General features: G+C 69.2%; 53 protein-coding genes (2 of these 53 only partly in view). 27 read left to right on the top strand and 26 right to left on the bottom strand.

From position 1 onward, the window contains the following. The 3 genes from ACFZA0_RS10870 to ACFZA0_RS10860 all read right to left on the bottom strand — a co-directional run. Window positions 1-265, bottom strand: the beginning of a protein-coding gene (locus tag ACFZA0_RS10870; RefSeq protein ID WP_391014127.1) for a helix-turn-helix domain-containing protein. It extends 578 nt beyond the left edge of the window; 265 of the gene's 843 nt are visible here — the first part of the coding sequence; its start codon is at window positions 263-265; the stop codon falls past the left edge of the window. Between the two features lie 265 nt (window positions 266-530). After that, window positions 531-743 (bottom strand): DUF5326 family protein, encoded by a 213-nt coding sequence (locus tag ACFZA0_RS10865; RefSeq protein WP_391014125.1) that lies wholly within the window; start codon window positions 741-743, stop codon window positions 531-533. A 147-nt stretch (window positions 744-890) separates the two neighbouring features. Continuing rightward, on the bottom strand, window positions 891-1208 hold the full coding sequence (locus tag ACFZA0_RS10860; protein WP_391014123.1) for a cupin domain-containing protein: 318 nt from the start codon (window positions 1206-1208) through the stop codon (window positions 891-893). Between the two features lie 48 nt (window positions 1209-1256). On the opposite strand from ACFZA0_RS10860, the gene ACFZA0_RS10855 reads away from it, so the two are divergent. The 5 genes from ACFZA0_RS10855 to ACFZA0_RS10835 all read left to right on the top strand — a co-directional run bounded on the left by ACFZA0_RS10855 (window position 1257) and on the right by ACFZA0_RS10835 (window position 5104). Beyond that, entirely contained in the window at window positions 1257-1643 is a 387-nt protein-coding gene (locus ACFZA0_RS10855) for a phage holin family protein (RefSeq protein ID WP_391014122.1), read from the top strand. Between the two features lie 7 nt (window positions 1644-1650). Then, the gene (locus ACFZA0_RS10850; RefSeq protein ID WP_391014120.1) at window positions 1651-2142 is read left to right on the top strand and encodes a low molecular weight protein-tyrosine-phosphatase; all 492 of its coding nucleotides are present in this window, start codon (window positions 1651-1653) and stop codon (window positions 2140-2142) included. Next, window positions 2139-3347, top strand: coding sequence for a cystathionine gamma-lyase (locus ACFZA0_RS10845; protein WP_391014118.1), 1209 nt, complete (start codon window positions 2139-2141; stop codon window positions 3345-3347). Before ACFZA0_RS10850 ends, ACFZA0_RS10845 begins: the two co-directional genes overlap by 4 nt. Before the next feature lie 193 nt (window positions 3348-3540). Next, window positions 3541-4446 (top strand): LysR substrate-binding domain-containing protein, encoded by a 906-nt coding sequence (locus ACFZA0_RS10840; RefSeq protein WP_391014116.1) that lies wholly within the window; start codon window positions 3541-3543, stop codon window positions 4444-4446. Between the two features lie 175 nt (window positions 4447-4621). Beyond that, entirely contained in the window at window positions 4622-5104 is a 483-nt protein-coding gene (locus tag ACFZA0_RS10835) for an NUDIX domain-containing protein (protein ID WP_391014114.1), read from the top strand. 22 nt (window positions 5105-5126) lie between these two features. Here the strand turns inward: ACFZA0_RS10835 and ACFZA0_RS10830 are convergent, their stop codons facing one another. Further along, the gene (locus ACFZA0_RS10830) at window positions 5127-6722 is read right to left on the bottom strand and encodes a globin domain-containing protein (protein ID WP_391014112.1); all 1596 of its coding nucleotides are present in this window, start codon (window positions 6720-6722) and stop codon (window positions 5127-5129) included. Between the two features lie 645 nt (window positions 6723-7367). On the opposite strand from ACFZA0_RS10830, the gene ACFZA0_RS10825 reads away from it, so the two are divergent. Further along, window positions 7368-8234, top strand: a complete 867-nt coding sequence (locus tag ACFZA0_RS10825; protein WP_391014110.1) for a GNAT family N-acetyltransferase — start codon at window positions 7368-7370, stop codon at window positions 8232-8234. Window positions 8235-8343: 109 nt separating this feature from the next. Here the strand turns inward: ACFZA0_RS10825 and ACFZA0_RS10820 are convergent, their stop codons facing one another. Next, window positions 8344-8766, bottom strand: a complete 423-nt coding sequence (locus ACFZA0_RS10820; protein WP_391014109.1) for a heme-binding protein — start codon at window positions 8764-8766, stop codon at window positions 8344-8346. Between the two features lie 85 nt (window positions 8767-8851). Beyond that, entirely contained in the window at window positions 8852-10066 is a 1215-nt protein-coding gene (locus tag ACFZA0_RS10815) for an MFS transporter (RefSeq protein ID WP_391014107.1), read from the bottom strand. A 144-nt stretch (window positions 10067-10210) separates the two neighbouring features. Here ACFZA0_RS10815 and ACFZA0_RS10810 point away from each other — a divergent pair, with 144 nt between their 5' ends. Continuing rightward, window positions 10211-10690, top strand: coding sequence for a MarR family transcriptional regulator (locus ACFZA0_RS10810; protein ID WP_391014106.1), 480 nt, complete (start codon window positions 10211-10213; stop codon window positions 10688-10690). A 53-nt stretch (window positions 10691-10743) separates the two neighbouring features. Next, entirely contained in the window at window positions 10744-11196 is a 453-nt protein-coding gene (locus tag ACFZA0_RS10805; protein WP_391014104.1) for a GNAT family N-acetyltransferase, read from the top strand. A 118-nt stretch (window positions 11197-11314) separates the two neighbouring features. On the opposite strand, the gene ACFZA0_RS10800 is transcribed toward ACFZA0_RS10805, so the two are convergent. Together ACFZA0_RS10800 and ACFZA0_RS10795 are read right to left on the bottom strand one after the other, a co-directional pair. Further along, a complete protein-coding gene (locus ACFZA0_RS10800) occupies window positions 11315-12700 on the bottom strand; it encodes a serine hydrolase (RefSeq protein WP_391014102.1) in 1386 nt (461 codons plus the stop codon). Window positions 12701-12819: 119 nt separating this feature from the next. Beyond that, a complete protein-coding gene (locus ACFZA0_RS10795) occupies window positions 12820-13491 on the bottom strand; it encodes a M15 family metallopeptidase (RefSeq protein ID WP_391014100.1) in 672 nt (223 codons plus the stop codon). Window positions 13492-13704: 213 nt separating this feature from the next. On the opposite strand from ACFZA0_RS10795, the gene ACFZA0_RS10790 reads away from it, so the two are divergent. Beyond that, window positions 13705-14271, top strand: a complete 567-nt coding sequence (locus tag ACFZA0_RS10790; RefSeq protein ID WP_391014098.1) for a dihydrofolate reductase family protein — start codon at window positions 13705-13707, stop codon at window positions 14269-14271. Between the two features lie 371 nt (window positions 14272-14642). Here ACFZA0_RS10790 and ACFZA0_RS10785 read toward each other — a convergent pair whose 3' ends face one another. Further along, a complete protein-coding gene (locus ACFZA0_RS10785) occupies window positions 14643-15008 on the bottom strand; it encodes a VOC family protein (protein ID WP_391014096.1) in 366 nt (121 codons plus the stop codon). A gap of 92 nt (window positions 15009-15100) precedes the next feature. Between ACFZA0_RS10785 and ACFZA0_RS10780 the strand changes: the two genes are divergently transcribed. Continuing rightward, window positions 15101-16069 carry a WYL domain-containing protein gene (locus ACFZA0_RS10780; protein WP_391014094.1) on the top strand — a complete coding sequence of 323 codons (969 nt, stop codon included), beginning with the start codon at window positions 15101-15103 and terminating at the stop codon, window positions 16067-16069. A 111-nt stretch (window positions 16070-16180) separates the two neighbouring features. Here the strand turns inward: ACFZA0_RS10780 and dnaB are convergent, their stop codons facing one another. Beyond that, window positions 16181-17659, bottom strand: coding sequence for a replicative DNA helicase (gene dnaB, locus ACFZA0_RS10775; protein ID WP_391014093.1), 1479 nt, complete (start codon window positions 17657-17659; stop codon window positions 16181-16183). Window positions 17660-18118: 459 nt separating this feature from the next. On the opposite strand from dnaB, the gene ACFZA0_RS10770 reads away from it, so the two are divergent. Next, entirely contained in the window at window positions 18119-19456 is a 1338-nt protein-coding gene (locus tag ACFZA0_RS10770; RefSeq protein ID WP_391014091.1) for an MATE family efflux transporter, read from the top strand. 184 nt (window positions 19457-19640) lie between these two features. On the opposite strand, the gene rplI is transcribed toward ACFZA0_RS10770, so the two are convergent. From rplI to rpsF, 4 genes are all read right to left on the bottom strand, one after another. Next, window positions 19641-20087 carry a 50S ribosomal protein L9 gene (gene rplI / locus ACFZA0_RS10765; protein WP_391014089.1) on the bottom strand — a complete coding sequence of 149 codons (447 nt, stop codon included), beginning with the start codon at window positions 20085-20087 and terminating at the stop codon, window positions 19641-19643. Between the two features lie 18 nt (window positions 20088-20105). After that, the gene (gene rpsR, locus ACFZA0_RS10760) at window positions 20106-20342 is read right to left on the bottom strand and encodes a 30S ribosomal protein S18 (RefSeq protein WP_006381652.1); all 237 of its coding nucleotides are present in this window, start codon (window positions 20340-20342) and stop codon (window positions 20106-20108) included. 58 nt (window positions 20343-20400) lie between these two features. After that, a complete protein-coding gene (locus tag ACFZA0_RS10755; protein WP_391014087.1) occupies window positions 20401-21009 on the bottom strand; it encodes a single-stranded DNA-binding protein in 609 nt (202 codons plus the stop codon). Window positions 21010-21085: 76 nt separating this feature from the next. Further along, window positions 21086-21376, bottom strand: a complete 291-nt coding sequence (rpsF, locus tag ACFZA0_RS10750) for a 30S ribosomal protein S6 (protein ID WP_391014086.1) — start codon at window positions 21374-21376, stop codon at window positions 21086-21088. Between the two features lie 264 nt (window positions 21377-21640). Here rpsF and ACFZA0_RS10745 point away from each other — a divergent pair, with 264 nt between their 5' ends. From ACFZA0_RS10745 to ACFZA0_RS10735, 3 genes are all read left to right on the top strand, one after another. Next, entirely contained in the window at window positions 21641-21988 is a 348-nt protein-coding gene (locus ACFZA0_RS10745) for a hypothetical protein (protein ID WP_391014084.1), read from the top strand. Between the two features lie 190 nt (window positions 21989-22178). Continuing rightward, window positions 22179-23297 carry a peptidoglycan bridge formation glycyltransferase FemA/FemB family protein gene (locus ACFZA0_RS10740; RefSeq protein ID WP_391014083.1) on the top strand — a complete coding sequence of 373 codons (1119 nt, stop codon included), beginning with the start codon at window positions 22179-22181 and terminating at the stop codon, window positions 23295-23297. Between the two features lie 67 nt (window positions 23298-23364). Beyond that, entirely contained in the window at window positions 23365-24396 is a 1032-nt protein-coding gene (locus ACFZA0_RS10735) for an alanine racemase (RefSeq protein WP_391014082.1), read from the top strand. A 211-nt stretch (window positions 24397-24607) separates the two neighbouring features. On the opposite strand, the gene ACFZA0_RS10730 is transcribed toward ACFZA0_RS10735, so the two are convergent. Both ACFZA0_RS10730 and ACFZA0_RS10725 read right to left on the bottom strand, forming a co-directional pair. Next, complete coding sequence (locus ACFZA0_RS10730) at window positions 24608-26119, bottom strand: glycosyltransferase 87 family protein (RefSeq protein WP_391014081.1); 1512 nt, start codon at window positions 26117-26119, stop codon at window positions 24608-24610. Between the two features lie 99 nt (window positions 26120-26218). After that, window positions 26219-28918 (bottom strand): transglycosylase domain-containing protein, encoded by a 2700-nt coding sequence (locus ACFZA0_RS10725; protein WP_391014080.1) that lies wholly within the window; start codon window positions 28916-28918, stop codon window positions 26219-26221. Window positions 28919-29293: 375 nt separating this feature from the next. On the opposite strand from ACFZA0_RS10725, the gene ACFZA0_RS10720 reads away from it, so the two are divergent. The 4 genes from ACFZA0_RS10720 (at window position 29294) to ACFZA0_RS10705 (ending at window position 33121) form a co-directional block, all read left to right on the top strand. Then, window positions 29294-29977 (top strand): helix-turn-helix transcriptional regulator, encoded by a 684-nt coding sequence (locus tag ACFZA0_RS10720; protein ID WP_391014078.1) that lies wholly within the window; start codon window positions 29294-29296, stop codon window positions 29975-29977. A 44-nt stretch (window positions 29978-30021) separates the two neighbouring features. After that, window positions 30022-31104, top strand: a complete 1083-nt coding sequence (locus ACFZA0_RS10715; protein WP_391014076.1) for an inositol-3-phosphate synthase — start codon at window positions 30022-30024, stop codon at window positions 31102-31104. Window positions 31105-31202: 98 nt separating this feature from the next. Then, window positions 31203-32465 (top strand): MFS transporter, encoded by a 1263-nt coding sequence (locus ACFZA0_RS10710; RefSeq protein ID WP_391014074.1) that lies wholly within the window; start codon window positions 31203-31205, stop codon window positions 32463-32465. A gap of 125 nt (window positions 32466-32590) precedes the next feature. Beyond that, window positions 32591-33121, top strand: a complete 531-nt coding sequence (locus ACFZA0_RS10705; protein WP_391014072.1) for a hypothetical protein — start codon at window positions 32591-32593, stop codon at window positions 33119-33121. Window positions 33122-33247: 126 nt separating this feature from the next. Here ACFZA0_RS10705 and ACFZA0_RS10700 read toward each other — a convergent pair whose 3' ends face one another. Then, window positions 33248-34687, bottom strand: coding sequence for a CCA tRNA nucleotidyltransferase (locus ACFZA0_RS10700; RefSeq protein ID WP_391014070.1), 1440 nt, complete (start codon window positions 34685-34687; stop codon window positions 33248-33250). Window positions 34688-34967: 280 nt separating this feature from the next. Here ACFZA0_RS10700 and ACFZA0_RS10695 point away from each other — a divergent pair, with 280 nt between their 5' ends. The 7 genes from ACFZA0_RS10695 to trxA all read left to right on the top strand — a co-directional run bounded on the left by ACFZA0_RS10695 (window position 34968) and on the right by trxA (window position 45051). Next, window positions 34968-37346: a DUF6049 family protein gene (locus ACFZA0_RS10695; RefSeq protein WP_391014068.1), complete on the top strand. Its 2379-nt coding sequence runs from the start codon at window positions 34968-34970 to the stop codon at window positions 37344-37346. Between the two features lie 43 nt (window positions 37347-37389). Further along, window positions 37390-39813: a murein biosynthesis integral membrane protein MurJ gene (gene murJ / locus ACFZA0_RS10690; protein WP_391014067.1), complete on the top strand. Its 2424-nt coding sequence runs from the start codon at window positions 37390-37392 to the stop codon at window positions 39811-39813. A gap of 117 nt (window positions 39814-39930) precedes the next feature. Continuing rightward, entirely contained in the window at window positions 39931-41646 is a 1716-nt protein-coding gene (locus tag ACFZA0_RS10685) for a protein kinase family protein (RefSeq protein WP_391014065.1), read from the top strand. Window positions 41647-41671: 25 nt separating this feature from the next. Beyond that, window positions 41672-42397, top strand: coding sequence for an RNA polymerase sigma factor SigM (gene sigM, locus ACFZA0_RS10680; RefSeq protein ID WP_391014064.1), 726 nt, complete (start codon window positions 41672-41674; stop codon window positions 42395-42397). Further along, window positions 42394-43434: a zf-HC2 domain-containing protein gene (locus ACFZA0_RS10675; protein ID WP_391014062.1), complete on the top strand. Its 1041-nt coding sequence runs from the start codon at window positions 42394-42396 to the stop codon at window positions 43432-43434. Before sigM ends, ACFZA0_RS10675 begins: the two co-directional genes overlap by 4 nt. A gap of 266 nt (window positions 43435-43700) precedes the next feature. Continuing rightward, window positions 43701-44672, top strand: a complete 972-nt coding sequence (gene trxB, locus ACFZA0_RS10670) for a thioredoxin-disulfide reductase (RefSeq protein WP_391014060.1) — start codon at window positions 43701-43703, stop codon at window positions 44670-44672. 46 nt (window positions 44673-44718) lie between these two features. Then, window positions 44719-45051, top strand: coding sequence for a thioredoxin (gene trxA / locus ACFZA0_RS10665; protein WP_391014058.1), 333 nt, complete (start codon window positions 44719-44721; stop codon window positions 45049-45051). Window positions 45052-45223: 172 nt separating this feature from the next. Here trxA and ACFZA0_RS10660 read toward each other — a convergent pair whose 3' ends face one another. From ACFZA0_RS10660 to rpmH, 9 genes are all read right to left on the bottom strand, one after another. Beyond that, window positions 45224-45841, bottom strand: coding sequence for a GNAT family N-acetyltransferase (locus ACFZA0_RS10660; RefSeq protein WP_391014056.1), 618 nt, complete (start codon window positions 45839-45841; stop codon window positions 45224-45226). Between the two features lie 313 nt (window positions 45842-46154). Continuing rightward, on the bottom strand, window positions 46155-47228 hold the full coding sequence (locus ACFZA0_RS10655; RefSeq protein ID WP_391014053.1) for a ParB/RepB/Spo0J family partition protein: 1074 nt from the start codon (window positions 47226-47228) through the stop codon (window positions 46155-46157). Next, the gene (locus ACFZA0_RS10650) at window positions 47225-48298 is read right to left on the bottom strand and encodes an AAA family ATPase (RefSeq protein WP_391014425.1); all 1074 of its coding nucleotides are present in this window, start codon (window positions 48296-48298) and stop codon (window positions 47225-47227) included. The genes ACFZA0_RS10655 and ACFZA0_RS10650 overlap by 4 nt, the downstream gene beginning before the upstream one ends. 311 nt (window positions 48299-48609) lie before the next feature. Continuing rightward, window positions 48610-49326, bottom strand: a complete 717-nt coding sequence (rsmG, locus tag ACFZA0_RS10645; protein ID WP_391014051.1) for a 16S rRNA (guanine(527)-N(7))-methyltransferase RsmG — start codon at window positions 49324-49326, stop codon at window positions 48610-48612. Between the two features lie 117 nt (window positions 49327-49443). Further along, window positions 49444-49956 (bottom strand): R3H domain-containing nucleic acid-binding protein, encoded by a 513-nt coding sequence (locus ACFZA0_RS10640; RefSeq protein ID WP_391014050.1) that lies wholly within the window; start codon window positions 49954-49956, stop codon window positions 49444-49446. 15 nt (window positions 49957-49971) lie between these two features. After that, on the bottom strand, window positions 49972-51270 hold the full coding sequence (yidC, locus tag ACFZA0_RS10635) for a membrane protein insertase YidC (protein ID WP_391014048.1): 1299 nt from the start codon (window positions 51268-51270) through the stop codon (window positions 49972-49974). A gap of 3 nt (window positions 51271-51273) precedes the next feature. Continuing rightward, window positions 51274-51639 (bottom strand): membrane protein insertion efficiency factor YidD, encoded by a 366-nt coding sequence (yidD, locus tag ACFZA0_RS10630; RefSeq protein ID WP_391014046.1) that lies wholly within the window; start codon window positions 51637-51639, stop codon window positions 51274-51276. Beyond that, window positions 51636-52007 carry a ribonuclease P protein component gene (gene rnpA, locus ACFZA0_RS10625; protein WP_391014044.1) on the bottom strand — a complete coding sequence of 124 codons (372 nt, stop codon included), beginning with the start codon at window positions 52005-52007 and terminating at the stop codon, window positions 51636-51638. Before rnpA ends, yidD begins: the two co-directional genes overlap by 4 nt. Window positions 52008-52028: 21 nt before the next feature. Further along, window positions 52029-52166 (bottom strand): 50S ribosomal protein L34, encoded by a 138-nt coding sequence (rpmH, locus tag ACFZA0_RS10620; RefSeq protein WP_003949374.1) that lies wholly within the window; start codon window positions 52164-52166, stop codon window positions 52029-52031. Between the two features lie 388 nt (window positions 52167-52554). Here rpmH and dnaA point away from each other — a divergent pair, with 388 nt between their 5' ends. Together dnaA and dnaN are read left to right on the top strand one after the other, a co-directional pair. Continuing rightward, on the top strand, window positions 52555-54567 hold the full coding sequence (gene dnaA, locus ACFZA0_RS10615; RefSeq protein WP_391014042.1) for a chromosomal replication initiator protein DnaA: 2013 nt from the start codon (window positions 52555-52557) through the stop codon (window positions 54565-54567). A 1125-nt stretch (window positions 54568-55692) separates the two neighbouring features. Next, on the top strand, window positions 55693-56780 hold the 5' portion of the coding sequence (gene dnaN, locus ACFZA0_RS10610) for a DNA polymerase III subunit beta (protein ID WP_391014040.1). The gene runs 43 nt beyond the window's last position; the window shows 1088 of its 1131 coding nt (coding positions 1-1088); its start codon is at window positions 55693-55695; its stop codon lies beyond the right edge, outside the window.

The raw sequence follows: 56780 nt of genomic DNA, 5'->3' as shown, positions 1-56780 counted from the left end.
CGCGCAGCAGATACCCCTCGTGGACCAGGGTCCGCAGCAGGTGGTACGTCGTGGGGAGGGCGAGCCCGGTCTCGCGCGCGAGCTGTTTCGCGGGGGCGCCGTGTGCGTGCCGGGCGACCGCTTCCAGGAGGCGCATCGCCCGCTGCACGGATCCGATGAGGGTGCTCGACGCGGCCGGAACCTGCTGGGCGGGAAGCGCCGTCACGCGACGCTGCGGGGGCGCGTGCGGTGCTGCGGACGCGGACGCGGTGTCAACCGTGGCCAAGAGGTCACTCCGAAACGCGAGGGGCTGCCGTGCGGGGGGACACGGGAGGGGCGTACGCCGCCCGCGGGAGACACCCGCGGCGAATTCCGGACTCTAACCGTCGGCCACCGCCCCCGGGCGCCCCGCGGGGAAAACTTCCCTCCCGCGAGCGAACCCTCGGCAACAGTCGCCCCCCGACGGTTTCCCGCGGCGCCCCCGCTCGTTGCGCGAAGGGCCCCTCGGCCCTCGCGCACCCTGCCGCCTCAGCGACCCCGTGCCCCGGGGGTCACCAGTCGCTGCGTGACGACGAACCCGACATGAACCGCCGGACGATGTAGATGAGACCGCCGACCAGGGCGACGAACACCAGCAGTTTGAAGAGCAGGGCGACGACGAAGTGGACGACGGTCGCTATCAGGCCGCCGAACACGAACAGGGCGATGAGCGGCACCGCCACCCACTTCACCCACCACGGCAGACCGGCGAAGATCTCTCTCATCGCTTTCGTCCCTCACCTCAGTGCCCGTCGCTGTCGCGGGGCCTCGACTGTGCTTCATCCGATGCTAGGGCCGACGACGGCCCCCACGGGGCCCGCGCACCCCCCGTTCCCCCCTGACCGGACCCTGAGAGAACCCGGAGACGCCCGTCAGGCCTCGGGGGGAGAGAACACCACCAGAACCCGCAGGTCCTCACTGATGTGGTGGAACTTGTGTGCGACCCCCGCCGGAACGTACACCACGCTGCCGCGGGCGACCTGGGTCGTCTCCAGACCCACCGTGATCGCGGCCCGGCCGCTCACCACGAAGTACACCTCGTCCTGACGGTGCGGCTGCTGGGGGTCGTGCTCGCCCGCGTCGAGCGCGTACAGGCCCACGGACATGTTCTTCTCCCGCAGGAACTGCAGGTAGGCGCCGTCGTTGGCGGCACGTTCCGCCTCCAGTTCGTCCAGCCGGAATGCCTTCATCGTCCTCGTCCGCGTTCGTGTGCGATCTCTTCTGCCACGATCAGACACATGAAGAATTTCGTAGTCAAGACGCTCGCGAACGCGTGCGCCCTGGCAGTCGCCGTCTGGCTGCTGGACAAGATCACGCTGACCGGTCACAGCACCGGCGCGAGAGTCGGCACCCTGCTCCTGGTGGCCGTGGTCTTCGGCCTGGTCAACTTCCTCGTGAAGCCGGTCGTGAAGGTGCTCTCCTTCCCGCTCTTCATCCTGACGCTCGGCCTGATCACGCTGGTGGTCAATGCCCTGATGCTGCTGTTGACGTCCTGGGTGTGCGGCAAGCTGGACCTCGACTTCCACGTCGACGGCTTCTGGACCGCGGTACTCGGCGGCCTGATCATCTCCGTCGTGTCGTGGGCGCTCAACATGGCCCTGCCCGACTCCGACAGCGAGGACTGAGCACGCGATGGCCTACCGCGTCTGCTTCGTGTGCACCGGCAACATCTGCCGCTCCCCGATGGCCGAGGCCGTCTTCCGTGCCCGTGTCGAGGAGGCCGGCCTCGGCGGCCTGGTCGAGGCCGACAGTGCCGGCACCGACGGCTGGCACGAGGGTGACGGCGCCGACCCGCGCACCCTGGCCGTCCTGGAGGAGCACGGCTACGGCATCGAGCACACCGCCCGCCGGTTCCAGCCGTCCTGGTTCTCACGGCTCGACCTCGTGATCGCCCTCGACGAGGGCCACTACCGCACCCTGTGCCGGCTCGCGCCCAGCACGGCCGACTCCGAGAAGGTGCGGCTGCTGCGTTCGTACGACCCCGACGTCGGCGACGACCTCGACATCGCGGACCCCTACTACGGGGGCGCCGACGGCTTCGAGGAGTGCCTTGAGATGGTGGAGGCCGCGAGCGAGGGACTCCTCGTCGCGGTACGCGACCACGTGGAGGGAGAGGCGGCATGAATGCTTCCGCCGACAACGACGACACCGGTGCGGGAGCACGGAACGCGCCGGGCACGCACTCCGCGGACACCGGCGTCCCGGCCGGGGCCGGCGACGGCACGCGCGCGGTACGGGCAGGGCTCCCCGAGCCGCTGAAGAACGAACCGACCCTGCCCGGACCCGTGTTCGCGGCCCACTTCCACCTGCCGGGCGAGGTGGCCGGTCCGTACGCGTACGGACGCGACGAGAACCCGACGTGGACGCTGCTGGAGCGCGCCATCGGCGAGCTGGAGGCCCCGGGGCGCGACGACGTCACGACGCTCACGTTCGCGTCCGGCATGGCGGCCATCTCCGCGGTGGTCTTCTCCCAGCTGCGGGCCGGGGACGCGGTGGTACTCCCCGCCGACGGCTACCAGGTGCTGCCCCTGGTGCGCGCCCAGTTGGAGGCGTACGGCATCGAGGTGCGCACCGCGCCGACCGCCGGCGACGCCCAGCTGGAGCTGCTCGACGGGGCCAAGCTCCTGTGGATCGAGAGCCCGTCGAACCCGGGCCTCGACGTGTGCGACATCCGCCGGCTCGTCGAGGCGGCCCACGCGCGCGGCGCCCTGGTCGCCGTCGACAACACCCTCGCCACGCCTTTGGGCCAGCGCCCGCTGGAACTCGGCGCCGACTTCGCGGTGGCCAGCGGGACCAAGCAGCTCACCGGACACGGCGACGTCCTGCTCGGATACGTCGCCGGTACCGACCCCGGGGCCATGGCCGCCGTGCGGACGTGGCGCAAGGTGGTGGGCGCGATCCCCGGCCCCATGGAGGCATGGCTCGCCCACCGCTCCATCGCCACGTTCCAGCTCCGGGTGGACCGTCAGAACGCCACCGCCCTGCTGCTCGCCGAGGCGCTGCGCGACCGCTCCGACATCGCGGGACTGCGGTACCCGGGCCTGCCCGACGACCCCTCGCACAAGATCGCGGCGGGACAGATGCGGCGCTTCGGCTGCGTCGTCTCGTTCACGCTGCCCACGCGCGAGCGGGCCGAGCGGTTCCTCGACACGCTGCGCCTCGTCGACGAGGCGACGAGCTTCGGCGGCGTGCGCTCCACGGCCGAGCGGCGCGGACGCTGGGGCGGGGACGCCGTGGCGGAGGGCTTCGTGCGGCTGTCGGTGGGCGCCGAGGATCCCGAGGACCTGGTGGCGGACGTGCTGCGCGCCCTGGACGAATCGGCCAACTGACGCGCGGGTGAAGGACGGGTCCGAGCCTCCCCCCTCGTGGCTCGGCCCGTCCCGGTTCCGTGTGACCAGAACCGCGCGCACAAGGCTAGTTGACTGTGTGTCAGTGTCCAATCACAGTAGCGACAGCGGCCTATCGACATATTTATAGTTGTGCCGTGCCGGACCCGGGGGGCGACGGGAGAAGGAGGCGGCGGTGGACCTGGCGTTGCTGCGCACCTTCGTGACCGTCCACCGTGCCGGTTCGTTCACGCGCGCCGCGGCCCTGCTCGGCCTCTCGCAGCCGGCGGTCACCTCGCAGATCCGCACGCTGGAGCGCCAGTTGGGGCGCCCGCTGTTCCTCCGCCAGGCGCGCGGCGTGACCCCGACCAGCATCGGCGACGAACTCGCGCACAAGGCGGCTCCGCATCTCGACGCCCTGGTGGAGATCACCGAGACGGGTCTCGACGACGACTCCTCGGTACGCACCCTGCACCTGGCCGGGCCACCCGAGTTCACCGCGGAGCGGGCGCTGCCCGCGCTCACGGCCCTCCGGGGCGAGGACGGCCAGGGGTTCGCGCTGCGGGTCTCCTTCGGGAACGCCGAGGAGGTGCTGGAGGGTCTGTCCGCCGGGCACCACGATCTGGCCATCAGCACCGCCCGCCCGCGCGGTCCGCTCCTCACGGCGACCCCGCTGTGCGACGAGGAACTGATCCTGGTCGCCGCTCCCCGCTGGGCGGAGCCCACCGCGCCCGGCCCGAACCGGACGCGGGGAGCACTCGAACTGGACGGGATCCCGGTCGTCGAGGTGCACGAGTCGCTGCCGTTCGTCTCGCGTTACTGGGCGGCCGTCTTCGACTCACGGCCCGCCACCGCGGGCACGGTCGTGGTGCCCGACCTCCGGGCCGTGCTCGGCTGTGCCGCGGCCGGCGCGGGGCTCGCCGTGCTGCCGCGGTACCTGTGCGAGGCCGCCCTGGCGCGGGGCGACGTGGTCGCACTCCACGAGCCCGCCGTACCGCCGCTGCGGACGTACGTCCTGGTGGTGCGTTCCGGCACCCTGGCGATGCCGCACGTGGCACGGGCCTACGAGTGGCTTCAGCGGACCGCCGTCGACTGGTGCTGACGGGGCACGGGAGCCGGTGAGAACCGTGACCGGGGAGTGGGGTCGGGAAGCACCCGGCGGGCCCCTCGACGCCCTGCCCCGTGCGACCCGGTTTGCGACCTGGTGCGCGCCCCGGTGCGTCAGCGGGGCCCGGCCGAAATGTTTCACGTGGAACATGCCGGGCCACATTTCTCCCATGACCGTCCGACCCGTGGTCAAGCGCACCGCACGCGCCGTCCTGCTGGACGGCGACGACCTGATCCTGATCAAGCGCACCAAGCCCGGTGTCGATCCGTACTGGGTCACTCCCGGTGGCGGTGTCGAACCCGAGGACACGACCGTCGTCGACGCCCTGCACCGAGAGGTGCACGAGGAACTCGGCGCCAAGATCACGGACGTGGTGCCCTGCTTCGTCGACACCGTCGAGCACATCGGCGAGGACGCGGCGACGACCGGCGTGAAGGTGCAGCACTTCTTCGTCTGCTCCCTGGAGTCCATGGATCCGGCCCAGCGGCACGGCCCCGAGATCGAGGAACCGACCGGCGAGTACGAGATCGTCCGCGTTCCGTTCACCCGCGTCGGCATCGCCACGGTCCACCTCGTACCGCTGTCGCTGCGCCACTATCTGGACGGCAACATCGAAGGAGTACGGGCACTGCACGCGGCGGACCTGGGCTGAGCCCGGCGGCGCGGGCCTGGCCTCAATTCCCCGCGGCGACCAGTTCCTCGACCGAGTCGTGCCGGATCCGGGCCGGCGGGATACCCGCGTGCCGGAGGGCGTCGATTCCGCTGCGGATCATTCCGGGCGGCCCGGACAGGTAGGCGTCGAACTCGTTCCACGGTCCGTACTCGCGCACGGCGTCCGGGAGTTGAAGGTGCGCCTGCTGGTCGATGATCGCCCGTACGGACAGCCAGTGATGGTTCTGCTGGAGCCGCAGGAGCGTGTCGATGTCGTACAGGTCCTGGTCGGTACGCGCGCCGTAGAACACCTCGACGGGCCTGCGTTCACCGTGCTCGGCGACGTCCTCGACGAGTGCCTTGATGGGCGCGATGCCGGTCCCGCCGCCCAGGCAGAGCAGGCCGCTGCGGGACGTGTGGTCGACGGTCATGGAACCGGCCGGGGGCCCGAGCCGGACCACGTCTCCGGGCCGGGCCCGGTGCACGAGTGAGTTGGAGACCCAGCCGGCCGGCACGGCCTTGACGTGGAAGGTCAGCAGACCGTCGGGACGCGGCGCGGAGGCGAAGGAGTAGTGCCGCCACACGCGGGGCCACCAGGGGGTCTCCACACCGGCGTACTGGCCCGCGAGGAAGGGGTAGGGCTGGTCGGGACGCACGGTCAGGACGGCGACGTCCGGAGTCCGCAGTTCGTGGGCGACGACCTCCGCGTACCAGCAGGCCGGCGCCCGCAGTTCGTCCGCGGCGGCGGCATCGATCATGATCTGGGAGATCTGCGTGTACACCCGCACCCAGGCGGCCTCGGTCTCCGCGTCCCACACCGCGGTGGCGTACTTGCTGAGGGCCCCGATGAGGCACTCGCCGACCGCCGGGTAGTGCTCGGCCCGGGTGCCGTACTTGCGGTGACCGCGCCCGAGGTTCTTCAGGTACTCGGTGAGGACCTTGGTGTTGTCCATGTGCTCGGCCGCGGTGAGCAGCGCTTTGAGCAGGCGGTCGCGCTGGGCGTCCATCGCCGCCGGAAAGAGCCCGCGGAGGTCGGGGTGGCGCACGAAGAGCAGCGCGTAGAAGTAGGACGTGACCTTGTCCGCGACCGGGGCCACCTCCGCCATGGTGCGGCGGACGAGGACGGCGTCGGGAGATGCCTCGGGCTGCGCGGGTGCCGCAAACCGCTGCGGAGGTACACGCGGGTGCTGCGTCGGTTCCTGCGCATGCGCCTGCGCGTGCGCCTGCGGGAACGCGGGGCCGGTTCCGGGCGGTGAGGGGGCCGCACCGGCCGGCGGGTGGGCCGTGGACGCGGCCGCGGGTATTCGTTGCCGGTCCGGTGCCGGGCCGGGGAAGCGCTGCGCGTCGCGGTCGTCCGTGACGGGGTGGGGTGCGCCTCCGCCGTGGGTCGCGCTGGCGGCCTCGTTGTGGGCGTGCGTGACGCCGTCCGCCGACGCACCTGTGCGGCCTACCGGCCGTACCACCGCCGGCCTGCGTGCCTCTGTCGTCCCGTCTGTCGTCCCGTCGGTGCCGGCGGGAGTCCCGCCCTGGCGCGGGGCGAACCAGCCCCTCCCGTCGGAAGTGCCGTCGTCCGCCGACGTGGTGGTCGGAGCGTCCATGGTGTGCCTCGCCTCGAACATCTTTCGGTCGGTCTGCGCACTTCCCGGTCGGAAGCTGCCTGCCTTTCCCCCGTGCGAACGTCGAACTGCATCTGTCGGTCGAGCAGTCGCCTACATTCTGGTTCCGCCTGCCCACGGGCGGCCGGGGTGCGAGTGTGAGATGAACCGCAACGCTCCCGCCGCAGCATGCCATCCCCCGCGAATATCTCGCCGCCCCACCGGAAACACCGTCCTGGCGTCCGGGAGAGCCCCTGCCCCCGGCACCGGCGCGCACACAATCTGCACACCGATCCCGAAAGCGAACCGGACTCGACCCTACCGGCCGAGCCTTCCGGCACAAGCGCCGTCCGTCTCAGGCGCGGGATCTTCGCGGATTGATCCGTGATTGCCGTAAATACCGTGCAGCCTGCGGCAATTCATGGGAATGCCCGATATCGCGAACAGGGGCGCCCGCTCACAGCACCCGATTCGGGAGTGGCCCCGGGCGAACTCGGCTTCCTCCAGGGTCAGTCGAGCCGCCGCCGCTCAGGCATTCTCGACTTGTTTCACGTGAAACGCCCGGCGCCCGTCCTCGTGTTGTACGTCCGGCTACGGGATGACCAAAAGCTTGCGCGTCTGTGGGGAAACGGGTGGACGCGGGGCCGCCCGTCAGTCAGCCTGACCAGCGTGCCGACTCCTTGCCTCGATCATCAGCCAGTCCGCCGCCTGACGCACCGCGATCTCTCAGCGTGCGCAGACCTGTCCGAGGATCGGGGGTGGCCACGCGAGGAACACAAGTGGGGTCTGCTTCTCGCGGCCGGCAAGGGATACGGGGTGGAGGACCCGGAGGGCCGCCTCGTCGCGGCGTGCGTGGTGACGGAGTACGGCGCCTGGGACCGTCCCGACCTGGCAGCCATCGGAATGGTTCTCGTGGCGCAGCGCCACGCCCGTCAGGGGCTGGGGCGCCGCCTGATGCGGCACGTCGTCGCGGCCGCGGGAGCCACCCCGCTGACCCTGCACGCGACGCCGAGCGGCCGTCCGCTCTACGAGGAGCTGGGCTTCAAGGCCACCGGCCGGGCCGAGATGGTGACGGGGCACTTCCAGCAGGGCGGGCCGGCGCCGCAGGTGTTCACCCGCACGGCGAACGCCGAGGACCTCAGTACGGTCGTCCGGTTCGACACCGAGGTGTTCGGCGCCGACCGCACGCACATCGTGGCCCGACTCCCGGCATTCGCCGACCAGTTGAGAGTGGCGGAGGAGGGCGGCCGGATCACCGGCTTCACGGCCGCCTGGCCCAACGAGGGCACCCAGGTCGTGGGCCCGCTGATCGCCCGGGACACCGAGACGGCCAAGGCACTCGTCGCATCGCTGGCCGCGCACACGGACCGGCCGCTGCGCACCGACATCGACGTACGGCACGAGGAACTGCTGACCTGGGTGAAGGACCGCGGACTCGCGTCCACCGCCTCCAACACCGTGATGACGTACGGGATCACGGAGCTGCCCGGCGACTGGACGCGCCGCTTCGCTCCGCTCACCGTGGCGGCGGGCTGAAGGACCTCACCCGGGCAGACCCGCCGGACGGCGGACGGACCGGCCGGGCGCCCGGGGCCGGTGGCCCTCGGCGCCCGGCCGGTCCGTCGTCGCGTTCGTACGGCCTCGCTCAGACGAGGGCGCTCACGGCCGCCGCGGCGAATCCGTGGTCCTGCTCCGGAGCGCCGCCGCCCACACCCACCGCGCCGATCAGCCGCCCGTCGCGGTGGACGGGGATGCCGCCCGCGATGAACAGGAGCGGCCGGTCGAGCGCGGTGGGCAGGGTGTGGAAGAGGGCGCCCGGCTGCACGGCGTCCACCAGGTCCGCCGTCGGGGCACCGAGTTGGAGCGCGGTGTACGCCTTGCGGGTGCTGGTCTCGCCGGAGATCAGGACGGCCCGGTCGTCCCGGCGGAAGGCCAGGAGGTGCCCGCCGGCGTCCAGCACCGAGATGCTGACCGGGACCTGGGCGGCGTCCGCGGCGCGGTGCGCGGCGGCCACGAGGGCTTCGGCGTCCTGCGTGGTCAGCGGGGAGACGGTCGTGGGGGTGGTCATGGTGTTTCTCCTTGCTATGACCGCTGTGTGCGGGGGCTGGGCGCGAGGTAGAGCGCGCCCAGAGTTACGAGGGGGCTGACGCGGGTCAGGAGTGAACCGCTGCCTGCCGCTGCGGGGCCGTCCCTGTGCTGCCCTCGGCGGTGGTGGGACGTGCCTCGTCGCGCCGTTCCAGGGCGGCGGAGACGACGGCCAGGACCAGTGCACCGGCGGCCAGTGCCGCACCGACCCAGTTGGGGGCCGTGTAGCCGAGACCGGCCGCGATGACGAGGCCGCCGAGCCAGGCGGAGAGCGCGTTGCCGAGGTTGAAGGCGCCGATGTTCACCGCCGAGGCCAGCGTCGGGGCGCCGTGGGCGTGGTCGAGCACGCGCTTCTGCAACGGCGGGACGGTCGCGAAGCCCAGGGCCCCGATGAGCACGACGGTCACGGCCGCCGTGAGCTTGTTGTGGGCGGTCACGGTGAACAGGACGAGCACCACGGCCAGGGAGCCCAGGGACACGTAGAGCATGGGCATCAGCGCGCGGTCCGCGAACCGGCCGCCGATCAGGTTGCCGCCCACCATGCCCAGTCCGAAGAGGACGAGAAGCCAGGTGACCGAGCCGTCGGCGAAGCCGGTGACGTGGGTCATCATCGGCGCGATGTAGGTGATCGCGGCGAAGACTCCCCCGAACCCGAGGACCGTCATCGCCATGGCCAGGAGCACCTGGGTGTTCTTGAAGGCGGCGATCTCGTGGCGCAGCCGGACGCCCTGCGGCCGGGGAAGGTCGGGCACGAGCTTGGCGACACCGATCAGCCCCGCCGCCCCGAGGGCGGCGACCAGGGCGAACGTGACCCGCCAGCCCGCCGTCTGTCCGACGAGCGTGCCCAGGGGGACACCCACCACGTTGGCGACGGTCAGACCGGTGAACATCATGGCGATGGCGCCGGCCTTCTTGTGCGGGGCGACCAGTTCGGCGGCGACGACCGAGCCGATACCGAAGAACGCACCGTGGGCGAGCGACGCCACGACCCGTCCGACGACCATGACGGAGAAGGTGGGAGCCACCGCGGAGAGCAGGTTGCCCACGATGAACAGTCCCATCAGCAGCATCAGCATCCGCTTGCGGGACACCTTGGTGCCGAGCACCGTCATCAGCGGGGCGCCGAACATGACACCGAGGGCGTAACCGGTCACGAGGAACCCGGCCGTGGGGATGGAGACCCCGAAATCGCCCGCGATCTCGGGAAGCAGTCCCATGACCACGAACTCTGTCGTGCCGATACCGAAGGCCCCTATCGCGAGAGCCAGAAGCGCGAGAGGCATGGAGGACACCCTCCCCTTCCCAGACGATTGCAGATGCGCTTTGCGTGCGTTCACAATAGTTGCACACGCGGGTTAATTGCAATCGCGGTCTATCGCGGGCCTGCCCTATCCTGGGTGCAGCCGCTTCGGGACGGAGGAGACGCCATGACAGCGACGGACCCCGCACTCACCGCGCTCGCCCAGGGCTGGTGCGCGCTCTCCCTGCTGCACGGGAGGATCGAGGCGGACATCGAACGTGCGCTCCAGGCAGGACACGGACTGAGCGTGCGCGAGTACTCCCTCCTCGACGTGCTCAGCAGGCAGCACGACGGCGAAGGGGGGCACCTCCAGATGAAGCAGGTCGCCGACGCGGTCGTCCTGAGCCAGAGCGCCACCACCCGGCTCGTCACACGGCTGGAGGACCGCGGGCTGCTCGCCCGCTACCTGTGCCCGACCGACCGCCGGGGCATCTACACCAACGTGACGGAAGCGGGCCTGGCCCTGCTGGAGCTGGCTCGGCCCACCAACGACTCCGCGCTGCGCGAGGCGCTGGACGAGGCCGCCAAGAACGCCGAACTGGCCCCGCTGGTAAGGGTCGTGGAGTCTCTCTCGCTCAACTCGCCGGCGCCGGTGCCCGCGCGGTAGTCGCGCCGACGGCCCCCGGCCGCGGCCGGAGACCTCCCACGTAGGGTGCGGCCATGACTGATGTTGCGATCCGACCCGCCGTCGCCGCGGACGTCCCCGCCATCGTGGCCATGCTGGCGGACGACCCGCTGGGAGCCGCCCGCGAGTCGCCCGAGGACCTCACGCCCTATCTGGAGGCGCTGGAACGGCTGGCCTCCGACCCCCACCAACTGGTGGTCGTCGCCGAGCGCGCGGACCGCGTGGTCGGCACCCTCCAGCTGACGGTGATTCCCGGCCTGTCACGACGCGGCGCCACCCGGTCCGTCATCGAGGGCGTGCGGATCCACAGGGACGACCGCGGGGGCGGGCTGGGCACCGTGCTCATCCAGTGGGCGATCGACGAATCCCGGCGCCAGGGTTGCCAGTTGGTGCAGCTGACGACGGACAGGACCCGTACGGACGCACACCGCTTCTACGAGAGGCTCGGCTTCACTCCGTCCCACACAGGCTTCAAGATCGCTCTCTGAGGCGCTCGGCCGAGGCGGGGCGGGGCGGGGCGAGGCGGGGCGAGGGACGGGCGGGGAAGTGTCCTGTTTCACGTGAAACAGGACACTTCCCCGCCCGTCGACACTCACCGGTCTGTCCCTACCCGATCCCCCTCCAGCCTTCGGGGTCGACGCCTCCGGGCACCGCGTCCCCGTCGTAGGGCTGACGCGTGAAGACGAACGAGCCGAGGTCCAGATGGCTCAGGGAACCGTCGGGCCGGCGCACGGGGAGCAGCAGCTCCCCCGCGTAGTAGCCCTCAAGTCCCGTCCAGGTTCCGTCGTTGTTGGTCCTGAACCGGGAACGCCGTCCCCCCGCGGAGAGCGGGCCGAGCGAGATCATGCCGTCGGCCGTCACGCGCAGGGCGAAGGAGTGTGTTCCCCAGAACCACTGTCCGGCGAGATCGAGCAGGGTCGGGTCGAAGTCCGCCGCCAAGGGGCGCCACGGCTCCGGGATCCTCGGTTCGGCCTCGGCGACGATCCGTACGAGGTCCGCGCCCAACGCGCCCAGCAGGGGCCCGGACGTGCAGTTCGACAGCACCACCGCGGCGAGGTCGTCCTCCGGGGAGAGGGTGAGGTTCGCCAGGAACCCCGGAAGCGATCCGGAGTGCCCCACGAGGAGCCGACCGTCACGGTGCTGGATCTGGAGGCCCAGCCCGTAGGTGGCACCGTCCACCACGTCGGCGGCCTCCGCGGGCGCGGTCGGCGTCCGCATCTCGCACACGGACGCGGCACTCAGCACCCGGTCGTCACCGCGGGCCAGGAAGACGGCGAACCGTGCCAGATCGCCTGTGGTGGACCAGAGTTGACCGGCAGGCGCCATGCGCCCCAGGTCCTCGGCGGGTTCGGGCAGCATGGCATCGGCCCACGGGTGCACCGCCCAGCCGCCGGCGTGCGGCGCCCGGGGCTGCGCACTCGTCCGGTCGAGGCCCAGAGGTTCCAGCACCTCCCGCCGCAGGACCTCTTCCCACGGAGCACCGCGCAGTTCCTCGACCAGCGCGCCGAGCAGGGTGTAGCCGGGGTTCGAGTAGTGGAACCGACGGCCGACGGGATGCAGCAGCGGCCGCTCGCCGAGGACGTCGGCGAGCTCGGGCCTCAGCGATCCGGGGGTGCGCTCCCACCAGGGGGCGGGGGACTCGGCCGCCAACCCGCCGGTGTGGGACAGCAGTTCGGCGATGGTCGCCTCCCCCGCGCCGGTGCCGGGCAGGTGCTTCTCCAGGGGATCGCCCAGGTCGAGAATCCCCTCGTCCCGCAGCCGCATCACCAGAACGGCCGTGAACGTCTTGGTGATCGAGCCGATCCGGTACTGCACCCCCTCGTCGGGGCCATGCCCCTCCACCGACGAACGTGCCCCGTGCCACACGGCCCGTCCGTCCCGCACAACGGCGGCGACCAGCGAGGGTGTCCGCCCTTCGGTCTGTGCCACCGCGATCCGGTGGGTCAACGCCCGCCGCGTGCCGGGAAGCAGTTCGTCCTCAGAAGTCGTCATGGGGCCAGTCCACCCGTCGGCCGCTCCCACGTCGAGCGCATTTGCCCGCGCCGGGGAGAGGAGGACGGACTTCGCCCGCGAGCATGAGAGGAGCCGCGGGGCACGGGTGCCCGGCCCCCCTACGGAACCTGCGGCCGGTCCGGTTCCACGGGCCCGTAGAGGGCGGCCCGTTCTCCTGTCGCCAGCGCCCAGTAGCGGTCGCCGTAGGACCAGTGCCACCACTCCGTGGGGTAGTTGACGAGTCCGGCTGCGGTGAGCGCGGTGCTCAGGACCGTTCGCAGGGAGCGGGCCTCGTCGCTGATATTGCCGGCCTGTGTGTAGCAGGCGCCGGCGCTCTCCTCGGGAGTCGCGTTCATGCGGGTGCCCAGGTCGAGTTCGCGGCCGTCTCGGTCCGCGAGCGTCAGGTCGACGGCCGCACCGGCGCTGTGGGGTGCGATCTCGGGCGGCGAGACGTACCGGCTGGCCGCGGAGCGCACCTGTTCAACGGACCACTCCGGGTGCCCGGCACGGAGCCGGTCCGCGTACCGGTCGAAGTAGCGGCGCTGGAGGGCCGGCGGACGGTATCCCTCGACGAACAACAGCCTTGTTCCCCCGGGCAGTTGTTCCTGGGCCGCGAGCAGCCGGTTCAGCACGCCTTCCCGCAGGTGGGCGAAGGCGCCCGCGGAGTCCGGCCCCTTCCGCTCGTCGACGAACAGCGCACCGCCACGCCGCACGTCCACGAGCCGCTCACCGCACTCCCGCACGGGAACGGCCGCGACCTTCGGGTCGGACATCAGAACGATCTCGGTCATGCCGGGATCGTCTCAGCACGGATGCCCCGCGGCGCGGGGCGGGACCGGCCCGGCCCGGCCCGGCCCGGCCCGGCCGCCCAGTAGGATCTCGCCGCCGAGTACACGCGCTGATCCCCGAACACGATGACTGCCGGCGGCCCCGGCGGCGCACGGATGAGTTTCCCGCACCGCACCGGTCGGTACGCCGGACACCCACGGACGGAAGGCTGGGCGATGCGGAAACTGATCTACGGCATGAACCTGACTCTGGACGGCTACATCGCCGCGGCCGGTGACGACATCGGCTGGGGCGGACCGCCGAGCGACGAGTTGTTCCAGCACTGGCTCGACCACGAGCGGGCGAGCAGCCTGGTGCTGTACGGGCGCAAGCTGTGGGAGGCGATGAGCTCCTACTGGCCGACCGGCGACCGGCAGCCGGGCGCCACTCCGGCGCAGATCGAGTTCGCGCGGAACTGGCGGGACACGCCGAAGGTGGTGTTCTCCTCCACGATCGACAAGGTCGACTGGAACACCCGCCTGGTCAGCGGCGACGCGATCGCCGAGATCACCCGGCTCAAGGAGGAGGACGGCGGCCCCATGAACATCGGCGGCGCAGCGCTCGCCGGGGCGGCCATGCGCGCCGGGCTGATCGACGAGTACGTGATCGCCTCCCACCCGGTCCTGGTGGGCGGCGGCACACCGTTCTTCACAACGCTCGACGGCTGGGTGGACCTGAACCTGGTGGAGACGCGGCCGCTGCCGGGCGGCGTGGTCCTGAACCGGTACGAGACGAGGCGCTGATGTAGGTTCCGCGATTGAGTGTCGAATGGCGGAGCGTTGAGCTGGGGTTTCCTTCTAGTCCGCGTCAGTTGTCGTCGACATCTGTCCGCGCGATCATGTCCAATCCTCGTGGGCAGCCGTTCGCGCCGAGGACGATCCAGTCGAGTATGGATCCGAGGAGGGCATGGAGCTCTTGCTCGGTTTGGAGGTCTCGGTGCTCGGGACGGTTGTCACCGCTGCCGAGGTCCACGAAGTCGAGTTCGGCTTCACCGCGAGCCGCCTACGGCCCTCGACGCTCAGGGGCGCATTCGCGTGGGGCACTCGTCGTCCTCTCTACGTCAGACGACGGCAGGCGCGACACCTATCGTGCGCGCCTGCCGCTTTGCGGCCTGTCAGTCCCTCGGTGCGACGCGGATACGGTTCCCGTCAGGATCGGCTGCGAGGAAGGTCTGCCCGAACCCCGCATCATGAGGCTCCTGCAGGATCGTGACGCCCTTGGACTGCCACTGCTTGAAGATCGCGTTGACCTCGTCGGCCCCACTGTCGATGGCCAGACACACCTCACTGGTACGCGGGACGTCCGCTGACAGATCCTCGAACTGGCCGGACCACACAGCAAGGTCAGCGCCTGGCCCGAGGTCGTAGGTGATGTATCCCGGAGTCTCGAACGAGGGGCTCATGCCGAGGAGGTCTCCGTAGAAACGCGCTGCGGCGGGAGCGTCGTTCACGTAGACGATGGACACGACGGATGTGGTCATGGTTCTTCCTTCTCGCAGGTCGTGGGTACGCATCCGCCAGCCTGACCGGGATATGCGCCGCATCATGTCGCAATTCCTGAAAAACTTGGCGCGTGACCCCAGACCGCTTCTTCTCCCTGATGCTGCTCCTGGCATCGAGGAATGCCGTGACCACACAGGAACTTGCCTCCGCGCTGGGGGTGTCCCTTCGAACCATCACCCGGGACCTGAACTGGCTCCGCGACGCCGGTCTGTCGGTGACCGCGCAACGGGGCCGCCTCGGAGGCGTGACCATGCTGCCCGGGTCGTCCGGGCTCGACCTCACGCGACTCACACCCGGCGAGCGTGATCATCTGTCGCTCACCGGGCTGGACGATAAGCAACGTGCGGAGCTCGACCCATCGGTCGAAAGCCAGCGCGCGCTCTCCAAGGTCGCCGCTGCACAGCCACGTCGAGTTGATGAGCTCCTGCCACTCACCGACGTAGTGCACGTGGACAGCCGTCCCTGGCTCCAGGCCCGTACTTCCGGCACGACCCCGGCTTCGCTGATCGGCCCGATGCGGCGCGGTCGCCAGCTACGGATCGAGTACGACAGCCCACGCGAGCCATGCCCCCGCGACCTGGTCGTGGATCCCTACGGGCTGCTTGCCAAGGCCGGCAGCTGGTACCTCGTCGCCGACTGCACCCGAGTACCACGGATGTACCGACTCGAACGGATCACGACGTGGAAAGAAGTCGACCAGCCACGACGGATCCGCGAGAACCAGACCCTGGCCACCGTCGCTGCAGCACTCATTGACCAGTGGGAACGCAACCACGCGATAGAGGTCAGCGCCACCATCGACCAGACCCAGATCGAGCGAGCACAACGGATCTTTGGCCTACGACTCGTCCCGGACGACCACGAAGAATCCGCCACCGGCCGCAAGGTAACAATCCGCTTCCTGCATCTGGAGGACGTGCGAGCACTACTGCCGTTCGGGAGCGCCATCACAGTGCACAGCCCCACCGAAGCCAGGACTCACCTTCGCGACCTCGCCACCGATCTTGCCCACCACTATGCGCCGTCACCAACGTCCTGACCCGCAGTGATGCTTCTGACCTGCACGTCCTCGGATCATGTCAAATTCGACACTGGCTTGACACTTGGGCGCGGATTTTGACAGCGAAGCGCGGATCCTACAAAAGCCCGCTCAGGCCCCGGCCATGTCCACGAAGCGCGAGTAGTGGCCCTGGAAGGCGACCGTGATCGTGGCCGTCGGGCCGTTACGGTGCTTGGCCACGATCAGGTCCGCCTCGCCCGCGCGGGGGGACTCCTTCTCGTAGGCGTCCTCGCGGTGCAGCAGGATGACCATGTCGGCGTCCTGTTCGATGGAGCCCGACTCTCGCAGGTCGGACACCATGGGCTTCTTGTCGGTGCGCTGCTCGGGGCCACGGTTCAGCTGGGAGAGCGCGATCACCGGCACCTCCAGCTCCTTGGCCAGCAGCTTGAGATTGCGGGACATGTCCGAGACCTCCTGCTGGCGGCTCTCGGCGCGCTTGGAACCGCCGGACTGCATCAGCTGGAGGTAGTCGATGACGACCAGTCTGAGGTCGTTGCGCTGCTTGAGCCGGCGGCACTTGGCGCGGATCTCCATCATCGACAGGTTGGGGGAGTCGTCGATGTAGAGCGGCGCGGCCGAGACGTCCGGCATGCGCCGGGCCAGTCGCGTCCAGTCCTCGTCGGTCATCGTGCCCGACCGCATGTGGTGCAGGGCCACCCGCGCCTCGGCGGACAGCAGGCGCATGGCGATCTCGTTGCGCCCCATTTCCAGGGAGAAGATGACGCTCGGCAGGTTGTGCTTGATGGACGCGGCACGGGCGAAGTCCAGGGCGAGCGTCGACTTGCCCATCGCGGGACGTGCGGCGATGACGACCATCTGGCCGGGGTGCAGGCCGTTGGTCAGTGAGTCGAAGTCGGTGAACCCGGTGGGCACGCCGGTCATCTCTCCACTGCGCGACCCGATCGCCTCGATCTCGTCGAGGGCGCCTTCCATGATGTCGCCGAGGGGGAGGTAGTCCTCACTGGTGCGCTGCTCGGTGACCGCGTAGATCTCGGCCTGGGCCCTGTTGACGATCTCGTCGACGTCGTCGTCGGCCGCGTATCCCATCTGCGTGATGCGCGTACCCGCCTCGACCAGGCGGCGCAGCACGGCCCGTTCGTGGACGATCTCGGCGTAGTACGCCGCGTTCGCCGCGGTGGGCACCATCTGCACGAGCGTGTGCAGATACGATGCGCCGCCCACCTTGTTGATCTCGCCGCGCTTGGTCAGCTCGGCGCCGATGGTGATGGGGTCGGCCGGCTCGCCCTTGGCGTAGACGTCCAGGATCGCCTGGAAGACCGTCTCATGGGCCGGCTTGTAGAAGTCGTGGCCCTTGATGATCTCCACGACGTCGGCGATGGCGTCCTTGGACAGGAGCATGCCGCCGAGCACGGACTGCTCGGCGTCGAGGTCCTGCGGTGGCACCCGCTCGAAGGCGGTGCCGCCGCTGTCCCAGTTGCCGCCGTCCTGGCCGCGGTCGTGCTGGTCGTCGCGGCCCCGGCCGCCGTCACCGCGACGCCGGGAGGCCGGCAGACGATCACTTGGACCGCTGTCGGCCCACGGGTCGTCCAAGGGCTCGGAAATACTCACCGAGCGGCCTCCTCCCGTCCGCCGAGCGGACCTCGCCGTGCCCGTCTTTTCTACGGCACGGCACTGACAAAACGACGGGCCCGGCTCCGGTTCGGGCGCGTCGTTTTGTGACGGTTTCCAAGCCAGTGGACGGAGCGGGTGCGGGACCACGGTAGGCCGCCCGGGAGCGTCAGCCAATCTGGTTATCCACAGGCCATGTGGACGACGGGCCCGATGCTGTGGAGAACTCGGCGAAACCTGTGCACGACCCGGTGGACAGTCCTGTGAACAAGCCCTCTTCTCTCGCAGCGTAACCATTCCGACCTGCGCTTTTATCGTCCACCGGCTGTGCAGGAGAAAAACTTTCCCGGTCGGAGCAAGATCGACTCGAACAGTGCGCGAAGGGGAAGGCCCACCAGGGCGCAGTAAGGGTCAGTACAGGCTTGTGATTCTTACCTGTGGACGATTAGATTGGTGCTCATGACAGAGGCCCCCGCGCGCCGTCGTGACAGCGGACGACGTCACGATCGAGAGATCGTCTCCCTGGCCGTACCGGCCTTCGGCGCGCTGGTCGCCGAGCCCTTGTTCGTGATGGCCGACAGCGCGATCGTCGGTCATCTCGGCACGGCACAACTGGCCGGACTCGGCGTCGCCTCGGCGCTTCTGACCACCACCGTCAGTGTCTTCGTCTTCCTCGCCTACGCGACCACCGCGGCCGTGGCACGCCGCGTCGGCGCCGCCGATCTCCCCGGAGCGATCCGCCAGGGCATGGACGGTGTCTGGCTCGCGCTGCTCATCGGTGCCGTCGTCATCGCCGTCGCCCTGCCCACGGCACCGGCCCTCGTGAGCCTCTTCGGCGCCTCCGACACCGCGGCCCCCTACGCGACCACCTATCTGCGCATCTCTTCCCTCGGTATCCCGGCCATGCTCGTCGTGCTCGCCGCCACCGGTGTGCTGCGCGGACTCCAGAACACCAGGACACCCCTGTACGTGGCGGTCGCGGGCTTCGTCGCCAACGGCGCGCTCAACGCGGCCCTCGTCTACGGCGCCGGCCTCGGCATCGCCGGTTCCGCCTGGGGCACGGTCGTCGCACAGTACGGCATGGCCGCCGTCTACCTCGTCGTGGTCGTCCGGGGCGCCCGTCGGCACGGTGCCTCGCTGCGGCCGGACATCGCCGGTATCCGGGCCTCGGCGCAGGCAGGCGTTCCGTTGCTCGTCCGGACCCTGTCGCTGCGCGCGATCCTGCTGATCGCCACAGCGGTCGCCGCCCGGCTCGGTGACTCCGACATCGCCGCCCACCAGATCGTGCTGTCCGTCTGGAGCCTGCTCGCCTTCGCCCTGGACGCCATCGCGATCGCCGGGCAAGCGATCATCGGGCGCTACCTGGGGGCCGACGACGCCCCGGGTGCCCGTGAGGCTTGCCGCCGCATGGTGCAGTGGGGCGTCGCCGTGGGCTTGGTCCTCGGCCTGCTCGTGCTCGCGGCCAGGCCGCTCTTCCTGCCCCTGTTCACCAGTGACGCCACGGTGAAGGACGCCGCGCTGCCGGCCCTCGTTCTGGTGGCGGCGAGCCAGCCGATCAGCGGCGTCGTCTTCGTCCTGGACGGCGTTCTGATGGGAGCGGGCGACGGGCCCTACCTGGCCGGCGCGATGGTGGTCACGCTGGCCGTGTTCACCCCGGTGGCCCTGCTCGTCCCCACGTTCGGGGGCGGGCTGACGGCCCTGTGGGCCGCCATGGTGCTGATGATGCTGGTCCGCATGCTGACCCTGTGGCTGCGCTCCCGATCGGGACGTTGGATCGTGACGGGCGCGACGCGCTGACGCAGCCTCTCGCGCCAACGCTCCGGGCACGGGCCGCCGTTTCACGTGAAACATGGTCGTTTCACGTGAAACACCAGCCGTCGGCCTTCCGGCCCCAGGTGAGATACCCCGAGGAGACGCAGACAAGGAGAAGGGCCGCACCCCGAAGAGTGCGGCCCTCCCTCAGATGTGCCGAGCGCTGCGATCAGGCAGCAACGACCTCGATGCTGACCTTCGCGGCAACCTCGGGGTGCAGACGCACGGACGTCTCGTGGGCGCCCAGGGTCTTGATCGGCGACGTGAGCTCGATCCGACGCTTGTCGACCTCGGGGCCACCGGACTGCTTGATCGCCGAAGCGACGTCAGCCGGGGTGACGGAACCGAAGAGACGACCGGCGTCGCCGGAGCGCACGGACAGACGGACCTTGACGCCCTCAAGCTGCGCCTTGATGGCGTTGGCCTGCTCGATCGTCTGGATCTCGTGGATCTTGCGCGCACGACGGATCTGCGCGACGTCCTTCTCGCCACCCTTGGTCCAGCGGATAGCGAACTTCCGCGGGATCAGGTAGTTGCGAGCGTAACCGTCCTTGACGTCGACGACATCGCCGGCGGCACCGAGGCCAGAGACCTCGTGGGTGAGGATGATCTTCATTTGTCGGTCACCCTTCCCTTATCGCGCGGTGGACGTGTAGGGCAGCAGCGCCATCTCACGGCTGTTCTTCACGGCCGTGGCGACGTCGCGCTGGTGCTGCGTGCAGTTGCCGGTCACCCGGCGGGCACGGATCTTGCCGCGGTCGGAAATGAACTTCCGCAGCATGTTCGTGTCCTTGTAGTCCACGTACTGGACCTTGTCCTTGCAGAAAGCGCAGACCTTCTTCTTCGGCTTGCGCACAGGCGGCTTCGCCATGGTGTATCTCCTGTGTGATCAAGAAGTTGAGGTACGACCCACCCCTTGGCCCGAGGGCCTAGAAGGGGGGCTCGTCCGAGTAGCCGCCACCGCCGCCGTTGCCGCCGCCGGAGTTTCCACCCCAGCCGCCGCCACCGCCGCCGCCCTGCTGGCCGCCGGCGGGAGCACTGGTCGCCCAGGGGTCGTCGGCAGGAGCACCGCCGCCGCCCTGCTGGCCGCCGCCGGAGCCACCGCCCCAGCCGCCGCCACCCTGGCCACCGCCACCGCCCTGGCCGCCGCCGTAACCACCCTGGCCACCACGGCCGGTGGTCTTGGTGACCTTGGCGGTCGCGTTGCGCAGGCTGGCTCCGACCTCGTCGACGTCCAGCTCGTAGACCGTGCGCTTGACGCCCTCACGGTCCTCGTAGGACCGCTGCTTCAGTCGGCCCTGCACCATGACGCGCATGCCACGCTGGAGCGACTCGGCGACGTTCTCCGCCGCCTGCCGCCAGACCGAGCAGGTGAGGAACAGGCTCTCGCCGTCCTTCCACTCGTTCGTCTGCCGGTCGAAGGTGCGCGGGGTGGACGCGACACGGAACTTCGCGACCGCCGCACCGGAAGGGGTGAAGCGCAGCTCGGGGTCGTCGACAAGATTGCCGACGACCGTGATGACGGTCTCGCCTGCCATGGGGAACCTCTCGGCGGGTTTGCTGCTGGCTGCTTGTGCTGCTACTCGTTGCCCGAGACTTGCTGAGCTGGAGAGCTCAGTGGTTCTCGGGGCGGAGGACCTTGGTCCGGAGGACCGACTCGTTCAGGTTCATCTGGCGGTCGAGCTCCTTGACGATCGCAGGCTGGGCCTGCAGATCGATGACCGAGTAGATGCCCTCGGGCTTCTTCTTGATCTCGTAAGCGAGCCGACGACGGCCCCAGGTGTCGACCTTCTCGACCTTTCCGCCGCCATCTCGGACGACAGAAAGGAAGTTCTCGATCAGCGGGGAGACCGAACGCTCCTCGAGATCGGGGTCGAGGATGACCATCACCTCGTAGTGACGCATGTGGAACCCACCTCCTCTGGACTCAGCGGCCACGGTCGTTCCGTGGCAGGAGGGTCGTGATGCGTACGCAACGGTATCGGCCGCCACTGACCGTTGGAGGTCGTCGGGCGGGATTCCCTGGCTCAGCCTGGGCAGACACCGGTGCAGAGGGTACAGAGTACCTGCACCCGTGCTTCCGGTTGAAATCCGACCGCGTATGAGGTCAATCTGGACACATCGGGTGTGTTCGGCGCTACAGTGCGCCGCCCTTCGCAGGAGGTGCCCATGGCACATGTATTGCGGCCCAACACGGCGACCACGGGTGGCCGGCCCAACGCGCATCCCACCGGCGGTCTGTTCGCCACGGACGGCAGGCCCCACCCCGTCCAGGAGACCCTGCTGTGGGTCACGGCGGTGCTGGGCGTGCTGGCCTTCGTCGCCGGGATGTTCCACAACCTCCACCTGCTCAGCTCCTGGGCCGGCCTGGTGGGCATCCTCACCGGCGCCTACGGCCAGTGGATCTCCGTGACGACGCGGCAGCGGTTCGCCCTGGTCGTGGGGATGGCGTCGTCGGGCGTCGGCTTCCTGCTCGGCATGGCGCAGGGCGGCCTCTTCGGCGGCGTCGTGGGCTGACGCACCGGGCCGAGGGCCCCCGGACCGGGGGCCGTACCCCCTCGGCACCACGGCGGACCGCCCCGGCCGGACCCCGGCCGGGGCGCAGGTCCCGTACGGCCAGTCGGGGCACTCAGCGGGCGCAGTAGGCTTCGGCGCGAGAGCCGGACCCCTGTACCAAGGGGACACACCAGCCCGAGGAGCGCCCGGAATGAGTCTGACCCTGAGGACCATCAGCCGTGAGCAGCATCTGGCATTCGTCCAGAGCCTGCCCGCGGCTAGCCACATGCAGGTCCCCGCGTGGGCGGACGTCAAGGCGGAGTGGCGCTCCGAGAGTCTCGGCTGGTTCGACAAGGCGGGTCAGCTCGTCGGTGTCGGCCTGGTGCTCTACCGGCAGCTCCCCAAGATCAAGCGCTACCTCGCCTACCTGCCCGAGGGCCCGGTCATCAACTGGTTCGCCCCGAACCTGGACGACTGGCTCCAGCCGATGCTGGCGCACCTCAAGCAGCAGGGCGCGTTCTCGGTGAAGATGGGCCCGCCGGTGATCATCCGGCGCTGGGAGGCCGCGTCGATCAAGCGCGGCATCCAGGACCCGGACGTGAAGCGCCTGCGGGACGTCGAGGCCGACTTCATCGAGCCGCGTGCCTTCGAGGTGTCCGACAAGCTGCGCCGCATGGGCTGGCAGCAGGGCGAGGACGGGGGAGCCGGTTTCGGCGACGTGCAGCCCCGGTACGTCTACCAGGTGCCGCTCGCGAACCGGTCCCTCGAAGAGGTCCACAAGAACTTCAACCAGCTCTGGCGCCGCAACATCAAGAAGGCCGAGAAGGCCGGCGTCGAGGTGGTCCAGGGCGGCTACTACGACCTGGAGGAATGGCAGCGGCTGTACGAGATCACCGCCGTGCGCGACCACTTCCGGCCGCGCCCCCTGTCGTACTTCCAGCGCATGTGGAGCGCCCTCAACAGCGAGGACCCCAACCGCATGCGGCTGTACTTCGCCCGGCACAACGGGGTCAATCTCGCCGCGGCGACCATGCTGATCGTCGGCGGCCACGTCTGGTACTCCTACGGCGCCTCCGACAACATCGGCCGCGAGTTCCGCCCGTCGAACGCGATGCAGTGGCGCATGCTGCGCGACGCCTACGCGCTCGGGGCGACCGTCTACGACCTGCGCGGCATCTCCGACTCGCTGGACGAGACGGACCACCTCTTCGGTCTGATCCAGTTCAAGGTCGGTACCGGCGGCGAGGCCGCCGAGTACCTCGGGGAGTGGGACTTCCCGCTGAACAAGCTGCTCCACAAGGCGCTCGACATCTACATGTCGCGTCGCTGACCTCGCGTTCTCTGCTTCCATAGCTCTGCCCCACATCGCCGCCCACGAGAAAGGTCCAGGTCCGGCCATGGCGCTCACGCTCTACGTCGACACCGCGCGCTGGCGTGCGCACCACAAGCACGTGCAGGAACAGTTCCCGGGCCTCGTGCCGGTCTGCAAGGGCAACGGCTACGGCTTCGGACACGAGCGGCTGGCCGAGGAGGCCACCCGTCTGGGCTCCGACGTCCTCGCCGTCGGCACGACGTACGAGGCCGCCCGCATCAAGGACTGGTTCGGCGGGGACCTCCTCGTGCTGACGCCGTACCGGCGCGGCGAGGAGCCCGTGCCGCTGCCGGACCGGGTCATCCGCTCCGTCTCCTCGATCGACGGCGTGTACGGGCTCGTGGGCGCGCGCGTGGTCATCGAGGTGATGTCGTCGATGAAGCGGCACGGCGTGAGCGAGCAGGACCTGCCGCAGCTCCACTCCGCCATCGAGAACATCCGGCTGGAGGGCTTCGCCATCCACCTGCCGCTGGACCGCACCGACGGCTCGGACGCCGTCGAGGAGGTCATCGGCTGGATGGACCGGCTGCGCGCTGCCCGGCTGCCGCTGCACACCATGTTCGTCAGCCACCTCAAGGCGGAGGAACTGGCGCGGCTCCAGCAGCAGTTCCCGCAGACCAAGTTCCGGGCCCGGATCGGCACGCGGCTGTGGCTGGGCGACCACGAGGCGACCGAGTACCGCGGTGCGGTGCTGGACGTCACGCGGGTGACCAAGGGCGAGCGGTTCGGCTACCGGCAGCAGAAGGTGGCCTCCGACGGCTACCTCGTGGTCGTGGCGGGCGGTACGTCGCACGGAGTGGGCCTGGAGGCGCCGAAGGCGCTGCACGGGGTCATGCCGCGTGCGAAGGGCGTCGCCCGTGCCGGCCTGGCCACGGTGAACCGCAACCTCGCCCCGTACGTGTGGGACGGCAAGCAGCGGTGGTTCGCGGAGCCGCCGCACATGCAGGTCTCGATCCTCTTCGTGCCCGCCGAGGCGTCCGAGCCGCGGGTCGGAGAGGAGCTGGTGGCCCATCTGCGGCACACCACCACCCAGTTCGACCGCATCGTCGACCGCTGAGCCTGTCCCGGGAGAGCGTTGAGCGCCCCTGGAGGGGCCGCTGAGGCGCGTGAAGCTCTGGGGAGTGCTGAGGGGCGGTTGGAGCCGCGAAAGGCCGTACACGGATCCGTGTACGGCCTTTTGGGTGAACGGGGAGTCCCGGGCCCGTCGGGCACACACCCGAACGGCCCCTGAACCGCCCCCGAGCAGGCCCGCCGGAGGGACTGTTCGCTCAGAGCGAACGCCCCTCGGTGGGCGAAGCACCCCACTCCACCTGTGGCGCCTCGTCGTCCTGTGCCGCGTGCCGCGGCGGACGGGCCGCGGGGCCGAAGACGAAAACGTCCTCGGCGTGGTCGAGCACTCCGCCCGAGGGATCGTCGTCGCCGGACCTGCGGACGACGTCCCGCTCCGGCATGAGGATGTCGCGCACGACCATGGCGCACAGGTAGAGCGTGCCCAGCAGGTGCAGGCCGATCGCCCAGTGGTAGCCGCCGGTGGGCAGACCCTTGTGGGCGTCTCCGCTGGTCGTGTAGGCGAGGTACATCCAGATGCCCAGGAAGTACGCCACCTCGCAGGCCTGCCAGATGAGGAAGTCACGCCACTTGGGACGGGCCAGGACCGCGAGCGGCACCAGCCACAGGACGTACTGCGGCGAGTAGACCTTGTTGGTGAGGATGAAGGCGGCCACGATCAGGAACGCCAGTTGGGCGAAGCGGGGCCGGCGCTGCGCGGTCAGCGCGAGGGCGGCGATACCGCCGCAGCACAGCACCATCAGCAGGGCCGCAAGCGTGTTGACGGTGCTGGTGCTGAGCGGGTCGCTGGAGTTCTGCGCCAGGACCAGCCAGAAGGAACCGAAGTCGACGCCGCGCTCCTGACTGAACGTGTAGAACTTCGACCAGCCGTCGAAGGCGAAGTACATCACCGGCAGGTTCACCACGAGCCAGGCGATCACCGCGCCCAGCAGCGCCGTCCCGAACTGCCGCCACTTGCCTGCCCGCCAGCACAGGACGAGCAGGGGGCCGAGCAGCAGGAAGGGGTAGAGCTTGGCGGCGGTGGCCAGCCCCAGCAGGATGCCGAACGCGAGCGCCCGGCCGCGGGACCACATGAGCATCGCGGCCGCGGTGAGCGCCACCGCGAGGAGGTCCCAGTTGATCGTGGCGGTGAGCGCGAACGCCGGCGCCAGGGCGACCAGCAGACCGTCCCAGGGGCGACGGGCGTGGTTGCGGGTGACGCACACGGCGATGACGGCGGCGCACACCATCAGCATCCCGGCGTTGACCACCCAGTACCACTGCTCCTGGCCCTGGATGCTGCCCGTACCGGGTGTCAGCCAGGCGGCCACCTCCATGAACAGCCCGGTCAGCACCGGGTATTCGAGGTAGTCCATGTCGCCGTTGAGCTTGTCGAAGTAGGGCACGAGCCCGTCGGCGAAGCCGCGTCCCTGGTAGAGGTGCGGGATGTCCGAGTAGCAGGCGTGCGTGTACTGCGAGCTCGCGCCGAAGAACCAGCCGCCGTCGAAGCACGGTGCCTTCTGGACCAGGCCGAGGGCGAACATGCCGATCGCCACCAGTGCGACCACCCGTACCGGTGTCCACCAGGACGTCCCGAACAGGGCTCGCCGCCCCAGGGGGCCGCCGATCAGCTCACTGCCGTTCTCGGCGACCCGGTCCTCCCTGGTCGGTGGCACCGGCTCCGGCTCACGCACGTTCGCTTGCGTCGCATCTGCACTGGGCATGGCGCACATCCTGCCGTACCCGCCTGGGAATACGCCGAGGGCCGCCGCACCTGGTGGGTGCGACGGCCCTCGTTTCACGTGAAACAGCCTCGTGGGACGCCCTGCGGGCTACCCGTTGCCTCCGAAGATGTTGCCGTTCTCATTACCTCTGGTGCTGCCGCTTCCGGTCGACTCGGTGGCCGACGGTGTCGACGAGGCGCCGCCGTCGGTCGTGCCGCCCGTGTCCGTGCCACCGTCGTCGTCACCGCAGTTCCAGTCGAAGACGCCGCAGCTCGTGCTCTCGGTGGGCGTGGGGCTGGTCGTCGTCATGGTGGGCGTCGGGGTGGTCGGCGTCGGGGTGGCCGACACGGTCTCGCTCGGCGTCGGGGTCGGCGTCGGGCTCGGGGTGTCGTTGAGCGTCTTGCCGATGGGCTCGGGCGTCGGGAACTTCTCCACCGGAGAGCCCTTCAGCGCGGTCTCCATGTAGTCGTGCCAGATCTCGGCCGGGAACGAAGCACCGTGGATCTTCTTCTGGTTGCCCGTTCCGTACATCTGGAGGAACGTGCGGTTCTTGTTGGACTCGTTGTCGTCCATGCGGAACATGCCGATCGACGTCGACAGCTGCGGCGTGTACCCGACGAACCAGGCGGACTTGTTGCCGTCCGTGGTACCCGTCTTGCCCGCCACCTCACGGCCCGTGAGCTTCGCCGAGGTACCGGTGCCCTTGTCGACGACGGTGCGCAGCACGTCGGTGACGTTGTCGGCGACGGCGGAGCTGTACGCGTCCTTGGTATTGGCCTTGTGGGTGAAGACCGTCCCGTCCTTGCTGGTCACCTTGGTGACCGAGTACGGGTCGTTCTGCTTGCCGCTCGCGGCGAACGTGGCGTACGCGCCCGCCATACGGATCGCACTCGGGTCGGACGTACCGATGGAGAACGAGGGGAACGCGGAACTCGCCAGGCTGCCTTCCAGGATGCCCGCGGAGAGCGCCGACTGCTTCACCTTGTCCAGGCCGACGTCCATGCCGAGCTGCACATAGGCGGAGTTGACGGACAGTCGCATGGCCTCACGCAGGCTGATCTTGTAGTCCGGCGCGGTACCGACGTTCTCACTGCCGTCGTTGGTCTGGAGCCACTCCTTGCCGTCCTTGTCCGTCCAGACGGTCCCGTCGTAGTTCTTGATCTTGGTCTTGTTCTTGCCGCTGTACAGACTCTTGGACGACGCGATGGTGCGTTCGTCCTGCGACTGGTTCGGGGTACCGTCCGGATCCCGCACACCCCACTCCATCGCGGCCGCGAGAACGAAGGGCTTGAAGGTCGAACCCACCTGGGCGCCGGTCTGGTCGGCGTTGTCGGTGAAGTGCTTGGTGGCGTCGTCGCCGCCGTAGATGGCCTTGATGGCACCGGTCTTCGGGTCCACCGAGGCACCGCCGAACTGGACGTACTTGTCGGTGTCCGGGCGCTTCTTGGGATCGATGTTGGCCTTCTCGACCTTCTGCACCGACGCGGCGAGCGCGTTGACCTTCTTCTTGTCGAAGGTCGTGTAGACCGAGTAGCCGCCCTGCTGGAAGTCGTTGGCGCTGATCTTCGTGTTGTTGACCACGTACGCCTTGGCCAGGTCGACGAGGTAGCCGACCTGCCCCCGCAGGTCCGAGTTCGAGCGCGGGTTCTGCCACTTGGGGAGCTTCGTGTACTTGGCACGCTCCGTCGCGGACAGGTGGCCGTACTCGACCTCCTTGTCCAGGGTGTCCTGCATCTGGGCCAGGGCCCGCTTCTGGTTGGCAAGCGCGGTGGCCGAAGTGTCGAGCGAGACGGCACCCGCCGGGTCGTAGTAGGTGGCGCCCTTGAGCATCGCCGACAGGAACGCGCACTCGCCCGGGTTCAGGTCTATGGCGTCCTTGTTGAAGTACGCCCGCGCCGCCGCCTGGATGCCGTACGCGCTCCGCCCGTAGTAGGCCGAGTTCAGGTAGCCCGCCATGATCTGGTCCTTGGGGACCGTGGCGCCCACCTTGATCGAGACGAAGATCTCCTTGAACTTGCGGGAGATGGTCTGCGACTGGTCGTCCAGCATCGCGTTCTTGACGTACTGCTGGGTGATGGTGGAACCACCCTGGGTCTCGCCACCGCGCGCCATGTTGAAGAGGGCGCGCGCGATGCCCTTCGGGTCGATGCCGCTGTCGGTCTCGAAGGTCTTGTTCTCCTGCGAGATGACGGCGTACCGCATCGCCTTGGGGATCTGGTCGTAGTTGATGATCTGACGGTTCGTCTCACCACCGGTCGACACCATCTCGGTGCCGTCCGCCCAGTAGAAGACGTTGTTCTGCGCCTGGGCCGTCTTGGCGACCTCGGGCACGCTCACCAACGCGTACCCGACGCCGGCGATCGCCACCATGCTTCCCATGAAGCCGATGAACAGACCCGTGACCAGCTTCCACGACGGCACCCAGCGAGCGGCGCCGTACTTGCCGGCCCGCGGGTAGTCGATCAACCGCTTCTTGCCCGGGGCGGCCGCACGACCACGGCCGCGACCGGGCCCCGAGCCACTCGGATCGCCGCGCCTGTCGGGGCCGTTGTCCGCCCCTCTGCGTCGGCTGCTCCCGGTGCGCTGCGCCCGTCGGGCCGCGGCGCGACCCTCGTAGGGGCGTGCGTCGTCCTGGGGCTCGAAGGAGCCCGACTCCTGGGAACCCGTCCCATAGGGGTCGGACGGAGATCCGCTGGCGCCTCGTGGCGCCGCACGGCGACCGGAGGACGACGCACCGGACTGGCCGCGTCGGGCCGCGGCACGTCCGCCTCCCTGCGGCTGCGGCGGTTTGCGACGGTGCTCGCTCATCGAACGATTTACTCCTCGGGCAGGCGCACCCGTGCGCGCCTGGAAACGGCGGCTGGTTTCCGGTCCCCCCGAAGTACGGATTCGGTCGTGCTCGTATTCACCCGTACCGCACCGAGGACCAGGACGTGTCCAGGAGTCACTCGGTTCCCGGCGGTCTGCATGGCGCACAGACTACGCACCGTCAAAACCCTCCTAGTCCTTAAGTTCACCCCAAATAGGGCAACTTGCTTCCTACGAATCGGTGATGTGACGCCGTTCACCGTTTTCCCTCTTGTCGCAACCGGGTCGCCGTTCTATCGTGCTGATGTATCGAGTCGATACATCAGCACGGCATAAGGCCCTTCGGGGCACGTTCGCGGCAGAGAGGAGGCGACCATGAGCCGGCGTTCCGGAATCCTTGAGTTCGCCGTCCTCGGTCTGCTCCGCGAATCCCCGATGCACGGCTACGAGCTGCGCAAACGACTCAATACGTCGCTGGGTGTGTTCCGTGCCTTCAGCTACGGGACGCTCTATCCCTGCCTCAAGACGCTGGTCACCAACGGCTGGTTGATCGAGGAACCCGGGAACACCCACGAGGACGCCCTGTCCGCTCCGCTTGCGGGGCGTCGCGCCAAAATCGTCTACCGGTTGACGGCGGAAGGTAAGGAACACTTCGAGGAACTGCTCTCGCAGACGGGCCCGGACGCGTACGAGGACGAACACTTCGCCGCTCGTTTCGCCTTCTTCGGGCAGACGTCGCGCGATGTACGCATGCGCGTACTGGAGGGCCGCCGCAGCCGGCTGGAGGAGCGCCTGGAGAAGATGCGCTCCTCCTTGGCGCGCACCCGGGAGCGCCTCGACGACTACACCCTTGAGCTCCAGCGCCACGGCATGGAATCCGTGGAGCGCGAAGTGCGCTGGCTGAACGAGCTCATCGAGAGCGAGCGGGCCGGGCGGTACCTCTTGGGGTCCGCCAACGGGGGCACCGCTCAGCAGGACACCACATCTGGAGCAACGGGCGGCCTGCCCCGGCACCGGGATCCTTCCCGGCCGGATACGCCCGAGGACACCGCCACGTGAAGTCCCGTCAGGGCTTCACCGAGTACACACAGGGAGCAACCGGAATGGGTTCGGTTCGCGTAGCCATCGTCGGCGTGGGCAACTGCGCCGCATCGCTGGTGCAGGGCGTCGAGTACTACAAGGATGCCGATCCGGCGTCCAAGGTCCCGGGTCTGATGCACGTGCAGTTCGGCGACTACCACGTCGGTGACGTCGAGTTCGTCGCCGCGTTCGACGTCGACGCGAAGAAGGTCGGCCTCGACCTCTCCGACGCCATCGGCGCGAGCGAGAACAACACCATCAAGATCTGCGACGTCCCGAACAAGGGCGTCACGGTTCAGCGTGGTCACACGCTCGACGGTCTCGGCAAGTACTACCGCATGACCATCGAGGAGTCCGCCGAGGCTCCGGTCGACGTCGTCCAGGTCCTCAAGGACAAGCAGGTCGACGTTCTGATCTGCTACCTGCCCGTCGGTTCCGAGGACGCGGCGAAGTTCTACGCCCAGTGCGCCATCGACGCCAAGGTCGCCTTCGTCAACGCCCTTCCGGTCTTCATCGCCGGCACCAAGGAGTGGGCCGACAAGTTCACCGAGGCGGGCGTCCCGATCGTCGGCGACGACATCAAGTCGCAGGTCGGCGCCACCATCACGCACCGCGTGATGGCGAAGCTGTTCGAGGACCGCGGTGTCCGTCTTGAGCGCACCATGCAGCTCAACGTCGGCGGCAACATGGACTTCAAGAACATGCTGGAGCGCGACCGCCTCGAGTCGAAGAAGATCTCGAAGACGCAGGCCGTCACCTCGCAGATCCCCGACCGCGACCTGGGCGAGAAGAACGTCCACATCGGTCCGTCGGACTACGTGCAGTGGCTCGACGACCGCAAGTGGGCCTACGTGCGCCTCGAGGGCCGCGCGTTCGGCGACGTCCCGCTGAACCTGGAGTACAAGCTCGAGGTCTGGGACTCCCCGAACTCCGCGGGTGTCATCATCGACGCCCTGCGCGCCGCGAAGATCGCCAAGGACCGCGGCATCGGCGGCCCGATCCTCTCCGCGTCGAGCTACTTCATGAAGTCGCCGCCGGTCCAGTACTTCGACGACCAGGCCTACGCCAACGTCGAGAAGTTCATCAAGGGCGAGGTCGAGCGCTGACGCTCGGCTGCGTGACTGCTTGACACCACGTGAAGGGTCCCCGGTTCACGCCGGGGACCCTTCACGTGCGTCCGAGCCCGTATGTGAGGCTGTTGACCATGGCCGTCCTCCGTGACCTGCGGGTCCTCATGTCCTCCCGCGCGTTCGGACGCCTGCTCTCCGTACGACTGCTGTCCCAGGGCGCCGACGGCGTCTACCAGGTCGGGCTCGCCACCTATGTCGTCTTCTCGCCCGAGAAGCAGACCTCGGCGGCCTCGATCGCCTCCGCCATGGCGGTCCTGCTGCTCCCGTACTCGCTCGTCGGCCCCTTCGCCGGCGTGCTGCTCGACCGCTGGCGGCGCCGTCAGGTCCTCCTGTACGGCAATCTCCTGCGCGCCTCGATGGCAGCCGTCACCGCCGTGCTGATGGTGAGCGACGTGCCGTCCTGGCTGTTCTACGTGTCCGCGCTGTGCGTCACCGCGGTCAACCGCTTCGTCCTGGCCGGACTCTCCGCCGCGCTCCCGCACGTGGTCGACGGCGACCGCCTGGTCGTCGCCAACTCCCTCTCCCCCACCGCCGGTACGCTCGCCGCCACGGCGGGCGGCGGTCTGGCGTTCCTGGTGCGGCTCGTCGTCTCGGACTCGGACGCCGCCGTCGTGGTCCTCGGCGCCGCCCTGTACCTCTGCGGCGCCCTCGTGTCGCTGCGCATCGCCCGGGATTCCCTCGGACCCGACGTGGCCTCCCTGCGAACGGAGTTGGGGTCGGCGCTGGCGAGCACCGCCCGCGGGCTCGCGGCGGGTGTCCGGTACCTCGCCGGCCCCCAACGCCGGGAAGCCGCCGTGTCGTTGGCGTCCATGACCGTGCTGCGGTTCTGCTACGGGGCGCTGACCGTCCTGCTGCTCATGCTGTGCCGCTACGCGTGGTCGTCCGGCACGGACCAAGGCCTCGCTCTGCTGGGCCTGGCGCTGGGCCTGTCCGGCGCGGGCTTCTTCGTCGCCGCTCTGGTGACCCCCTCGGGAGTACGGCGGCTGGGTCCCGGGCGGTGGATCGCCCTGTGCGCCGCGGCGGGCGCCGTCCTGGAGCTCGTACTCGGCATCACGCTGGCCGAAGTCCCCATGCTGGCTGCCGCGTTCGTGCTGGGACTCGTCACCCAGGCCGCGAAGATCGCGACGGACACGGTCGTGCAGTTCGCGGTGGACGACGGCTTCCGGGGTCGGGTCTTCTCCCTCTACGACGTGCTGTTCAACGTCGCTTTCGTGGGTGCTGCCGCCATGGCCGCCCTTCTGCTGCCGCCTGACGGACGCTCAGTAACCGTCGTGGTTACGATTTCGCTTCTCTACGCGGCAGTTGCTGCCGCTATGGCCCGGTTTGCTCGGCGGTAAGTGTCACATCAACGCCACAGAGGGCTGACAGGCCGTCCCACTGTCTCAGCGGCCAGGTAATTTACGTGCGTCTTACTAACGACGTGTCCGCGACACACGCACATCCGTTCACGGGGGGACCCCAAGTGACTACTCCGCCGCCTCAGGGCCAGAATCCGTACGCCCAGGGCCAGCAGCCCTACGACCAGGTGCCCGGCCAGGCCCCCTACCCTCCGCAGCAGGGCTTCCCTCAGCAGCCCGGCTACCCGCAGGCCCCCGGTCAGCCCGGCTTCCCGCAGCAGGCCGCCGCGCCCTACTCGCCGGTGCCGCCGCAGCAGCCGAAGCGCAAGAACTGGAAGCTGATCCGAAGCATCATCATCGTCGTCATCGTGGCCGGTTTCGCCATCGGCGGCTACATAGCCAGCCGTGACGACGCGAAAACCGCCTCCGTGGGCGACTGCATGCACCGCGGCAACAGCAGCGACACCGACCCGGACCTTGAGGTCGTGGACTGCGGCTCCGCGAAGGCCCAGTACACCGTCCTGGCCAAGATCAAGGGCAGCTTCACGCAGTCGTCTGCCGACATCAAGTGCACCGCGAAAGCCAAGGACTACCAGTACACGTACACGGAGACCGGCGACGGCGACAACTTCCTGCTCTGCCTGAAGGACAAGTAGGGCAGACAGCAAGGAGGGGCGTTGTTTCACGTGAAACAACGCCCCTCCATTCTGTCCCGATGTGCCACCCTCGCGGGCGGGGTCATGTTTCACGTGAAACATGACCCCGCCCGCGAACGCCGGGGGTCACCCCTGCTGGGACCACCACTCCTTGAGAGCCGTCACCACAGCCTCGTGCTCCATGGGCCCGTTCTCCAGACGGAGTTCCAGCAGGAACTTGTACGCGTTGCCGACTGCCGGCCCGGGACCGACGTCCAGCACCTCCATGATCTGGTTGCCGTCGAGATCCGGGCGGATCGAATCCAGCTCCTCCTGTTCCTGAAGGCGGACAATGCGCTCCTCCAGGCCGTCGTAAGCATGCGAGAGAGCGGCCGCCCTGCGCTTGTTGCGCGTCGTGCAGTCGGACCGGGTGAGCTTGTGCAGGCGGCCGAGCAGCGGGCCCGCGTCCCGGACGTACCGGCGCACGGCCGAATCCGTCCAGTCGCCGGTGCCGTAGCCATGGAAACGCAGGTGGAGTTCGACCAGACGCGAGACGTCCTTCACCAGCTCGTTGGAGTACTTGAGCCCGGTCATCCGCTTCTTGGTCATCTTCGCGCCGACCACCTCGTGGTGGTGGAACGAGACCCGGCCGTCCGACTCGAAGCGCCGCGTGCGGGGCTTGCCGATGTCGTGCAGGAGGGCGGCGAGGCGCAGCGTCAGGTCGGGGCCGTCCTCCTCCAGCGCGATCGCCTGCTCCAGCACGATCAGCGTGTGTTCGTAGACGTCCTTGTGCCGGTGGTGCTCGTCGCTCTCCAGCCTCAGGGCCGGCAGCTCGGGCAGCACCCGGTCCGCGAGCCCGGTGTCCACGAGGAGCGTCAGGCCCTTGCGCGGGTGTTCGGAGAGGATCAGCTTGTTCAACTCGTCCCGCACCCGCTCGGCGGAGACGATGTCGATCCGGTCCGCCATCTCCGTCATGGCGGTGACGACATCGGGGGAGACCTCGAAGTCGAGCTGGGCGGCGAACCGTGCCGCCCTCATCATCCGCAGCGGATCGTCGGAGAACGAGCTCTCGGGGGTGCCCGGGGTGCGCAGCACGCGGGCCGCGAGGTCGTCGAGCCCGCCGTGCGGGTCGATGAACGTCTTCTCCGGCAGAGCGAGAGCCATGGCGTTCACGGTGAAGTCGCGCCGGACGAGGTCTTCCTCGATGGTGTCGCCGTAGGAGACCTCGGGCTTGCGCGAGGAACGGTCGTAGGCCTCGGACCGGTAGGTGGTGACCTCGATCTGGTAACCGTCCTTCTGGGCCCCGACCGTACCGAAGGCGATCCCGACCTCCCATACGGCATCGGCCCACGGCCGCACGATCTTCAGGACGTCCTGAGGGCGCGCGTCGGTCGTGAAGTCGAGGTCGTTGCCGAGCCGGCCGAGCAGCGCGTCCCGGACCGAACCGCCGACCAGGGCGAGGCGGAACCCGGCCGCCCGGAACAGGCGGGCGAGGTCGTCGGCGACGGGGACCACCGACAGCGGCTGGTCCGCCGCGTGACGCGGTCGACCGGGGGCAGTGGAGGTGTCTTCGTTGGCGTTCGGCACAACAGAAAAGGGTACGTGGCCCGGGTGCCCGCCGTCGCCGGGCGGAGGGACCGGTGGGGCCGCCGCCCGCCTCCGCGCCGGGACACCACCCTGCATACCCGTACAAGAGCAGCTCTTGAGACCTTCGTGTGCGCTCCCTCGGATAGGCATACATAGGGGTCGCGCGGACGGTGATCCACGATCTTGTGACCCGGTCCGCGGCACTTCCTCTCAGCGCACCTCGTTACCATGCGTGGACGCACATTCCGACGACCACTGACGACGAGGGACGGGCGAGCGCGTGGCCGAGGCGGCAGACTTCCAGGGGACCAGTGCCTCACCTGCCCGCCGGTGGCTGCGGCGCACCGGGGCGCTGATGGCCGCGGCGCCCCTGCTGGCGGGTCTGTTCCAGTCGCCCGCTGCGGCGCAGGCGGACGCGGCCGCGCCGACGGCGGCGAAGGCCGTCTCGGGATCGTCCACGGTCGCTGTCAGCCTCGACTCCCTCAGCCCCAGCGCCCCGACGGACGGCGACACGATCACCGTCACCGGGACCGTGACCAACAAGGGCAAGCAGGCGGTCACCGGCTCCCGCGTGGACCTGCGCGTCGGCCCCGAGCTGGACACCAGGTCGGCGATCGACAGCGCGGCCGAGCGGACCTCGTTCACGCTGGGTGCCGACGGCACCCAGGTCGGCGGCAAGTACGTGGAGAAGTTCGCGAAGCTCGCGCCCGGCGTCGGCGAGCGGTTCAGCATCTCCGTCCCGGTCGACAAGCTGGACCTGGGGGACAGCGGTGTCTACCAGTTCGCCGTCGCCGTGACCGGCCAGACCGCCGCCCAGCCCTGGGACCAGGTGCTCGGCATCCAGCGCACGTTCCTTCCGTGGCAGCCGGACGAGGCGGACACCCGGACGAAGACCACCTTCCTCTGGCCGCTCATCTCCACGGTCCACGTGACCGCCGAGACGGGGTCGAACGAGCAGCAGACCCCGGTCTTCCGCAACGACGACCTGGCGAAGGAGATCTCCCCGGGCGGACGCCTGGACCACATGCTGTCGCTGGGCAAGGACCTCGACGTCACCTGGGTCCTCGACCCGGACCTGCTGGCCTCCGTCGACGCCATGACCGGCAGCTACAAGGTCCAGGACGAGAGCGGCACGGTCACGGCGGGCACGCACCAGGCGGTCGCCAAGAAGTGGCTCGCCGCGCTGCAGAAGGCGGTCGCCGACAAGGAGGTCGTCGCCCTCCCGTTCGCGGATCCCGACATCGCCTCCCTGGCCCACAACGGCACCGGCGTCGCCGGCTCCCTCGCACACCTCAAGGACGCCACCGACGTCGCCGCCTCCACGGTGGAGACCGTGCTGCACGTCCAGCCCGACACCGACTTCGCGTGGCCCGTGGACGGGGCGGTCGACCCCTCGATCGTCAAGGTGGCGACCTCCGCCGGCGCCGACAAGGTCATCGCACGCAGCGACAGCCTGGCGGAGACCGGGGGGCTGTCCTACACCCCGTCCGCCGCCCGCCCCATCGGCGGTGGCAACACGGCGGTCGTGGCGGACGCCCGGATGTCCACGGCGTTCGACACCGACATGACGAAATCCGGCTCCTCCACCCTGGCGGTGCAGAAGTTCCTCGCCCAGAGCCTGGAACTCGACCTCCAGACGGACAAGCAGCGCAGCGTCGTCGTCGCCCCGCAGCGCATGCCCACCGGCAGCCAGGCCCAGGCCATGGCCGAGGCGATCACCGCGCTGCAGAGCAGCAACTGGTCGCAGTCCCAGGAGCTCGGCGCCGCGGCGAAGGCCAAGCCCGACCCGGAGGCCACCACGCGTGTCCCGTCCGCGTCGGAGTACCCCTCGTCGCTGCGCAAGAACCAGTTGCCCAAGTCGGCCTTCGAGCAGATCGCCGAGACCCAGGGCAAGCTCGACAACTTCCAGGTCGTCCTGACGAACCAGTCCCGCGTGGTGACGCCCTTCGGACGGGCCATAAACCGCGAGATGTCCACGTCGTGGCGGGGCCGGCCCGCCCAGGCCGAGACCTTCCGGACGGGGGTCGAGGCCTACGTCGACGACCTCGCCGACCAGGTGAAGCTGATCAAGAAGTCGGAGACCAAGCTCTCCGGCCGCAGCGCCACTATCCCCGTCACCGTGCAGAACAACCTCGTCCAGGGCGTCCACAACCTGGTGCTGCGGCTGACGTCGACCAGCCCCACCCGCCTGAAGATCGGCGGTAAGGCATACTCCGAGCAGCCGGTGGCCGTCTCCGGCGGCCACAGCTCCTCGGTGAAGTTCACCACCTCCGCGAACGCCAACGGCCGGGCGACCGTGGTGGCCCAGCTGTACACGCAGGACGGACAGGCCTACGGATCGGCCGTCACGTTCGACGTGAAGGTCACCGAGATCACCCCCACGGTGATGCTGGTCATCGGCGGCGGCGTCCTGCTGCTTGTCCTGGCCGGCTTCCGGATGTACACACAGCGCAAGCGCGCGGCGGCCCGTGACGCCGAGGACGGCGGACCGGACGAGACCGACGGGACGCAGGACGGACCCGAAGGGCCCGAGGGCCCCGACGGCCGTCTCCCGCAGAGCCCGGAGACCGACGACCCGCAGCACCCGAGTGACCCGACACCGGACACCGCAGCGGAAAGCACCGACCCGTCCGGGACGGGTGAGAGAGTGGACCGTTGAGATGTCGTGGCCGGTCGGCCCGGGACGATGAGGTGGGGTAACCATGAACGCGCCGTACGACGGTGACCGCGGCCAGGCCGCGGGCAGCTCGGGGTACCCCGAGGGCCCGCCGCCGGAGCCCGGCGAGACACCGCCGCAGCAACCCGCGGACATGTACCTCCAGGATGCCTACGACCAGGATCCGTACCGCGGGCAGGACCTCGCCGGACAGGACCCGGTGACCGAGGCGCTCTACGACCGCGCGTCGCATCCTCCGCCGCCGCCGGGCACCTACCAGCCGCAGCCTCCCCTGTACTCCCAGCCGCAACAGCAGCAGCCGTACGCCCCGGACCCCCGCGTGTGGGCCCAGACCCCGGCCCCCGAGCCGGAGGGGCCGACGCAGTACCTGCCGTACGGCGACGATCCGCGGACGACGCAGTTCGTGGGCGTCGACGACCTGGTCAGCCAGGCAGGCGAGCAGCAGCCGGAACCGGACGCGTTCGCGTACCTCTTCCGCGACCAGCAGCAGGGCGGCCGCCCGCCGGCCGGTCCGTCGGGCGGCGCTGCCACGCTGCAGCCCGGCACCCCCGGCGTGCCGGGTCCGGCGCCCGCTCCGGCCGACGTGCCCGGTCCCGACGGCCAGTACGGGCAGCAACAGCACGCGCAGTACAACCGGTACGGGCAGGAGACCGCCCAGCAGGGCCAGTACGCCCAGCAGGCCCCGTACGGACAACAGCAGGGCGGCCCGTACGGTCAGCAGGCTCCGTACGCGCAGTACCCGGCGGCCGTGCCGGCGGGCGGGGCTCCCGTTCCGCCCCCGGCCGCCGCACCCGCACCCGCACCCGCGGCGAAGAAGGGCGGCAAGGCGACGGGACTGCTCAAGTCGAGTGCCGTCATGGCCGCGGGCACGATGGTGTCCCGCCTCACCGGCTTCGTCCGCTCGGCCCTGATCGTCTCGGCGCTCGGTGTCGGCCTGCTCGGCGACACCTTCCAGGTCGCGTACCAGCTGCCGACGATGATCTACATCCTGACCGTCGGCGGCGGCCTCAACTCGGTCTTCGTGCCCCAGCTCGTGCGCTCCATGAAGGACGACGAGGACGGCGGCGAGGCCTACGCCAACCGCCTCCTGACCCTCGTGATGGTGGCGCTCGGCGGGCTCACGATCCTCGCGATCCTCGCGGCCCCGCTGCTCATCCGCCTGCTGTCCAACCCGGTCGCGAGCGACCCGGCGGCCAACGAGGTCGGCGTCACCTTCGTGCGCTACTTCCTGCCCTCGATCTTCTTCATGGGCATCCACGTCGTGATGGGCCAGGTCCTCAACGCGCGCGGGAAGTTCGGCGCGATGATGTGGACGCCGGTCCTGAACAACATCGTCATCATCGTCACGCTCGGCCTGTTCATCTGGGTCTACGGCACCTCCGCCGACTCCGGCATGAAGGTCACGAACATCCCGCCGGAGGGCCAGCGGCTCCTGGGCGTCGGCATCCTGCTGGGCCTGGTCGTCCAGGCGCTCGCGATGATCCCGTACCTGCGGGAGACCGGCTTCCGGCTGCGGCTGCGCTTCGACTGGAAGGGCCACGGCCTCGGCAAGGCGGCCACCCTGGCCAAGTGGACCGTGCTGTTCGTGCTCGCCAACCAGGCCGGCGCGATCGTCGTCACCCAGCTCTCCACGGCCGCGGGCAAGGACTCCCCCGTCGACGGCACCGGCTTCGCCGCCTACGCCAACGCCCAGCTCATCTGGGGCCTGCCGCAGGCGATCATCACCGTTTCTCTGATGGCCGCCCTGCTGCCGCGGATCTCCCGCTCGGCCGCCGAGAACGACACGGGCGCCGTGCGGGACGACATCTCCCAGGGGTTGCGGACCACGGCCGTCGCGATCGTGCCGATCGCCTTCGGGTTCCTGTCGCTCGGCATTCCGATGTGCACGCTGATCTTCGGCACCTCGGGCACCAGCGAGGCCACCAACATGGGCTTCATGCTGATGGCGTTCGGCCTCGGCCTGATCCCCTACTCGGTGCAGTACGTCGTCCTCCGCGCCTTCTACGCCTACGAGGACACCCGCACCCCCTTCTACAACACGGTCATCGTGGCCGCGGTCAACGCCGGCGCCTCGGCGGTCTGCTTCTTCGTCCTTCCCTCCCGCTGGGCCGTGGTGGGCATGGCGGCGTCGTACGGCATCGCCTACGCGATCGGCGTCGGGGTGGCCTGGAGCAGGCTGCGCAAGCGTCTGAACGGCGACCTCGACGGCCCCCGCGTCCTGCGCTCGTACGCCCGCCTGTGCATCGCGTCCGTCCCGGCCGCCGTGCTGAGCGGGCTCGCCTGCTACGGCGTCGGCCACACCCTCGGCCAGGGTGTCGGCGCGTCGTTCGCGGCACTGGTGATCGGCGGCATCGTGCTGCTGGGAGTCTTCTACGTGGCCGCCCGCCGCATGCGCATCGAGGAGCTCAACTCGCTCGTGGGCATGGTGCGCGGGCGTCTGGGGCGCTGACGAAGGGGTAGGCGCACAACCATCGTCCGTCGCCGTGTGTCGTGCAGAACGACGGAGTGTGGGCACAATTGGTCTCGGCGTCGGACAGCGTGAACGGATGGGGAGGCAGGGACGACGGTGGCGGAACGGAGCACGGCTGCCGTCGACGTGGCAGACAACAGCGGTGACGAACCGCTGACCGCGAAGGCGGACCAGTCCACGGCCGACGGGGTGGCCCAGAACCGGGAGCGGGACACGGAAAGCGACGAGGCACAGGGGAGCCCGGAGGTCGAGGGGCGCGGCAGGACCTCGGCTCCGGAGCTGCACAGCGGCCACAAGCTCGCCAGGCGCTACCGCCTCGAGGAGTGCGTCACCCGTCTGGACGGATTCAGCAGTTGGCGTGCGGTCGACGAGAAGCTGCGTCGCGCCGTCGGAATCCATGTTCTGCCCGCCGACCACGTGCGGGCCCGTGTCGTGCTCGCCGCGGCCCGTTCCTCGGCCCTGCTGGGCGATCCGCGCTTCGTGCAGGTGCTGGACGCCGTCGAGGAGAACGACCTCGTCTACGTCGTGCACGAGTGGCTGCCCGACGCGACGGAACTGACCACGCTCCTCGCCTCGGGGCCGCTGGAGGTGCACGAGGCCTACCAGATGGTGAGCCAGCTCTCCTCCGCCATGGCCGCCGCGCACCGTGAGGGGCTCGCGCACCTGCGGCTGAACCCGAACGCCGTCCTGCGGACGTCGACCGGCCAGTGGCGCGTCCGCGGTCTCGCCGTGAACGCGGCGCTGCGCGGCATCAGCTCCGACACCCCCCAGCGCACCGACACCGAGGCGATCGGCGCGCTGCTGTACGCCTCGCTCACGCACCGCTGGCCCTACGAGAACGACGCCTTCGGGCTGAGCGGGCTTCCCAAGGACGTCGGGCTCCTCCCGCCCGACCAGGTCCGGGCGAACGTCCACCGCGGTCTGTCCGAGCTGGCCATGCGGGCCCTCGCGAACGACGGGGCCACCGCCTCGCGCCACGAGTCGCCGTGCACCACCCCGGAGGAACTGGTGCGCGCCGTCGCCGAGATGCCCCGCATCCGGCCCCCGGAGCCCGTGTTCACCGCACCGCCCGAGTACCAGCGCACGACGTACCAGCAGGGCACGTACGGGCGCCCTTCGCCCGGCGCCGGCGCGACGGCGGTCCCCACCCCGCCCCCGCCGTTGCAGAGCCGTACCGGCAAGGTGCTGAAGTGGGCCGTCTCCGCGCTCCTCATCGCGGCCCTCGGGCTCGGCAGCTGGCAGCTCGCCGACGCCCTGATGGACCACGGCTCGTCCGAGAACACCGAGCAGACGCAGACGACGGACACCAACGACAAGAACAACGACGCGCTGAAGCCGGTCCACAACCTGACGATCAAGGGCGCCGCCGAGTACTACCCCGACGGGAAGCCACAGCACCCCGGCGACGTGGGCCTGACGTACGACGACGACAGCTCCACCTACTGGCGCACGTACACCTACAGGGCCGGTCCGACGCTCGCCCCCTTCAAGCAGGGGGTCGGCATCGTCTACGACCTCGGGGCCACGCAGGACCTGTCGACGGCGTCGATAGGGCTGTACTACAGCGGCGACCACACGACGGCCGCGCTGTACGCCACCGACTCCCTGTCCTCGTCCGCGTCGCTCGACTCGATGACGAAGATCGCGGAGGCGTCGACGAGCGGCAACGCCCTGAAGATCACAGCGAAGAAGCCGGTCAAGACCCGCTACGTGCTCGTCTGGCTGACCGCGGTTCCGTACGCGCCCGGCGACCAGTACTCCAGTGACGCGGGCTATCGGCAGGCGATCACGGACGTGAAGTTCACGGGCTGACGTCTCACCGGAGGGGGAGGGGGCGATGGCGGAAGACAGCGGTTTCGGGAGCACCAGCGACGAGGACCTCCTCACCCGCCACGTGCACGGAGATCCCGACGCCTTCGGTGAGATCGTGCGGCGCCACCGTGACCGGCTCTGGGCCGTCGCGCTGCACACCTTGAGGGACCGTGAGGAAGCCGCCGACGCGGTCCAGGACGCCTTCGTTTCCGCCTACCGGGCGGCCCACACCTTCCGCGGGCAGTCGGCCGTCACGACCTGGCTGCACCGGATCACCGTGAACGCCTGCCTCGACCGCGTCCGCAAGGCCGCCACGCGCAGAACGTCCCCGGTCGACGACACCGAACGGCTGGAGCAGCTCCTCGAACCGCAGGAATCGGCCTCGGCACCCGCCGAGCGCAACGATCTCCACCGGGAACTCATCGCCGCTCTCGGGACGCTGCCGCCGGACCAGCGTGCCGCGCTCGTCCTGGTCGACATGCAGGGCTATCCGGTCGCCGAGGCGGCCCGGATCCTCGACGTCCCGGTCGGAACGGTGAAGAGCCGTTGCGCGAGGGGGAGAGCCAGGCTCCTCCCCCTGCTGCGCCATCTGCGGCCGGAAGCAATCGACGAAACGGGGCCGCCGGGCATCTCACGGAACCGGTCACGGGGCCCGTCCGTCCCACCGGCGGCGGGTCCCAGAGACATCGGCACCCGCGACCCGGGACCGGACGATCCAGCTGCTGTGAAGGGTGGAGGTGGGCGAGCATGACATCAGGGACGGACACGACCGGGCACCCGGACGTCTCGGAGATCTCCGATCTCGCCGAGGGCCTTCTCCCCACGACGCGGACTTCGGACGTGCGACGGCATCTGGCCGAGTGTCCGGACTGTGCGGACGTCCACGCCGCGCTGGAAGAGATCCGCGGGCTGCTCGGCACTCTGCCGGGTGTGGGCGATGCGGCGCGCATGCCGGACGACGTGGTGACCCGGATCGACGCCGCCCTCGCGACGGAGGCGTTGCTGAGCACCGGCCTCCCGGCAGAGGGCGACGAGGACGGCGGGTCCTCCGCCGGTACGGACGCGGACACGGCAGCCGATTCCGTCCCGACCCCCGACGCCGCCGCTGAAGCCGACGAAGTTTCACGTGAAACATCGGCCCCGGAGGCCTCCAGCGCTGCCGGCTTCTCCTCCCCCGGATCACCGGCGTCGGACCGGCCGAGCCGGCCCGTGAGGCGTCCGTCCCTCTTTACCGGGCCGGGGCGGAAGAGGCGCAGGCTCGACGGCCGACGCAGGTCCGCCGTCCTGGGCGCCCTCCTGACGGTCGCCGTCGTCGGCGCCGGCGGGTTGATGTTCGAGTTGGTGGAGAACAGTCCGGGGGGCGCGTCGTCCTCCTCCGCGGACTCCGGAGCGAAGACCGTGCCGAGCAGCACTGTGGACGCCTTCTCCAAGAACGAACTGGAGAATCAGGTCACCGACCTGCTCACCGGGCAGCAGGGCGGGAAGGCGGATCCCGACGGCCCGGACGACGACGCGGCCAACTCGCCGGGGGTGGCGGAGAACCCGCAGACCAAGCTCCAGCCGTCCGTCGTCGTCCCGGACTGCATAAGGCTGGGTCTCAGCCAGGACGACGACGCCCTGGGCGCCGCACCCGGCACCTACAACGGCGACGAGGCGTATCTGGTCGTCCTCCCGGATGCCTCGGACCGGTCCCGTGTCGTGGCGTACGTGGTGGACGCGACCTGCGTGACGGACCACACGCTCACGCCCGGCAAGGTTCTGCTGAAGCAGTCCTACGCCCGCCCCTGAGCTCGTTGTCGGGCCCAGCACGTTGCCAGGCGGCTGTAGGGCCTTGTCCTCAACGGCTGTTGGGCCCCCTGACTGTCGTGCTGTTCGACCGCGCGCCGTCCCGCCGGAACCTTTCCAGGAGTCCGGGGCACTTACAGTGAGGGGCCCCGCCGTGTGCGTGGGTCCGCAGGGAATGCATGCCCCTTAGGATCCGTTGGGTGGTGTGAGGGTCCTGGAAGGGCCTCCCACCGGTCGTACGACGCAGTCCAGAGACGAGGAATCAAGCCGTGAGTGACGTCCGCAATGTGATCATCATCGGCTCCGGGCCCGCCGGCTACACGGCGGCGCTCTACACCGCGCGCGCCTCGCTGAAGCCGTTGGTGTTCGAAGGTGCCGTCACAGCGGGCGGCGCCCTGATGAACACCACCGAGGTCGAGAACTTCCCCGGCTTCCAGGAAGGCATCATGGGCCCCGAGCTCATGGACAACATGCGTGCCCAGGCGGAGCGCTTCGGTGCCGAGCTGATCCCGGACGACGTGGTCGCCGTCGACCTGACCGGTGAGATCAAGACCGTCACGGACACGAGCGGCACGGTGCACCGGGCGAAGGCCGTCATCGTGACGACGGGCTCGCAGCACCGCAAGCTGGGCCTGCCGAACGAGGACACGCTCTCCGGTCGTGGCGTCTCGTGGTGTGCCACCTGTGACGGCTTCTTCTTCAAGGACCAGGACATCGCCGTCATCGGTGGTGGCGACACCGCGATGGAGGAGGCCACCTTCCTTTCGCGCTTCGCCAAGTCGGTCACCATCGTCCACCGGCGGGACACCCTGCGCGCCTCCAAGGCGATGCAGGAGCGCGCCATCGCCGACCCGAAGATCAAGTTCGTGTGGGACAGCGAGGTGGCGGAGATCCAGGGCGACCCGAAGCTGTCCGGCCTCCAGCTCCGCAACCTGAAGACCGGCGAGTTTTCGTCGCTTCCGGTGACGGGTCTGTTCATCGCCATCGGACACGACCCTCGTACCGAGCTCTTCAAGGGTCAGCTGGACCTGGACGAAGAGGGCTACCTGAAGGTCGAGGCGCCCAGCACCCGGACCAACCTGACCGGTGTCTTCGGCGCCGGCGACGTGGTCGACCACACCTACCGTCAGGCCATCACGGCTGCCGGTACTGGCTGTTCGGCCGCGCTGGACGCCGAGCGCTTCCTCGCCGCCCTCGCCGACTCGGAGCAGCAGGCCGAGCCGGAGAAGACCGCCGTCTGACTTCCCCACCCTTCCCACCGCACCACATCAGCTAAGGAGCCCCGCCGTGGCCGGCACCCTGAAGAACGTAACCGACGCGTCTTTCGAGCAGGACGTGCTGAAGAACGACAAGCCCGTCCTGGTGGACTTCTGGGCCGCCTGGTGCGGACCGTGCCGTCAGATCGCCCCGTCCCTCGAGGCCATCGCCGCCGAGTACGGCGAGAAGATCGAGATCGTCAAGCTGAACATTGACGAGAACCCGGAGATCGCCGCCAAGTACGGCGTCATGTCCATCCCGACCCTGAACGTCTACCAGGGTGGCGAGGTCGCCAAGACCATCGTCGGCGCCAAGCCGAAGGCCGCGATCGTTCGCGACCTTGAGGAGTTCATCGCCGAATGACGTCGCGCCGCCGGGTGATCGGCGGCAGCGTCGGGGCGCCGGCTGGCGAGAGCGGCACTCACACAAGACGATGTTTCACGTGAAACATGAGTGGGCCGACCCGTGAGGGTCGGCCCACTTTCTTGTTGCGGGCAGCCGGAGGCTCACGTCGCCGCGTGTCCGCGCACAGACGTCACAGCGGCCGCAGCACCGGGTCCTTCTGCACGGCTCCCAGGAGCCGGTCCAACGCCATCTCCACGTCTTCCTTCCAGGAGAGCGTGGTGCGCAGTTCCAGCCGCATGCGCGGGTGTGTGGGGTGGGAGCGGACGGTCTTGAAGCCCACTGCCAACAGATGGTCAGCCGGCAGCATGCAGGCCGGCTCCTGCCACCGGGCGTCACCGAACGCCTCGATGGCCTTGAAGTTCCGCCGCAGCAGATCCTTGGCGACCGTCTGGACCATGACCCTGCCGAGACCTTGCCCCTGGTATTCGGGCAGGATGAACGCGGTCATCAGCTGCACGGCGTCGGGGGAGACGGGGCTCGTGGGAAAAGCTGTGGACCGCGGCACGTAGGCCGGGGGCGCGTAGAGCACGAAGCCCACCGGGACGTCGTCGACGTACACAACCCGGCCGCACGATCCCCAGTCCAGCAGGACGGCGGAGATCCAGGCTTCCTTCTCCGCCGCGGACGTCCCCCCGTTTACCGCTGCTTCACCGCTGACCGGGTCAAGCTCCCAGAAGACGCACGCACGACAGCGGCTGGGAAGGTCCTGAAGGTTGTCCAGCGTGAGCGGTACGAGCCGACGGCCCATGAAGCCTGTTCCTCGTTTCCTTCGCCCTCAACGTCGCAGAAGGCGGTCAGAACATCCCGTTCCCTGAGCAGGCTGCCGATGAACCCGCCCACGATCCCCAGTCCCAGGCCCGCACCCACAAGTCCTGGACGGCTCACCGTTCGCATGGCCCGCCTCCCCCAAGAGGTCCTGCCGGTCGGTCGATACGCCGTAACTCAAGGCATCGTATCCACGATGGGGTTGCCTCGACACCGGCAGACAGCAAAGGGTGGGCCACGTACGGAGTCCCGTACGTGGCCCACCCTGGCCCTGCCGTCACCGTTTCCGTGTGGCGTCAGTCCTCCTGATCGGCGTCCAGGAGACTCTGCTGGAGAACGGGCTTCTCCCCCGGGGCGAGGGAGCTGAGGATGCGGTCGAGGTCCTCCACGGAGGCGAACTCAACCGTGATCTTGCCCTTCTTCTGACCGATGTCGACCTTCACCACCGTCTCGAAGCGATCCGAGAGACGGGTGGCGAGATCACTGAGCGCAGGGAACCGGGAACCCGGCCGCGGCCCCTTCGGCTGGACGGCCTTCGTCCGGGGCACCATGAGATGCACGATCTCCTCGACCGCGCGCACGGACAGGCCCTCGGCGACGATGCGCTTCGCGAGCCGCTCCTGCTCCTCCGGGTCGTCGACGGAGAGGAGCGCACGCGCGTGCCCGGCGGAGAGGACGCCTGCGGCGACCTTCTTCTGCACCTGCGGCGGGAGCTTGAGCAGCCTCAGCGTGTTGGAGACCTGCGGGCGCGAACGTCCGATGCGGTCGGCCAGCTGATCGTGCGTGCAGTTGAAGTCCGTCAGCAACTGGTCGTAGGCCGCGGCCTCTTCCAACGGGTTGAGCTGCGACCGGTGCAGGTTCTCCAGAAGGGCGTCAAGAAGGAGCTTGTCGTCCTCGGTGGCCCGCACGATCGCCGGGATGACCTTCAGGCCGGCCTGGGTGCAGGCACGCCAACGACGCTCACCCATGACCAGTTCGAATTCGTCCCCGGCGACCTGGCGCACGACGACCGGCTGGAGGAGACCGACCTCTTTGACAGAGGTGATGAGTTCCGCCAGTGCGTCCTCGTCGAACACCGAGCGCGGCTGGCGCGGGTTCGGCTTGATGGAGTCGATGGGCAGCTCGGCGAAGTACGCACGTTCCGAAGCCGCGAGGGCGGGCCCGGCCGGCTCCCGGTCCTGCTCCTCGGGCTCCCGGGGAGCAGGCGGCAGGATGCCCAGCGAGGCAGCGGCCACGCTTCGGCCGGTCGTCAGACCGGGATGGGGCGCCGTCGCCGTACTGCCGCCCAGAGCGGCTGCCCTCCCGCCGGTCGAAGAGCCAGGAATCAGCGCCTCAAGACCTTTGCCCAGCCCCCTACGTCGCTCACTCACTGGATCCCCTCCACCATGCTCTGGTCATTCTGTGAACCGATGTGGGCGTTCGGCCCGTCGTAGACGATGCCGGCGCCTCGCAATGCGATCTCTCGCGCCGCTTCCAGGTAGGAGAGCGCACCACTCGATCCTGGATCGTAGGTCAGGACCGTCTGTCCGTAACTCGGCGCCTCGGAGATGCGCACCGACCGCGGAATGCTCGTCCGCAGCACCTCCTTGCCGAAGTGGGTTCGCACCTCTTCGGCCACCTGGGACGCCAGCCGTGTGCGGCCGTCGTACATGGTGAGCAGGATCGTCGAGACGTGGAGGGCGGGGTTGAGGTGCCCGCGGACCAGTTCGACGTTGCGGAGCAACTGCCCCAGGCCCTCAAGCGCGTAGTACTCGCACTGAATCGGGATCAGGACTTCCTGCCCGGCAACCAGTGCGTTGACCGTCAGTAGACCCAAAGAGGGCGGGCAGTCGATGAGGACGTAGTCCAGCGGCTGCTCGTAGGCCTGGATGGCTCTCTCAAGACGGCTCTCCCGGGCAACCAGGGACACCAGCTCGATCTCCGCGCCGGCGAGATCGATCGTGGCGGGGGCGCAGAAGAGACCCTCCACGTCCGGGACGGGCTGGACGACGTCCGAGAGCGGCTTGCTCTCGACCAATACGTCGTAGATGGAAGGCACATCGGCGTGATGGTCGATCCCCAGCGCCGTGGACGCATTGCCCTGAGGGTCCAGGTCGATCACCAGGACGCGACTGCCGTGCAGTGCCAGTGACGCGGCAAGGTTGACGGTCGTGGTGGTCTTGCCTACGCCGCCCTTCTGGTTGGCGACCACCATGACGCGCGTTCGCTCGGGCCGTGGCAGGCCCTCACCGGCGCGGTCGAGGGCCTCGACCGCCAGTTGGGCGGCACGACCAATCGGTGTGTCGTCCATCGGGGGTGGTGTTTCACGTGAAACATCCTCCCCCATCGACTCGGTACGGGGACCGGGGACCGGATCGGTCATCGGTCCCGCGATGTTGGCGTCGGACCGCAAGGATTCACTCTCCTCGACTTCAGGCTCGCTATGAACAGAGCCTCCCATGCCTTCAGGGTCGTGAACCAGTGAGGCCTGTCGTTCTGTGGAGAATTCCACCTCTGTGGACAACTCCGTGCCCGCAACGGGGGACATGGAGCCGGTTCGGGAACGTTGAGGCCCCCGGGATCCGAGTGATCCCAGAGGCTTCCGGTCGCGGGGTTCGGCCGCGGTGCGTCCGCGATCGAGGATGCCGTGCAGCAGTGAGCGACGTTTCACGTGAAACACGATGCCGAGAGCCGGAGCCCGAGCGGCCGCGACACTCCGGCCCACGCGGCTTTGGGTCCTTGTGTGGAGTACGAGGTGCCGTCAGACCCCGCTCAGCGACGACGTCGCGTACGCCCCGTGCGGGCGGCCTTGGCGCGCTTGGCGGCGAACCTCACTCCACCCGGACTCTCGCCGACCTCGACGCGCACCACGGTGGACAGCGGGTCCACGACGCCCTCGCCCACGTGGAGGATCGACGTGCCCACAGCTCCGAGCTTGCTCAGCGCCGTGTGGGCGGTCTTCAGCTCCTCCTCCGCGGTGTCGCCCTTGAGGGCGAGCATCTCGCCGTAGGGCCTCAGCAGAGGGATGCCCCAGGTCGCCAGCCGCTCCAGAGGCGCGACGGCTCGCGCGGTCACGACGTGGACGGGCGGCAGGGTGCCCATCACCTCTTCGGCGCGGCCCCGCACCACCGTGACGTGGTCCAGGCCCAGCAGCTCGACCGCCTCCGTCAGGAAGGTCGTACGACGCAGCAGGGGTTCCAGCAGGGTGATCTTCAGGTCGTCCCGGACCAGGGCCAAAGGAATGCCGGGCAGACCCGCGCCGGAGCCGACGTCGCACACCATGACCCCCTCGGGGACCACTTCGGAGAGGACGGCGCAGTTCAGCAGGTGCCGCTCCCAGAGACGTGGGACCTCGCGCGGGCCGATCAGGCCGCGCCGCACGCCGGCCTCGGCGAGCAGTTCGGCGTAGCGCACGGCGTCCGCGTAGCGATCGCCGAACACCTCGCGTGCCTGCTCGGGCGCAGGGGGAATCTCCGCTGCCTCCGTCACGGGGGACCGTCCTTCCGTACCGCACATGCGCATTGGGCGCAGACCACAGGAGTACCAGGCTGACAAAGATCGGCCCCGTCTGCTCAACAGACGGGGCCGTGGAACGTGAAGGGCCGGTCAGGCAGGAAGCACGACGACGAAGCGCTGCGGCTCCTCGCCCTCCGACTCGCTGCTGAGCCCGGCGGCCTTGACCGCGTCGTGCACGACCTTGCGCTCGAACGGGGTCATGGGCCGCAGCTTGACCGGCTCGCCGCTGCTCTTGGCGTCGGCGGCCGCCTTGGCACCCAGCTCGGAGAGCTCGGCACGCTTCTGAGCGCGGTAGCCGGCGATGTCCAGCATCAGCCGGCTGCGGTCGCCGGTCTCCCGGTGAACGGCCAGCCGCGTCAGCTCCTGGAGCGCCTCCAGCACCTCACCGTCGCGCCCGACCAGCTTCTGCAGGTCGCGGGCGTTGGCATCGCTGATGATCGAGACCGAGGCCCGGTCGGCCTCGACATCCATGTCGATGTCACCGTCGAGGTCGGCGATGTCCAGCAGACCCTCGAGGTAGTCGGCCGCGATCTCGCCCTCCTGCTCCAGGCGGGACAGGCTGTCCGCGCCCTCGGCGGCGGCGGAGATGGTGCCTTCCGTCACGGGATGGACTCCTTCTTACTTCTTGGACGGCGACTTGGGCCGCTGCTGGCCCTTGCGCTGTCCGGACTGGGCCTTGCTCCGGGTGCCGTTCCCGGGCTTCGGGGCGGGCTTCTTGGCAGCGGGGGCGGCCTTGGCTTCCGTCGCCCCGCCAGGCGCTGCGTCCTGCGGCTCCTCGGGCTCGGGCTCGGACTTGGTCAGGTCCGTGACCGCCTCGTCCGTGGGCCTCTGCACGGCCGACTGGCGCTGCGACTTGGACTGCCGCTTGGGCTGCTGCCGCTTCGGAGCCGCGGTGACGCCTTCTTCGGTCGTGGTCGCGGCGACGGCCTCGCCCTTCACCACGGAACCGTCGGGCTGCGCCGCGAGGCCGGCCTTGGTGAGGCTGTTCATGAACTTGCGCTCGTACTCGTTGCGCTCGCGCCCCTTGGCGACGATCGCCTTGACGATGCCGCGCTCCCGCCTGCTGCGCGTCTTCTCGTGGTGCGTGACGTGCTTCTGCAGACGCTCCAGGTAGGCGGCCTGCGCCTTGCTGCCGGGCGTCGGGTTGTTGCGGATCACGTACATCTGCTGGCCCATGGTCCACACGTTGGTGGTCAGCCAGTAGACGAGGACACCGACGGGGAAGTTGATGCCGAAGACGGCGAACATCACCGGGAAGACGTACATCAGCATCTTCTGCTGCTGCATGAAGGGCGTCTTCACGGACATGTCGACGTTCTTCGTCATCAGCTGACGCTGCGTGTAGAACTGCGACGCCGACATCAGGACGATCATGATCGCCGTGACGACCCGCACATCGGTGACGGTGGCACCGAGGTCGGAGAGGGTGGAGGCGTTGTCCTTGAACTTCGCGGCGAGCGGGGCACCGAAGATGTGGGCCTTGCGCGCGCTCTCCAACAGGCTGTCGTTGATGACGCCGATCTTCGAGTTCGTCGCGATGGCGTTGAGCACGTGGTACAGCGCGAAGAAGAAGGGCGACTGCGCCAGGATGGGAAGGCACGAGGAGAGCGGGTTGGTACCCGCCTCCTTGTACATCTTCATCATCTCTTCGGACTGGCGCTGCTTGTCGTTCTTGTAGCGCTCCTGGATCTTCTTCATCTCGGGCTGCAGAGTCTGCATGGCCCGGGTCGCCTTGATCTGCTTCACGAAGAGCGGGACCAGGCAGATGCGGATCAGCACCACCAGAGACACGATCGACAGGCCCCAGGCCCAACCCGTGTCAGGGCCGAAGATCGCCCCGTACACCGAGTGGAACTGGACGATGACCCAGGAGACAGGTGTCGTGATGAAGCTGAAGAAGCTGGCAATCGTGTCCACTAATCATGCTCCTTGGGCATGGGACGAGGTCTCTGCGGCCGGGCTCGGGGGGAGACCGGATGCTGCGTTCCCCTCGATGGCCGTTTCGGCGGCGGAGGTCCCGCCCTTGCGTGCACGCCAGGCGCTGCGCAACCTTTCGTGCCACCTCGGACGCTTGCGGGGCGGTACGTGGTCCACTCCGCCGAGCGACCACGGATTGCATCGCAGGATGCGCCACGCGGTGAGCGCGGTGCCCTTGATGGCTCCGTGACGATCGATGGCCGTGTAGCCGTAGTGGGAGCACGACGGGTAGTACTTGCACACCGGTCCGAGCAACGGACTGATGGTCCACTGGTAGAGCTTGATCAGCGCCAGTAGCGGGTACTTCATCGCGCGCCCCCTCCCGTCAGCCGCTGTAGTGCGGCGTCCAGGTCTTGGGCCAGCTGTGCATGGTCGGCGTCGCCCGCTCCGGGCAGCGCTCGTACGACTACCAGGCTACCGGGGGGCAGCGAGGCAACCCTGTCGCGCATGAGGTGACGTAGTCGGCGCTTGACCGTGTTGCGCACGACCGCTCCGCCCACGGCTTTGCTCACGACGAAACCCGCACGCGTCGGGAGAGCAGTCTCCCCCGGCACGTGCGGGTCCGTGACACCGCTTCGAAGGTGGACGACGAGGAGGGGGCGTCCGGCCCGGCGCCCTCGTCGTACCGCGGTCGCGAAGTCCTCGCGCCGCCTCAGCCGGTTTTCGGTGGGCAGCACGACGTCATGACCTGATCGGGATCAGGCGGACAGACGGGCGCGACCCTTGCCACGGCGGGACGCGAGAATCGCGCGGCCGGCACGGGTACGCATACGCAGCCGGAAGCCGTGGGTCTTCGCGCGGCGACGGTTGTTCGGCTGGAAGGTGCGCTTGCTCACTCGGGGGCTCCAGAGATAAATCAGTAGGCGGGTGCCGTCCTGGCTGTCACCGTGCGCCCACGAGAAGCTCGCGGTCAACGCCCGAGTGCACCGCTTACCGATCGCATGTTCGCGATCTGTGCCCATCGGAGGCAGGCGGCAGCAGCCATCGACAACTCGACCTGGTCACGGTACGCGGCGCTACGCCATCCGGTCAAACCAGCTGTCGGGGGGAGACACTGTCCACAGGCTGGGGACAACAACTTGAACCCTACCCGCCGCGCTGACTACCTTGGCTGGACTCGGTTCTGTTTCCCCGGCTCGCCCGATCCGCTTCGTTCCACCCGATTTACATCCCGACCCGTCCCCCGCACCACACGTTCGTGGGACCTGTGAGAGAGCGTGCCCTGTGGCTGACGTACCTGCCGATCTTGCCGCAGTGTGGCCACGAGTACTGGAACAGCTGCTGGGTGAGGGCCGCGGGCAGGGCGTCGAGGCGAAGGACGAGCACTGGATCCGACGCTGCCAGCCACTGGCCCTGGTCGCGGACACCGCGTTGCTCGCCGTGCCGAACGAATTCGCCAAGGGGGTCCTGGAGGGCCGCCTCGCCCCTGTCGTCAGCGACACCCTGAGCCGCGAGTGCGGGCGCCCGATCCGTATCGCGATCACGGTGGACGACTCAGCGGGCGAACCCCCCGCCACGCCTTCACCCGGCCCGTCGCGCTACGAGGACCAGGAGCCCGCCTCCGGCCAGTCCCGCTACGAGAGTTACGGACGCCACCGCGCCGACCAGCAGTCCCGCCCCGCCGACGACCAGCAGGGCAACGGCCGCGGCGACCACCTGCCGAACGCGCGCCCCGCGTACCCCTCCGAGTACCAGCGGCCGGAGCCCGGCTCCTGGCCGCGTCCCACGCAGGACGGCTACGGCGGCTGGCAGCAGCAGCGCCTCGGGTTCCCGGAGCGCGACCCTTACGCGTCGCCGTCGCAGGACTCGTACGGCTCCCCGTCCCAGGACGGCTACGGTCCGGGCGGCTCCCAGGACGGGTACGGCCAGCCCCCGCAGGACGGCTACGGCTCCAACTCCAAGGACGCGTACGGCTCCGGGCCGCAGGACGGCTACGGTCCCGGCTCGCAGGACGGTTACGGCGGCCCGGGACAGGACTACCGCTCCCAGGGCCCCGACCGGACGGGGTACGAGCGGCAGCGTTCCGAGTACGAACGGCCGCGCTCCGACTACGACCAGCGGGACGGGCGCCGGGACCGGCCGGACTCGCAGGCCGGGTCGGGGCACGTCCACCGCGGCGGCCCGGTCGGCTCCAACCTGCCCACCGGCGGCGCCCCCGGTCCCCTCGCCGCGCAGCCCGCGCCGGCCACGGGTCCCGGCGAGCCCACCGCCCGGCTGAACCCCAAGTACCTGTTCGACACGTTCGTCATCGGCGCGTCGAACCGCTTCGCGCACGCCGCCGCGGTCGCGGTCGCCGAGGCACCCGCCAAGGCCTACAACCCCCTCTTCATCTATGGGGAGTCGGGACTCGGCAAGACCCACCTGCTGCACGCGATCGGGCACTACGCGCGAAGCCTGTACCCGGGTACGCGCGTGCGCTACGTGAGCTCGGAGGAGTTCACCAACGAGTTCATCAACTCGATCCGCGACGGCAAGGGCGACAGCTTCCGCAAGCGGTACCGCGAGATGGACATCCTGCTCGTCGACGACATCCAGTTCCTGGCGGACAAGGAGTCGACGCAGGAGGAGTTCTTCCACACCTTCAACACGCTCCACAACGCCAACAAGCAGATCGTGCTGTCCAGCGACCGGCCGCCCAAGCAGCTGGTGACCCTGGAGGACAGGCTGCGCAACCGGTTCGAGTGGGGTCTGATCACCGATGTCCAGCCCCCCGAGCTGGAGACGCGCATCGCGATCCTCCGCAAGAAGGCGGTGCAGGAGCAGCTCAACGCCCCGCCGGAGGTACTGGAGTTCATCGCCTCCCGCATCTCGCGCAACATCCGCGAGCTGGAGGGCGCGCTGATCCGGGTGACGGCGTTCGCCTCGTTGAACCGGCAGCCGGTGGACCTGGGCCTGACGGAGATCGTCCTCAAGGACCTCATCCCCGGCGGCGAGGACGCGGCCCCCGAGATCACCGCTCCCGCGATCATGGCGGCGACCGCGGACTACTTCGGGCTGACGGTCGAGGACCTGTGCGGAACCTCGCGCGGCCGCGCCCTGGTGACGGCGCGCCAGATCGCCATGTACCTGTGCCGCGAGCTGACGGACCTCTCCCTGCCGAAGATCGGCGCGCAGTTCGGCGGACGGGACCACACCACCGTCATGCACGCCGACCGGAAGATCCGGGCGCTGATGGCGGAGCGGCGGTCCATCTACAACCAGGTCACGGAGCTGACGAACCGCATCAAGAACGGCTGACACGGCAGGCGGCGAGCCGCCGACGGAGCACAGAGAAGCGGAAGGGCGTCCCGGGCCACCGGGGCGCCCTTCCGCGTGTCACCGACGCCGGCCCTCGGCGGGCTCGACGAGCCCCGCAGCGCCCTCCGCCCCGCCCACGGCTCCTCCCGGCGTCCCTCGGCGGATCCTCGGCGCCCTCGTCCGCGGACGCGAGGCCTCATGAGTACCGCCCCGAAGCCGACCCGAAGCCGACCCGGAGCAGGTCCGAGGGAGTCCCGAAGGAGGCCCGAAGGAGCCGCGAAGCCCGCTTCCGGCCCTCCCGGCGACGCCCGCGCGCACCTCGCCCACGAACACCCCTACGCCTCGTTGTTCGAATAGCTGCCGGGTTACGGGCGTCCTCCACAGATTGGGCGACTTTCTCCCGTCCACATACTGGGGACTGCGAAGTTGTCCAGAACGTGTCCACAGGTCGAGCTGTTGAGAGACCATCAGACCAGTTCAGGTGCCTGTGGATTGGTGGACAACGACTCTCCACAGGGTGTGGACGAAATCTCTGTCCACAGGCTGTGCATGAAGTTTTCCACCGACGCCCCACAGGCTGCGGCCGGTTGTCCCCAGCGATCAAGAGCTTCTCCACACGCCTGTCCACTGTTCGGCAACCCGACGCGCCTCCTCACCGGGTCGAGTGAAAGGCGTCACACCGAGGGGCTGGATTGCCTTGTGGGAAACGGGGGTAAAGCTGGGGACGGTCCTGGGGAGAAGTGGCCCTCTCCTGTGCACGGGGTGTGCAGAACTTTCTGTTCTCCACAGAGAGACCCGGTTGTCCACTGGTTCCGCCCACAGGCGCGGTGGACAAAATTTGCCGTCTGACCTGCGAAAACGGGGTTATCCACGGTTTCCACAGCCCCTACTACTACCGACAACTAGTTAGAGCGAGGAAACCGTTTCGAAGTGGGTCCTGTGCACAACTCGCGCTCGGCAGCCCGACCGCGGCTCGTCACGACTTGACCCCGACGGGCACCTACTGTCAGTGCGGTGCGTCAGACTGTTCCCGGTGTCCCTTCCCCTCACCGGGGCCGACGACACCGAGTCAGACGACGAAGGCCAGGCAGCGAGAACGCCGGCAACAGCAGGAGGCGGCTTACGGTGAAGATCCGGGTGGAACGCGACGTACTCGCGGAGGCAGTGGCCTGGGCGGCCCGCAGCCTCCCGGCCCGTCCGCCGGCGCCTGTCCTCGCAGGACTGCTGCTGAAGGCCGAGGAGGGGCAGCTCAGCCTGTCCAGCTTCGACTACGAGGTGTCCGCCCGGGTCTCGGTGGACGCGGAGATCGACGAGGACGGGACGGTGCTCGTCTCCGGCCGCCTCCTCGCCGACATCTGCCGCGCGCTGCCGAACCGGCCGGTGGAGATTTCCACAGACGGTGTACGGGCGACCGTGGTCTGCGGGTCCTCCCGCTTCACCCTCCACACCCTGCCTGTGGAGGAGTACCCGGCCCTGCCGCAGATGCCGAACGCGACGGGCACCGTGCCCGGCGAGGTCTTCTCCTCCGCCGTGCAGCAGGTCGCCATCGCCGCCGGCCGCGACGACACGCTCCCGGTGCTCACCGGTGTGCGCATCGAGATCGAGGGCGACACGGTCACGCTGGCGTCCACCGACCGCTACCGCTTCGCGGTCCGCGAGTTCCTGTGGAAGCCGGAGGTGCCGGACATCTCCGCGGTGGCCCTGGTGCCCGCCAAGACGCTGCTCGACACCGCCAAGGCGCTGACCAGCGGCGACAGCGTGAGCATCGCGCTGTCGGGCTCCGGTGCCGGTGAGGGGCTGATCGGCTTCGAGGGAGCCGGGCGCCGTACGACGACGCGGCTGCTGGAGGGCGACCTCCCGAAGTACCGCACGCTCTTCCCGACGGAGTTCAACTCGATCGCCGTGATCGAGACCGCCCCGTTCGTCGAGGCCGTCAAGCGCGTGGCCCTGGTCGCCGAGCGCAACACCCCCGTGCGGCTCAGCTTCGAGCAGGGTGTGCTCATCCTGGAGGCGGGCTCCAGCGACGACGCACAGGCTGTGGAGAGGGTCGACTCCCAGCTGGAGGGCGACGACATCTCGATCGCCTTCAACCCGACCTTCCTGCTGGACGGTCTGAGCGCCATCGACTCCCCGGTCGCGCAGCTCTCCTTCACGACGTCCACCAAGCCCGCGCTGCTCAGCGGCCGGCCCGCCGTGGACGCCGAGGCGGACGA

Origin of the sequence: Streptomyces sp. NPDC008150 (assembly GCF_042956945.1) — a bacterium.
Lineage (GTDB): Bacteria > Actinomycetota > Actinomycetes > Streptomycetales > Streptomycetaceae > Streptomyces.
Note: the sequence above shows the minus strand (reverse complement) of the source record. Positions and strands in the feature narration are given on the sequence as shown.

Bases quoted from the DNA above. Each gene is read 5' to 3' on its own strand.
- ACFZA0_RS10865 (WP_391014125.1), bottom strand. From the start codon at position 743: ATGAGAGAGATCTTCGCCGGTCTGCCGTGGTGGGTGAAGTGGGTGGCG.
- ACFZA0_RS10860 (WP_391014123.1), bottom strand. From the start codon at position 1,208: ATGAAGGCATTCCGGCTGGACGAACTGGAGGCGGAACGTGCCGCCAAC.
- ACFZA0_RS10855 (WP_391014122.1), top strand. From the start codon at position 1,257: ATGAAGAATTTCGTAGTCAAGACGCTCGCGAACGCGTGCGCCCTGGCA.
- ACFZA0_RS10850 (WP_391014120.1), top strand. From the start codon at position 1,651: ATGGCCTACCGCGTCTGCTTCGTGTGCACCGGCAACATCTGCCGCTCC.
- ACFZA0_RS10845 (WP_391014118.1), top strand. From the start codon at position 2,139: ATGAATGCTTCCGCCGACAACGACGACACCGGTGCGGGAGCACGGAAC.
- ACFZA0_RS10835 (WP_391014114.1), top strand. From the start codon at position 4,622: ATGACCGTCCGACCCGTGGTCAAGCGCACCGCACGCGCCGTCCTGCTG.
- ACFZA0_RS10830 (WP_391014112.1), bottom strand. From the start codon at position 6,722: ATGTTCGAGGCGAGGCACACCATGGACGCTCCGACCACCACGTCGGCG.
- ACFZA0_RS10820 (WP_391014109.1), bottom strand. From the start codon at position 8,766: ATGACCACCCCCACGACCGTCTCCCCGCTGACCACGCAGGACGCCGAA.
- ACFZA0_RS10815 (WP_391014107.1), bottom strand. From the start codon at position 10,066: ATGCCTCTCGCGCTTCTGGCTCTCGCGATAGGGGCCTTCGGTATCGGC.
- ACFZA0_RS10810 (WP_391014106.1), top strand. From the start codon at position 10,211: ATGACAGCGACGGACCCCGCACTCACCGCGCTCGCCCAGGGCTGGTGC.
- ACFZA0_RS10805 (WP_391014104.1), top strand. From the start codon at position 10,744: ATGACTGATGTTGCGATCCGACCCGCCGTCGCCGCGGACGTCCCCGCC.
- ACFZA0_RS10800 (WP_391014102.1), bottom strand. From the start codon at position 12,700: ATGACGACTTCTGAGGACGAACTGCTTCCCGGCACGCGGCGGGCGTTG.
- ACFZA0_RS10795 (WP_391014100.1), bottom strand. From the start codon at position 13,491: ATGACCGAGATCGTTCTGATGTCCGACCCGAAGGTCGCGGCCGTTCCC.
- ACFZA0_RS10790 (WP_391014098.1), top strand. From the start codon at position 13,705: ATGCGGAAACTGATCTACGGCATGAACCTGACTCTGGACGGCTACATC.
- ACFZA0_RS10785 (WP_391014096.1), bottom strand. From the start codon at position 15,008: ATGACCACATCCGTCGTGTCCATCGTCTACGTGAACGACGCTCCCGCC.
- ACFZA0_RS10770 (WP_391014091.1), top strand. From the start codon at position 18,119: ATGACAGAGGCCCCCGCGCGCCGTCGTGACAGCGGACGACGTCACGAT.
- rplI (WP_391014089.1), bottom strand. From the start codon at position 20,087: ATGAAGATCATCCTCACCCACGAGGTCTCTGGCCTCGGTGCCGCCGGC.
- rpsR (WP_006381652.1), bottom strand. From the start codon at position 20,342: ATGGCGAAGCCGCCTGTGCGCAAGCCGAAGAAGAAGGTCTGCGCTTTC.
- ACFZA0_RS10755 (WP_391014087.1), bottom strand. From the start codon at position 21,009: ATGGCAGGCGAGACCGTCATCACGGTCGTCGGCAATCTTGTCGACGAC.
- rpsF (WP_391014086.1), bottom strand. From the start codon at position 21,376: ATGCGTCACTACGAGGTGATGGTCATCCTCGACCCCGATCTCGAGGAG.
- ACFZA0_RS10745 (WP_391014084.1), top strand. From the start codon at position 21,641: ATGGCACATGTATTGCGGCCCAACACGGCGACCACGGGTGGCCGGCCC.
- ACFZA0_RS10740 (WP_391014083.1), top strand. From the start codon at position 22,179: ATGAGTCTGACCCTGAGGACCATCAGCCGTGAGCAGCATCTGGCATTC.
- ACFZA0_RS10735 (WP_391014082.1), top strand. From the start codon at position 23,365: ATGGCGCTCACGCTCTACGTCGACACCGCGCGCTGGCGTGCGCACCAC.
- ACFZA0_RS10730 (WP_391014081.1), bottom strand. From the start codon at position 26,119: ATGTGCGCCATGCCCAGTGCAGATGCGACGCAAGCGAACGTGCGTGAG.
- ACFZA0_RS10725 (WP_391014080.1), bottom strand. From the start codon at position 28,918: ATGAGCGAGCACCGTCGCAAACCGCCGCAGCCGCAGGGAGGCGGACGT.
- ACFZA0_RS10720 (WP_391014078.1), top strand. From the start codon at position 29,294: ATGAGCCGGCGTTCCGGAATCCTTGAGTTCGCCGTCCTCGGTCTGCTC.
- ACFZA0_RS10715 (WP_391014076.1), top strand. From the start codon at position 30,022: ATGGGTTCGGTTCGCGTAGCCATCGTCGGCGTGGGCAACTGCGCCGCA.
- ACFZA0_RS10710 (WP_391014074.1), top strand. From the start codon at position 31,203: ATGGCCGTCCTCCGTGACCTGCGGGTCCTCATGTCCTCCCGCGCGTTC.
- murJ (WP_391014067.1), top strand. From the start codon at position 37,390: ATGAACGCGCCGTACGACGGTGACCGCGGCCAGGCCGCGGGCAGCTCG.
- sigM (WP_391014064.1), top strand. From the start codon at position 41,672: ATGGCGGAAGACAGCGGTTTCGGGAGCACCAGCGACGAGGACCTCCTC.
- ACFZA0_RS10675 (WP_391014062.1), top strand. From the start codon at position 42,394: ATGACATCAGGGACGGACACGACCGGGCACCCGGACGTCTCGGAGATC.
- ACFZA0_RS10660 (WP_391014056.1), bottom strand. From the start codon at position 45,841: ATGGGCCGTCGGCTCGTACCGCTCACGCTGGACAACCTTCAGGACCTT.
- ACFZA0_RS10650 (WP_391014425.1), bottom strand. From the start codon at position 48,298: ATGGGAGGCTCTGTTCATAGCGAGCCTGAAGTCGAGGAGAGTGAATCC.
- yidD (WP_391014046.1), bottom strand. From the start codon at position 51,639: ATGAAGTACCCGCTACTGGCGCTGATCAAGCTCTACCAGTGGACCATC.